This window comes from Galliscardovia ingluviei (genome assembly GCF_014635685.1).
In the GTDB taxonomy this organism is placed as follows: Bacteria; Actinomycetota; Actinomycetes; order Actinomycetales; family Bifidobacteriaceae; genus Galliscardovia; species Galliscardovia ingluviei.
Genome location: NZ_BMDH01000001.1, coordinates 230,687 through 288,357, shown reverse-complemented (window position 1 = coordinate 288,357; position 57,671 = coordinate 230,687). Strand labels below are relative to the sequence as shown.

The window sequence follows — 57,671 nt, the reverse complement described above, 5'->3', positions numbered from 1 at the left end:
GTCATAAGCAATAATCTTTGCCACGGTTTCCTCCACCTGACGAACTATCGTTTACTCACTTTCAGCATGTTAGTCAAAGTCGTCAGCTACTTTGTCACTCTCATGCTTTGAGTGCTAACTGTGAGATTAGCACTCTCACTCGATGAGTGCCAATTATTTTTATAAAATACGCCGTTGGCGAGAAACCAACGGCGTATTAAATGCTATCTTTTATTGTATTTTCAAGGATTTCAGCATATGTAAAAAATATGTATTATTGCATTAGCGCCACAGCTACGGGCGTTTCCAAACCATTCGCTTGTGTGACCTGACTAATGCCAAGCTGTTTAGCTACATCTTCTGCGGTAGCCCGGTCGGATTCATTTTCGTACCATACTGTGCTCACCTGTGGCAATGTTGCAGCATTGTTAGGATTCTTAGGTGTAACACTGGTATATCCAGAAGAAGTTAATGTACTGGCATGTTGCGCTGCATACCCGTTTATACCTGTACCATTATACACGGTAATAGCAATTGCGCGGTTCACACTCTGTTGTTGCGGCTGATTCTGAGACTGTTCCTGATGAGATTGATTATTTGCATCTGTAGCATTTGCAGAATTAGTAGCATCTGTTTGTTGCGTATCGTCAGATGTGCTGCTATTTTCTGTAGATTTCTTTTCCTCAGAAGACTTTGATGTGTCAGATGTGTCAGTTGTTTGTTGCGTATCCTTCTTCTTACTATCCTTGTTGCTCGAAGTTGTGCTCTGGGCAGTAGTAGCGTTAAAGCGTGTTGGCTGCTGACCGCCGAAACCAGAGAGCCAAATAAACGCACCTAAGCCACACAGCGCGGCAACAATAAGGACAACAAGATATGGAGCCACTCTTGTCATAACACCACGCTGACCACGATGCAAGCCCGCAGGACCTGGCTGCGGATTTTCAAACTCATCCTCTACATCTGGTCGACCATTACTATGCTGATAATCACTCATACGTCCTCCCAAAGTCTTTTATAGTTTACAATCAGGTCAGGCTTTTCTCCAATGGACACTTCAAACAGCATATAAAACTTTACTTTTAGAGTTCTTCATGTACCTCTACACTAGTTGCTATGCATGCATTATTCGATGAATCAACAGCACATCAGCAAGACCAATCACAAGAACTGAGACAAACACAACAAGGAAAACATATCAAGCCTCTTGCAGAACTTATTGATCCAGACTGGGCACGAGTATTAGCACCTGTTGAGCCAACTATTCATCACATGGGAGATTTCTTGCGCGAGCAAATGCGACAAGGCAAACAATTTTTACCAGCAAGTTCCAATATTTTGCGTGCTTTTACCATTCCTTTTTACTCCATACGTGTACTTATTGTTGGTCAAGACCCCTACCCCACACCGGGTCATCCTGTAGGCTTGAGTTTTTCAGTAAATCCGCAAGTTCACCCATTACCGGCATCTTTACAGAATATTTTTACCGAATTGCATGATGATCTTGGTATTGCTCCTCCAAGTACAGGAGATCTCACCCCCTGGACTCAACAAGGAGTGATGCTATTAAACAGATGCTTAACTGTAGAACCAGGAAAGCCAAATAGTCATCGTGGTCTTGGATGGGAAACTGTAACTGACCAAGCAATTCGCGCACTGAATGCCCGAACAGACGAACAAGGACAGTCCCTGCCCCTGGTAGCAATTCTCTGGGGTAAGCAAGCACAATCTCTTGCGCCGTTACTGTCCCACGCAACACTTATTGAATCACCTCACCCAAGCCCGTTATCTGCGTATCGTGGTTTCTTTGGATCAAAACCATTCTCACGAGCCAACCAAGCACTAATTGCACAAGGGGCAGAGCCAGTAGATTGGTCTTTATCATAAAATCGCTAACCTATGTACATGGGATAATACTTTCGTATCCGTTTATGCAATAGTATCATTCGTCAACTTGTGTATATTGCTTGCATATATCAACGAAAGGTTGTGCCAGTATCATTGCAATGGCATAATACAGTTCAGTAAAAGCGTATGCCTATTATTTGAGTAAGTAACCTATATTATTAAGGATAAATTCTTATGGCTATTTTTCCTTCTCGGTCTTCGTCCGATCGTGTGCAGCATAACCAGATACCAATTCCTGCAGCTCCTAAACCTGCCGGTACACTGAATCCGGCAGTTCAAGAAACACAGCAGCAAGTAGTGCTCACACCCGATGATATTGCTCATGCTCAGGAGCTAGCCACGAGACTTCGCCATCATTTTTCGCAAGGTCTTGTTGCTCAAGATAATCTGCGCGAGGCATTGATAACCACAATGGTAGCTTCAGGTCATATTTTGATTGAATCAGTGCCAGGACTTGCAAAAACTACAGCAGCAAAATTACTAGCTACTGCTGTTTCTGGTAGTTTTAAGCGTATTCAATGCACTCCAGACTTAATGCCTTCAGACCTCATTGGCACACAAATTTTTGACTTTGCTTCACAGCATATGACCACACAGATTGGTCCGATCCACGCTAATTTTGTTTTACTCGATGAGATCAACCGCTCGTCAGCAAAAACACAATCAGCAATGTTGGAGGCTATGGCTGAAGGCGCAACGACTATTGGCGGCGAGCGCATCGCCCTGCCAAAGCCGTTCATGGTTATTGCTACACAAAATCCTATTGAAGAAGAGGGTACATACTCGCTACCTGAATCGCAGATGGATAGGTTCTACTTGAAAACAGTACTTGATTATCCTACGCAACAAGATGAGATTGCTATGCTCTCCATGCTTACACGGCGTGGTAGTGATGTTGCTGATGCAGCAGATATGAAACCACCTTTGAGCATTGGCGATGTTGAATTCTTGCGTCGTAGCGCTCGTCAGGTTCATGTTTCACAGCCAATTATGCAATATGCTGTACAACTTGCGCAAACAAGTCGTGGGGAAGGACCTAAACCGATTCAAGGTATTGAGTCTTTGGTACGTCTCGGGGCTAGCCCTCGTGCAAGTATTGCCCTTATTCGCATCGGACAGGCCTCTGCACTGCTTTCTGGGCGTGATTATGTTATTCCAGAAGATATCAAGTCCTTCGCTCATGACGTATTTCGTCATCGTATTCTACTTACTTTTGAGGCACTTGGTGATTCCATAAGTGTTGATCAAGTTATTGACTCTATGATTGAGGCGGTTCCTGTACCATGAGTTCTGTCATGTCTACTCCTGCGCATAACAGTCAGTGGGTGAGAAAACGCATTGAAGCCGTAGGATCTTCTTTGAGTTTGCCAGCTGCTCGTAGGGCCTTAGGGTTACTGGAAGGAGTTCATCAGTCACTCGCACGTGGTTCAGGACTCGATATGCGTGGCTCGCACCCTTATACTGCTGGGGAAGAAGCTCGGCATATTGACTGGAAAGCTAGTGCTCGTATCGGCAAACCTATGGTTATAGACTATGAAAAATCAGGGAACGATACAGTATTATGTATCCTTGATACATCGGAACGTATGTATACTCTTTCACCAAGTTCTGAGCGCATTATTGATATTGCTACTGATACTTTGCGTATGCTAGGAGCATTAGCCATACGTCGTGGTGATGAAATCGCACTGTTTTCTGCTACTGAGCAAGCTCTTACTCGAATCCCTTGTAATGGTGGATATCGCGGTTTACACGCCGCATTAGAACGTATTGAACAGCAAAATCAATCTCAGGAACGTGATATTGATAGCATACTTACTTTTTTGAAAAAAGATATACATAGGCATGCGCTGACAGTTATTGCAACCGATGAATTGGCTTGGACCAGCGAACATATCAACACTCTGCGTATTCTTGCACAACAACGACCGATTATTCTCGTTACTGTTGAACGAATGAATCCTCTTTCACCAGATGGTTCACGTATTGTTGATGGAGCAACCGGTCGTTATATTCCTGCATTTTTGAGAACGCAAACGCTCAGCGAAGAAGTACGCACAAGACGAGATTTTCTGGCACAACACATGAGACGTGAACTTACTGCAGTAGCAGCTACAGTCATACGTGCAGACTCGAGCGAGACTATGTTTACTACTGTACTGCAAACTATTAGCCAATCAATGAGACTGTCAGCGGGTTCCAGTTCAGGGCTATATTCTACACATCCAAAATCGTATGCCTCGTCGTACCATAAACAGATTCACAACGATTAGGGTTAACTTATGCCTAGTGTAATATTCGCTGCGTCGCAAGTTCCGTTGCTCGATACTATGCCAACTACTCTTTGGATGATCATTGCCTTAAGCTGTGGTGGCATAGCAATCGTGTCCATTATTATTACCCTACTGCTGTGGAATAAGCATACCACCCAACAAGTTGGTGCACATTCAGCGCATACGTCTTTATCGCAGTGGCGTCAACGCATTGAAGATGTTCGCATACAGTACCATCAAGAACATATTTCCAGTGATCAAGCATATATTTTATTAGCTGAAATAGCGCGGGATTTCGCGTCCGAACGATTACAAACCGATATCAGTGCACAAACACTGACTGATCTACAGGCTCTGGAACGCGCGCGACACCATGCTCAGGGTATTGATTTATTACGTCAAACCATCGCTGCACTGTATCCGCCAGAGTTCGCCGATCAGCAAACTCATGCTCTAGCGCGCGAAGTCCATGTTGACCAAGCAGCAGGGTGGGTTGCTAATCTTGTTGAGAGGTGGAAAGCATGATCTTTGGGTGGACTTTACGTTGGCCAATTGCTGGTTTAGTTTGTGCTATTGCAGTAATTGTTACTAGCGGTATTGCGTTCTGGCTTACGCGACGTCACCGTGCTATTACTCTTGATACTCAGGATCGTGTCGTTTGGGATGTCGAGCAAGACTTACAAGGTGAGCTCATCACTAAACAGCGCAAGTTGTATATCACACTGCGACGCGTAGTGGTAGCAATCATGATATTGATAGGGCTTTGTCTGTCGTTACTTATTGCTCGACCAAGCACAGTAAACCGTAGTAGTAGCAATAATGCCACACGAGATATTGTGTTGTGCCTTGATGTTTCAGGATCTACGCTACCTTATGATAAAGAAGTAATTGATACCTACATCTCCCTAGTCAATCATTTTCAGGGAGAGCGCATTGGATTGAGTATTTTTAATTCCACGTCCAAAATCATTTTCCCTTTAACAGATGATTATAAGGTTGTGCGCCAGCAACTCCAGCATGCTAGTAAACTACTCAATGGCGTGGTGAATCAAGACAGTATTGATAACATGAGTGATGCTCAGTATCAAGATGTTGCTGATTGGTTAGACGGTACACAAAATAGAGAGCAAGCTACATCACTTATTGGTGATGGTCTTATTAGTTGTGCTGCTATGCTCCCTCAATTTAGCCAATTTTTGCAAAATGATAACGCAACACAGTCCAAGCCTTCTGAAAGCAACGCTCAGCAACGCTCAGCCTCTATAGTATTTGCAACTGATAACGTACTTTCTGGAACTCCAACATATCAACTCAGTCAAGCACTTGATCTTACCCAGCAAGCATCTATTGCTGTTGACGGTTTGTATTCCGGACCCGCTGAGTCAAGTGGTGAAGATACCACACAAGCTATGAAACGCGATATTGAATCACACCAAGGCTTATTCCTCACACAAGATACGGGTTCAGATACTTCGCAATCTGTTTCGCAGCTTATTACACAGATTCAAGAGCGCCGCGGGTACGCTGACACCAGCACCCGTGCAGATCTCGTTGATCGTCCTCAGCCAGTATTGGTGGTATTGCTGATACTTATTGTAGTACTACTTACGCTTGAATGGAGGTTACGTCAGTAATGCAAATCGCTTCAAGCAATGCCCTAACTTTGGCTCAACCGTTTTCTCAAATCTTGTCATCATTGCATTGTTCTCCACTGTTTGGCTGGATTGTCAGTGGCATACTCTCCGCAATTTGTGGTGTAGCCGCCCTAGGTATACTCGTCATTGTTGTTAAGAAAATTCCTAGAAAACATACAAATCAGACTTCAGCTCACACCGTATTGACGGATGCCTCCAGAATCGATTGGATGCGACGAGCGCTAATTATGCTATGCATGGGAATAATATTCCTCGGTCCAAGTATTACTAGACCTTCCACTACTCAAGCAGTCAAAAATACAGATATTCTTATTGCTGTTGACACTACCGGTTCTATGGCGGTCCATGATGCGCAATACGGCTCAGATCAGCAATTAACACGGTTGCAAGTTGCTCAACAAGTAGTTAAAGATTCTGTATCACAATTCCCTAATGCCAGTTATGCAGCAATCCGTGTAGGAACATCAGGATCGGTGGCACTTCCACTGACGCCTGATGCTCTTGCTATTGCAAATTGGTCTTCAACATTACGTCCAGAACCTACTACAGCCTCGCATGGCTCTAATCTCGATAAAGCCCTTGATGCACTCATCCCATTAGCTCGTGATACGCGAAAAGCACATCCACAAGATACGATTATTGTGTTGTATATTACGGATGGTGAGCAGACCGGTACTACCACGAGGCGGTCTTTTGCATCATTGCGGCAATCTGTTGATCATGCATTAGTCATCGGCGTGGGTAGTGCAGAGGGTGGAACAGTACCTACAGTTGATACTGATGGCGTTATTGATGATCAACATCCTGTGCTTGATCCAAGCACCGGACAGCCTGGTATTTCTGCAAGAAACGAGAAAAATCTCTCTGATATTGCCGATGAAATGAGTGGGAGTATGTGTCTAACTGATAGCACCCATACCTGTATGAGCGCACAGGATACATCATTACAACATACATTCACATCGTGGAGAATTGAACACAGCAATAAACCTGTTGAGCAAGAAGAACTGCTTGTCTGGCCTTTTGTAATGATTATGCTTCTACTCTTAATCTGGGAAGCTGGCGTTTGGACGTATCGTTCTAGGAGGGCATTATGAGTATATTGCGTCGTTATCGAAGGCGTATTATCCCTCTGTGTATTACCTGTGTTTGCGTGTGTATAAGTATTATTGCGTGCTATCACTGGGGTGTGATTATAAAAAATAATCATGCCATTGAGGCATATAATGCGAATGCTCGTCAGTATAATACCGAAAAACATGCTGACCTTGACCAGCTCATTGCAGCTCAACGCCAAGTCGATGCCCAGTTTGCAGATGTACTACGCATCTCCCCTTTGCTATTGCCAAGTATTCATCACGATATTGAAGAGAATGCTAAAACGTCACAAGCGCTCAGTAAACAACTCGAGCACGATCTAGCACAACGTAATGGTACTGATACTGATAGTGCTACTGCAGCGCAGGAAGCTAAACAACGTAAGCAAGGAACTTCGAAAGCAAACAGCAGCACTGACAAAGAGAAAATCAATAGTGTACTAAACAACAATACAAAGCTTGATGCCAGTATGCTTCCGTCGAATAATCAGTCACAGAATTCAAGTACACAAAACACGCCACAACCATGGTGATGCGGAAAATTGACAGTACAGCGTTTTTCGTCAATGGATAACAGCCTTCCTTAAGGCTTCATCTTACAGTGACACTATGCTGTAATGTCTTTATGATTAAACCACATGAGTATTACACGGCATATATAACAAACTTTTTCCCATCACGCAGTGTGTTTTCCCCTTCTCTTACCGCTGCGTCAGCTCGACCTGCAGGCGTGATGTCCCCTCTCACCACTGCAGGTCGGGCCCCTTTGTGCCCCTGCACCACAGTAACAGCCCAAGCCATATCACAGCTGTCAAACGAAGCACTTGCTAGTGCAAGACTATTTACTCAAGCCCAAGAAACACTTGTTCAGTGTCAGCACATCGCATGGGATGGTCCAGCAGCCGCACAATTCAAGCGCATTTGTACTGCTATCCAGCAACAAGCCGCTGATGGCGAAACACAAACGCGAAATCTCATTAACGAAATTCATCAATGGACATAACGTAAAAAGAGAAGGAATAACTATGAACGCCCGTGTTTCATCATCGTTGTATGGATCAAGAAGTTGCACCACTGTAGAACTTGACGATATTGTCCATATTGCTGATGTCTGCAATCACACAGGAAAGCTCCTACAAGCACACAGTTCATACTGGGCAAATCTACCCGCCTCCATGTCTCGTTTCCGTGCAATGGCTCCATTATGCCCTGCTTGGCAGATGGGTGTTTCTCGCGCATTAGGAGGAGCTTCCTCAACAGTTGGAGTGAGCACCTATGGTTGCACAATCGATACTACAACTAGTATCGGCAATGACAATATTGCTTATGAACATATCGGCATAGATACAATGCTTTTACAACAGCGTAGTGCTGATGAAAGTGAAGCACTTTCACAAGTAGGCACTGCCCTGATACTGCTTGCCGACAAACTTACACAAGCGCATAGCCTATATTCGCATGCAGAACATACCGTAGACCGTATTATTAATGAAGGTATTGAACTTGGGTTTGAAATATCTCCAAAATATACCTCTTTAGGTTTTGCAGCTTTAGCAGCACTCGGTGTTATTCGAGGATCAATTGTTGAGCAGCGCTTTAACCCAATCTACGCTATTACTGACACGTGGTGGGCACAAGAAGGCCTCCTAGCTGGATTTGGAAACCTTATTACCCTTGGCAATAGCAAGCAAGCTATGGCTGTAGGACTTGTTAGTACATCCGAAGTGAATCGTGCTGCCTCAAAAATCAGTATGGTTACCGCACCTGCGAATAATATCCTGTTTGGTGATACGCTTAGCGTCCAAGAGATATATCCAAAGCGTGGTATTACTACCACTGATTCCATTGCATCATCACTCGATAATGTCCATGATATGCGATTAAACCATGTGGATTATGGCTCTATTGCTATTGAACAATTCAAGCAACCTGATGGCACTCGTTCATGGATGGTAACGATTCCTGGAACAGATGGTCACCTCGACTCACCATTTAGTTGGCAAACTAATATCGAGCTGATGAGCGCTCGTGCCAGTCAGCGCAAACTTGCTGACAGTGCGCGTATGGTCGATCAGGCAATGACTATGGCAGGTATACAGCCTGGAGAACCAGTTGCTATGGTTGGCCATTCCCAAGGAGGTATTGTTGCGGCAACTATGGCATCAGACTTTGCTGATAAATATACTATTAGTCATATTGTTACTGCAGGATCTCCTATTGCCAACCATCCAATTGCGTCGCAAACATGGGTGACCAGCATTGAAATGAATGATGAACTCGTTTCTAATCTTGATGGTGCACGCAATCCAATGACTGACCAATGGCTTACTGTACGGGGTACTAGTATGCCACCACAAACTGGATATAGTGGTATTACTCAACGCGAAACGCAAGCCACTGCAACTACTCCATCACTGCCACGCTACACTACTGTTCAATCTCTCCCACAGCTTTCCGCAGATTCTTCCGCGCAACGTGCTACTCGATCTACGAATACGCTCTCGCACCCAACACCAACAACATCTACTATGCCTTACTTGAACGCACATACTCAGGGCACTGAAGTGGAACACTCAGGTGATAGAAAGTTCCTGAGTCATGAAATGTGGTATATGAAAGCCGCGTGGAAAGATGCACAGCAACTCGGTGCTCCAGATCTTGCTAGGCATGAACAGCATTTTGATCAAATCGTTCAAGGCGAGCATATTTCTACACAGTATTTCCGTGGTCGTATCAGTAAAAATTAACAATACTCATGTTACTTTATGGACATTATGCCCGCAGCGTTTACGGCTTCATATATGGTTGTACGTATGAAGCTGACTGATATTACTCCAGCAATTGCCGTCAGTCCATTAGACGGTCGTTATCAACGCCAAGCTGCACCTATTGCCGAATATCTTAGTGAACCTGCACTCAATCGTGAGCGTATTGTTGTTGAAGTAGAGTGGATGATTCTGCTCGCCAACGGCATGGGTAATGGATCTCTTATCCCAGGCGTTCAACCTTTTACCGATGAAGAGATGGATTACTTACGCTCTCTAGCAACTGACTTTGATGCCAACAGTATCGAACAGCTTGCGGCTCATGAGGCAATCACTCACCACGATGTGAAGGCTGTCGAATATTTCATCGACGATGCACTCGATCGTGCACCAAGCGTACTCGGTGAAAACTGCGATCTACCTCGTCTCAAGCCTCTAGTACATTTTGCATGCACATCAGAAGATATTAATAACCTCTCCTACGCTCGCTGTATCAAACAAGCCATCGAATTAGTGTGGCTTCCTGCTGCTGAGGCAATTGTTAATCACCTTGCCGAGCATGCTGAGCAGTATAAAGATATGCCATTACTCGCGCTTACCCACGGACAGCCTGCTACTCCAACCACTCTTGGTAAAGAGCTTTCTGTTTACGTGTATCGTTTGCGTAGGCAGCTTGAGCGCATTGCTGATCAAGAATATTTGGGCAAAATCAATGGTGCTACCGGCACCTTTGGCGCACATACCGCTGCTCTTCCACAGGTTGATTGGATTGCAGTTTCTCGAGAGTTTGTCGAAACACGCCTCGGATTAACATGGAATCCTCTTACTACGCAGATTGAATCGCATGATTGGCAGGCTGAACTCTATAGCACTATTAGTCATGTGAACCATATTTTGCATAATCTTGCGCAAGATGTGTGGATGTATATCTCTCGAGGAGTTTTTGCTCAGGTTCCAGTTAAGGGAGCTACTGGTTCTAGCACTATGCCACACAAAGTTAATCCTATTCGTTTTGAAAATGCCGAAGCAAATCTCGAACTTTCTTGTGCGTTACTGGACTCTCTTGCTGCTACGTTGGTGGAAAGCCGCTGGCAGCGAGATTTAACAGATTCCACTACACAGCGCAATATTGGTTCTGCGCTTGGCTATAGCCTACTTGCCCTTGATAATTTGTTAGGCGGACTTAAGTCCATTCACCCAAATAATTTAGTTATTGAGCGTGAGCTGAATGAGAATTGGGAAGTCTTGGGCGAGCCAATTCAAACGGCTATGCGTGCCGCAGCATTACAAGGTCGCGCTGGCATGGATAAGCCGTACGAAAAAGTAAAAGAATTGATGCGCGGACACGCTATTAGTAAAAATGATGTAGAGCGCTTTATTGATACATTAGATTTTGATGAAGCTACTGCACAACGTCTTCGTGCATTAACTCCTGCTACTTATACAGGTATTGCTAGCACTCTTGTTGAATTTGACTAATTAGCAGAAATAGCAATACCTTACCTACTTAAGGCTGTTTGTATTCAGAGTGATTACAAATAGCCTTTTTGTATGCGGATACTAAAGAAATACTTGATAAGCACTGTATATATTGCCTTCTCAGTGCCCCGAACACAATACTTTGCATCTAACAGGTGTAGAGTACAGATACAGCAACGTATAGGTAAGTCCAATACCCTATTACACTAGTGTCAGATATAATGCTGTAGTAATACAGGACACAGCTACAGAAGCACTGCAGAACACTATTGACCACATACAATGAGAGTTGCATTGCAAGCAAACAAAATAAGTACCGTTATGAATCAACAACAAACGACATCGCCTAATCAACCTCATATTGAGGATATCCCTGCCAGTAGAGTGCGCGATATACGCGATGTTATTAACGCTATGTTTGCTTTTTTAGCGGGCATACTAGTAGTGCTTGCAGCCGTATATTTGCGGGGAGCTACACTTGGAGTGCAGGCTGATGCGCATCATGCTAGCGCATTAGTCCCTTGGCTAGTAGAGCTTCCCATGAGCTTGTTGCAGCAAGTTATTACCATCGGCGTAGTACTTGCCGTATTGGTCAGCTTACTTATTCGATCGCAGTGGGTGCAGTCTGTCAGTGCAGTTATTGCCATGTTTCTTGGGTTAAGCGCTACCGAGCTACTCAATATACTGCTCACCCACTATGGATCAGCCACTCTGATATATGCCTTAACTGGAAGTGTGTTACTTAATGGCGATACTGCGGTTATTATTCCCGATATTATCGCCGGTCTATGTGCTTTCTTAAGTGCCGCAGGAAATCATCGGCTTTACACTAGCGTGCGCTGGAGCTGGAATACCATTATTGTTTTCACCGTAATTACGGTTATGCTTAATGTGTATCCTCTTGCAGCTATAGCGTGCGCGGTTGCTCTTGGTAGATGCATTGGACTTCTGATTCGTTTTGCAGTGGGTACACAAAATCAAGGAGCATGGGGAGCAGATCTTATTCAAGCGCTCGCATTGATGGGATACCATGTGCATGCGCTGCAACGCCTTGACTATGCACAACTCGAACAATGTCATGCAGTCAGCCCTGTTGTAGTTTCCCATACCAACGAACAGACGATTTTTAACACAGCTCTCAGCACATTCGATGATCAAACACCACGTTCACGCCTGTATCAAGTAACATGCTGCGATTCAGCTTGTAAGGATTTTCAAGGAAAAACACAAACATACATTGCTTCTGTAAGCGATGAACACACCAGTGCTGCCGGTTATGTTACACAAATATGGCATCTTATCCGCCTTGCTTCTGGAATTGATCTGCGCACTGACCGCTCAGTGTCGCAAGCATCACATCATCATGCCGATATTCTTCTAGCATTACGCAATATTGGCATCACAGTTCCTCATGTGCTCGCTCGCACAGAATACAAAGCATCATCAATTACTTTGTTTGAAAACGGCAGCCAATTTACTCAAGTTGATTGGCAAACCGTCTCTGATACGCAAATTTTAGAAGCACTCCAACAGTTAAACCTCGCTCATAGCAAAGGCATTACTCATCGCAATATTGGTATCGACAGTTTTGCTATGTATACCAATACTGCATATGAACCATGTGCTGGGTGGTCCACTCAAGACGATGTATCCTCATGTACTCACTATGCTGAGCCGACTCATGCTCACGAGCCCACTAGTACTCATATGGTACTTTCTGGCTGGATTCATGGCGATGATGCAAGTTCCGCTTCTACTATTGCTCTTGATCGCGTTCAAGCGCTTACAGCACTCACCTGTCAGATTGGTTTGGAGCGCACACTACAACTGGCACAGCAGGTATGGGATGATGCCACTCTAGCTTCTCTTGTACCATTTGTACAACGCGTGGCCGTAGCCTCGTCAACGAAAAACTCTACACAATACAGCCGAAAAATACTGGTTAGTTTGCGCGAACACCTGACTCAGCTTATTCCAGACAACGATAACGAGCCACTAGAACCAGCTTCACTTGCGCGATTTAGCCCTAAAAATATCCTGACATGGGCACTGGTTATTATTGCTGTTTCTATTACCGTCACACAAATTAACCCGCACGAATTTATTGTTGCATTGCAATCAGCGAATCCTTGGATGGCAGGCTTATGTTTTGTATTTGGTATTGCTTCCTGGGCTGGCTCTGCACTTGCACTAGGTGTTTTTATTGACCCTGATAAACGTAAACCTGTTGCTATTCTTGCTTCGCAGGCTGTAGGCACGTTTACAACCGCCTCTATGCCAGCAGGAGTAGGCCCAGCAGTTATTAATCTGCAATATGTGCGAAAGTGTGGATATAAAACAACCACAGCAAGCGCGATTATGAGTGCTGTTGTAGCAGTTCAGGCCGCAACTATTATTATATTATTGCTTATTATTGGCGTGTTTACAGGACGCAATACTCTCTCTGGCATGATACCGACAAATTTAGTGGTTGCTGTAATAGGCATTGTGGCGCTTATCGCATCTGGAGCAATGATTATCCCATACACACGCCGCATTATTCTCGAACATGTGCTGCCAAAGGTGCTGACATATGCCCGTCAATTACTTGACCTACTCACGCGCCCTCAGACAATTGCTCTTGCAAGTCTCGGATGGCTATTACAAAGTGTGCTCTTGGGATTGAGTTTTTGGGCTGCTTTACTGGCTTTTGGACAACAAGCTAATCCAATTGAAACGATTTTTATTTTTGTTCTCACCAACACTGTTGCTTCTGCTGTTCCTACACCCGGTGGGCTTGGAGCCATTGAGGCAGCATTAGCACTTGGCTTTACTTCGTTAGGAGTTCCTTACGCTGTAGCTTTAAGTTCCACACTGCTATTTCGTCTTCTGACGTATTGGCTACGTTTACCAATTGGTGCTATCGCATTACGCTGGATGAATGCTACTGGCGCACTGTAGTAGTACTACTCGCCTCTTACTGTCAGCACGGAAAAGTACAGTATGTGTAGGCTTAGAGTGTGGTTTACGCGAAAAATGGTGTGAGTTGTGGAGAAAATGACACAGAACACACTTTTTTTCTAAAATTACCAATATTTTGGCACACTTTACGCTACAATCGTTGTGGTTCAAGGGTTTTCCGATAGGCGGAGAACCACTGATAGAAGGAATTTGCATCATGGCATACAATAAGTCGGAACTGGTATCCAAGATCGCTCAGAAGTCCAACCTCACCAAGTCCCAGGCTGAGGCTGCCGTTGACGCATTCAAGGATGTTTTGATTGAGTCCTTGAAGGAAGGCGAAGGCATTAAGCTCACTGGCGTACTTTCTGCAACTCGCGTAAAGCGCTCTGCTCGTACCGGTCGCAACCCACGCACTGGTGAAACCATCGATATTCCATCACGTTACGGTGTAAAGCTCACCGCTGGCACCGAGCTCAAGCGTGCAGTTTCCGAAGAGTAAAACGGTACTGTATTCAGCTTGTGGCAGTGCTGTAAGCTGAAATTTAACAGCGTAATGCCCTAGTAGAGAGAATCTACTAGGGCATTTTCTGTATCACTATTACGTTTACGTGTACATCCAATCAATATGCATATGCTCTTCAACTTTATCCCATGCCACAGGATACCCAGCGCCATGAGCACAAAACACTGAATCAGGAGTATGCTCAAGATCCGCAACCGGCTGATACTGATATTCACTGATCACTGCATCAGCATTGTGACATGGTTCATACCCGCTCACCACACACGATAATCTCCCGCTACCATGCGAATACGCAGCTACTTCTGTAGCATACTCATGCATAGTTGCAACCGGACAAGTGCCCTGTATCAGTGCTGTACCGTAATCTGTCATTTCAGGAGCCTCAAGTACACCATGCATACGCTGAATATCAGATAGTGCCCTACCTACATATGCTGTAGGCACTTCAAGTGTAAACCGATACCATGGTTCAAGCAGCACACACATACCTTGCTGGCGAGCGCGCATCAACCCTTGCCTTACTGCGCGGTATGTTGCTTGACGAAAATCTCCACCTTCTGTGTGCTTTTCGTGCCCACGCCCTGCAAGCAAGGTGAGTTTCACATCTGTTATAGGAGCGCCTATCAGTACTCCTTTATGTTCGCGCTCTTGTAAATGCGTCATAATAAGTTTACGCCAATTAACACTGAGCGCATTAGGATCGCATTGTGAGGCATAGGTTATGCCAGTGCCTGATGCATTAGGTTCAATCAGCACATGTACTTCTGCATAATGCCGTAATGGTTCAAAATGTCCTACTCCTTCGATCGCAGCAGTAACACTTTCTTTATAAATAATGCCTGCGGGCACGCATTGCACATCTAATCCAAATTGATCATGCAACCGTGATACAAGTACTTCTTGTTGTATAGCGCCCATGCACTGTATGTGAATCTGCCCTATTTCACTCACCCATTGCACATGTAATAGCGGATCCTCATCTTCGCACTCGTATAATGCTGTTAAACAGCGATGTAGAGTTACTTCATCGAACTGTGGTAACTGAGCAAGACGTCTATGCTTTGACTCTACATCAGATAGGGGTTCACTACTGTGCCTCTTATATTCATCCTCATTCAAGTCACTTTCTTGGATAGCACGCCCACTCACAGCAGCATCATTTTCAATATCCCCATCACTTGTGTACTCTACCCCGTCAGAAGAAGCAGGTACCACCGCATAATTAAGCACGGGTTGCAGTTGTGGATCCATGTCATCCGCTTCTGCTCCTAATCCCATTCCGGGAGTAGTCCATTGCAGCCCTGTAACCGCACAAACATAACCTGCAGGAATGCTCGGAGCAATAGTAAATGAATCTGCATCATAGACTCTGACTTGATCTACTTTCTCTTCCCAATACTCTTCGTGAGCATGTTGCGTTGTTAAAGATGTGTGACTTCCCGACTGAGCGTGCGGTTGGTGATGCTGAGCATGATACGTTCCTGTTACCAATGCTTTTGCCAGCAGTGTTCCCCCAGTAACTTTTAACCATGTAAGTCTAGCGTGCTGAGGATCATGAGAAATCTTAAATACTTTTGCACCAAAATCTGCGCCATACTGCGGCTCAATACACCATTGACTTAATCGCATCAGTAGCGTACGAATATTGATTTGTTTTAATGCAGCTACAGGAATACAAGCAAAAAGTTCTTCATCAGCAATCAACCGACTTATGGTTGAGGCGCTTATAGCGCCAGTATCTAATGCTTCTTGTAAAGCAAGCTCATCACATAATGCAATTTCATCAACAAGCTCGCCTCTTATATTGCCAGCATTATCAATCTCAGATAATCCATGCCCTGCTTCGGTAGGCACAGCTGCAGATGCTGTACTATCTTGATATATCGTGCCATCCAAAATTGCATCACCTATAGGCACTTCATCCATCAGCACACAGTTGTCGCTTAAATGCTGACGTATGTCTTGATAAACCGCCTGAATATCCACACCAGCGGCATCAATTTTATTGATAACAACAATGGTCGGAATATGGTGTTTTCTTAATAGATGCCAGAGAGTTTGTGTATGACTCTGCACGCCATCTGTAGCACTGACCACTAATAGCGCATAGTCAAGCACCGATATTACACGCTCAGTTTCAGCGCCAAAATCAACATGCCCAGGAGTGTCCAGCAATGTCATATCAAGATTGTCAAAGCTGCATTGTGTTTGATGTGCCAGCATAGTAATACCACGCTTACGCTCAAGATCAGTAGTATCCAAATACGTATCAGCATGATCTACGCGACCAAATTTTCGTATTTTTCCAGTTTCAAACAGTATTGCTTCTGATAACGTGGTTTTGCCAGCATCAACATGTGCCAATATGCCAGTAACAATATGGGTTTGTGTTTTTTCAGTCCGGTCCTGCTGGCGCTTGTTTGTTTGATTGTGTTGTACTGTCATGGGCTGCACATTACCTCGACTGTTGTGTGTTTATTCCGGTATAAGCATGAAGTTATCGTTTGACATCGCAGATGTACTGTTGACATATTACGCACTGCACTTTTACTATTATTTTACGCATTGCTTATCAGAGTTTGTTGAGTGAAGTACTTCTGCAAACTTGCAACACTTGCCAAAGGAGCACTATGCCAAAAGTAATTAAATCTGCCCCTAAACCGAATCCTTTTGACACGCTTGATGCTAGGCACATACTCGACGAGCATGAACTTGATGAACTACTTCACACACTGAGCACTCGATTTACAAATATGCAACCATTACATCCTTCGCTTTCTTGGACTACTGTACAAGATGCATTGGTACATAATCCAGAACTTCAAGCTTCACTTGCTGTTATGGAAGCTACTGGAGGAGAACTAACATGTGTGCAATGGCAGCATGATGAAACACTTTCTTGGGTCGACTGTAGCGAGCAAACGCCGCAAGGTAGGCGGGCACTGTGCTATGACCTGGCAGCATGGCAAGCACGAAAAGCCAATAAACCATATGGGGATGCAGTTACTTATGCGCAACGACTTGGTGGAAGATTATTAAATCAAGAAGAGTACTTATACTTGCGGTCTCTGATGGATCTCGATACAAAAACATCGAGCTGGCTCGATACCCCATCCACAGTACGCGAGCTTGGAGGGGCACTATTTGGCGATAAACGGTATGCGACAACCTTTATTTACCATAATGGTGCAGATTCATATTACTCAGCACGAGGTTTTCGAGTGCGTATCGATATGACTATTTGAAATACACTAAGACTACCAAGAACAACAATGGGGATGGATGTCTTGGAACGACACCATCCCCATGTTCAGATATCTAGCTTAACTACGCTTTTGCAACACTAACCTGTAGTTCCTGCACATTTTGAGGCTCTACAGTCAATGTGGTAGCCAAGGTTTCTCCCGCAATTAGGTCACGGAATTGCTCTAACTTGGCAGCATCAGCTTCAGGAGCCTGCAACGTAAGGACGATGCGGTCGGTAATCTCCAATCCAGCTTCCTTACGCGCGTCCTGCACTGCGCGAATTGCGTCACGCGCATAACCCTCAGCAAGCAGATCCGCGTCCAATGTGGTATTCATCACGATGAATCCGCCCTTCGGCAGGCTGGCACTAGCTACAGACGTATGCGCATCTTCTTCAGCAAGTTCCACACGGTTGATCAGCTCAAATTCTCCCTGAACGAGAGCAAGCTCACCATTGGGTGTGTCCACTACTGGCATTCCGTCTTCGCCAACATGCCAATTACCAGACTTGGAAGCACGAATAGCAAACTGCACATTCTTACCCAAACGAGGACCAGCAGCACGCGCATTCACCTTCAGTTCGTTAACAATACGCAATCCATGCTGTTCAGCATCATCCAAGCGCACAAGTGCAATATGCTTAATATTGAGCTCAGACTTCAGCACGTCAGTGTATGGCTCAATAGCCTGCACATCAGCACCTACCACGGTCAACGTAGAAAGTGGCTGACGGACGCGGATTTGCTGAGCTTTACGCAAAGACAAAGTGCCTGACACCACATCGCGCACCTGTTCCATAGCGGCTACCAGATCAGGGTCATCAACAAGCACAGCACCAAGTTCAGTCACCGCACCAGTATGCTCATCAGCAAGGAATGGCCAATCGGTTAAATGCACTGATTCGCCGCCGGTAAGACCTCGCCAAATAGCTTCACTTTCCATTGGAGCAAGCGGAGCCATTACGCGAGCAAGTACTTCTAACGCAGTGTAGAGCGTGTTGAAGGCATGCTCGTCTTCATTCCAGAAACGGTCTCGAGTATTGCGAATATACCAATTTGTCAGCACGTCAATAAAATCAGATACTGCATCACAAGCATTGGAGATTTCAAAATGATCCAACTGCTCTTGTACTTGCGCCACCAACTGATGTAAGCGTGCCAAAAGATACTTATCCATCTGAGGCAAGGACGCAACTTCTTCCGTACGCAGCATTCGAGCATCGTATCCTGCTCCATGATTGGCTGCATTTGCGTACATGGTAAAGAAGTAATACGAGCTCCACACCGGCAACATGACCTGACGCACTGTATCGCGAATACCTTCAGCAGTTACAATAAGGTTGCCGCCACGCAAAATTGGCGAACTCATGAGGAACCAGCGCATTGCATCAGAGCCGTACTTATCGAAGACGCCGTTGACATCTGGATAGTTGCGCAGATGCTTACTCATTTTCTGTCCGTCAGAGCCGAGCACAATACCATGGCAAATGACGTTCTTGTATGCAGGACGGTCAAACAATGCCGTTGCCATAATATGCATGGTATAGAACCAGCCACGAGTCTGCCCAATGTATTCAACAATGTAGTCACATGGGAAGTGCTGCTCGAAATACTCTTTATTCTCAAACGGGTAATGGAATTGAGCAAATGGCATAGAACCAGACTCAAACCAGCAATCAAGCACATCACTAATACGATGCATTGTAGACTTACCCGTAGGATCATCTGGGTTTGGTCGGGTCAATTCATCAATATACGGGCGGTGCATATTGATATTGCCTTCATGATCACGCGGGTAGTCACCAAAATCGCGCTTTAACTCTTCCAAAGAGCCATACACATCTACACGCGGATAGTTTGGATCATCTGATACCCACACTGGAATTGGGGAACCCCAGAAACGGTTACGAGAAATCGACCAGTCACGCGCATTGGCAAGCCACTTGCCGAACTGACCATCTTTCACATTGCCCGGAATCCAGTTGATTTCTTGATTCAATTCCAGCAAACGATCTTTAATCTTGGTCACAGAGACAAACCAAGAGCTTACTGGCTTATAGATCAATGGTGTTGCACAACGCCAGCAGTGAGGATATGAGTGCACATAGCTCTTCTCTTGGAACAACAACGCGCGATGCTCTTCAGGCACCTGAGCAAGTGGACCATCCCCCGCACGCAAATTGCGCAAAATTGGCGAGTTAGCGTCAAAAACACTTAAGCCTTCGTACTCTGGGCAAGCGTCAGTAAAACGGCAACCTGCATCGAGCACATCAGTGGAACGAATATTATGCGCATTCAGCGTATTCATATCGTCCTCACCATAAGGAGCCTGATGCACTAAACCAGTACCTTCTGTGGTATCAACATAGTCAGCAGTAAAAATCTGATATGCGTTTGGTCCAGGAGTGCCAGCTTCGCTCGTCGCTGCATCAGAAGCAAAATATGGGAATACCGGCCAGTAGCGCCAGCCCACCATGTCAGAGCCTTTCAGCTCACGCACTACTTCATAGTTTTCGCCAAGTTCCTTCTCGTATGAGCCGACTAGTGCTTTTGCGAAATAGAACTTCTTACCAGCAAACTTACCCTCTGTTGGCTGCACTTCTACATAGTCAATATCCGCACCGACTACAATTGCAAAGTTCGTTGGCACAGTCCACGGTGTAGTAGTCCAGAACACAGCATAAGCGTCTTCTTCATCGCGAAGCTTTACTGCCACAGAGACTGTAGTATCCTGTCGGTTCTGATACACATCATCGTCCATGCGCAACTCGTGTGCGCTCAATGGTGTCTGGTCTTTTGGACAGTATGGCAATACACGATAACCTTGATATGCTAGGCCTTTATCATATAGTTGCTTAAAAGCCCACATCACTGATTCCATGTATGGAATATTTAAGGTCTTATATCCATGCTCAAAATCAACCCAGCGTGCTTGACGGTGCACATAATCTTGCCACTCATTCGTGTATTTGAGCACTGAAGTACGGCAGGCATCATTAAACTTGTCGATTCCCATTTCCTCAATCTGCTCGACTGAGTCAATACCAAGCTCTTTTTGCGCTTCAAGTTCTGCTGGAAGACCATGCGTATCCCAACCGAATACACGGTTGACTTTACGCCCCTTCATCGTCTGGTAACGTGGAATAACATCCTTGGCATAGCCTGTTAATAAATGACCGTAATGTGGCAAACCGTTAGCAAACGGAGGACCATCGAAAAATACAAACTCATTACCTGAGTGATCGCCTGAAGGACGCTGTTCCACTGACTTCTGGAAAGTATCGTCCTGATCCCAATACTTGAGGATGCTGACCTCAAGGTCGGGGAAACTTGGGTTTGGCATTACCTGCTGCATACCGTCTTGAGCGGTTGCCTTTGGGAACGTATTGCTCACCGTTGCTCCTCGCACAGTATCGTATTTACCGTTACGAGGACGACCAAAAACCTCACGGTATTTGACCGCGGTACCACCTCGATTGCTATAGCGCTTATGCAAAACACATTCACACAAGCATCCATAACCACTCTTGCCGGCTATTTCGGGCCGAACCCGTCGGTTCTACTAAGCATGCGCTACAACAATACACACGCTGTTCTTCCGAATACTCCCCGCTGATAACGGATCATCGCTGTTGCTCAGCATACTATACCATGCCGCAAACAACTCGTTATGCCTTATCTCAAGAAACCATGAAGAAGCAATCCATGTAGGATACCACCTACATGGATCACATTTCACCAGCGATTGCTATACATAGAAATCGTGAACATAACTATCCGAGCTGTAAACAGGTATAGGATGTTCAGGCATGTTCTTTTGCCGTGGCAATCATCAGCTTTAAGCGGTTGAGCTGGTTGGCCTCAGAAGCGCCAGGATCATAATCAATCGACACAATATTCGCTTCAGGATGCTGCCGGCGAATTTCACCAAACATACCACGGCCAGTAACATGATTTGGCAAACAAGCAAACGGCTGTGCACATACTACATTTGGGCATCCTTGTTCAATAAGCTCAAGAATTTCAGCAGTAAGTAGCCAGCCCTCCCCAGCTTGCACACCAATAGAGGTTACTTCAGAAGCCATTTGCACTAGTTTTGGCATTGGCGCATCCACAGTAAACCGCTTGGATGCCGATAAAGCCTTCCGCACAGGTGCATGATAACGGTCCAATGCCCAACGCATTGCCGCATAGCTGGCTTTATTGCCTCCCTTACCCACATAATGACGGTTCCAATCGTCAATATATGGTCTGGTGGTCATAAATTCCATAATGCCAGGAACAACCGCTTCGCAGCCTTGAGATTCAATAACATCAACCAAATGATTATTAGCATCCGGATGATATTTGACCAAAATCTCACCAACAACACCCACTCGTGGCTTGCGCTTACCTTCTTTAAGTGGCAGCTGGTCAAATGAAGAGACTATGCGTTGCACCAACATTGGATATGGCAGATATCCAATGCCAAAACGCTGCTTTGCAGTGTGAGAATATCCATGATGTTCAATGGTTTCTCGCACTACTGTATTCCATGTTTCATACAATGCATTGGCACTACCCGACTTGGCTTCATATGGGCGCACACGATATAGGCATTTCATGAGCAAATCGCCTATAATCAATGCCTTGACTGCACGATGAATCATCAATGGCGTAGCGTTAAACCCAGGATTATCTTCCAATCCTTGCGTAGAAATAGCAATTACTGGAATTTGTGGGTATCCTGCATCAATTAAGGCTTTTCTAATCAGCCCAAAATAGTTGGTAGCCCTGCACATACCACCAGTTTGGGTAATAGCTAATGCCGTGTGGTCAGGATCATACTTACCTTGCTCAATAGCATCAATTAACTGACCAATAACCACAATAGCTGGGAAACATGCGTCATTATTGACATATTTAAGCCCAACTTGCATATCATCATGGCTGGCAACTTTCAGCACATCAAACTTGTATCCAGATGCGCGAATCACTGATTCCACAAGCGAGAAATGTATAGGGCTCATTTGTGGAGCAACAATAGTGTAGTCTTTGCGCATGCGCTTGGTATACGGCGTTTTATGAGCGTACTTGGACAGCGATGCTGCCTGATGTCCAGTGTGATGCTGAGCGTGTTGACCTAAAGCCTGTGCAGTATGCTGCTTGTCTCCCATTACCGCATCAAGCATGGCTCGGCGACCCGCAGTCGGAGCAACTGAACCGGTGCTTCTAAACCCGTGCGATACTGGATGTGGCGCAGCATGCACCAGTGGCTCATGCTCCGCTTCATGATCAGATGATTGCTCTTGTGCGCCGCTCTTCGCATGATTGTTGCTCTCACGCTCTTCGATAGCAGCTTGCAACGAGCGTAACCGTATCTTTGCCGCGCCCAAATTGCTTACTTCATCAATTTTGAGCATAGTATACACATCTGCTTTATCCGCTAAGATTTCTGCAACCTGATCAGTGGTAATAGCATCGAGCCCACAGCCAAAGGAATTTAACTGCACCAGCTCTAATCCAGGCACCTGACTGACAGTATGAGCTGCGGCATACAGTCTAGAATGATAAGCCCACTGGTTCGTCACGCGTAACGGCACATCCATAAGATGCGTGACAACACGATCGTCCACATGCCTAAAACCGGCAGCATCTTTACGCTTGGGGTCTTCTTCTCCTTGACTTAAAAACTCGCTAGGATGCATGGCTTCTTGGGCAGAGATATCACAGATAGCATCCTCACTTAATACCACCATGCCAAGAGCACAAATGGTTTCTGGAATACCATGATTGATTTCTGGATCAACATGATATGGGCGACCTGCAAGCACAATTCCCTTGCAATCATGTTCTTTCATATAAGCAAGCGCACGCAGTCCTTCTTGCCGCACGTCATGCCTAAACAGCGCATCTTCGCCGTACGCTGCCTGTACTGCTACACGTGCTTCTTCTTCAGACACCTCAGCCCAAGCGAATTCTTCAACAATGCGCTGCACCATTAACTCGCGGTCGGCAAGATTCACATACGGGTGCATGAAACGAATTCCTGGAGCACGTAGAGCCGTCATATTTGCACCGATAACTATTGGATAGTTTGCAACCACTGGGCAGTTATAATGGTTATCCTCTTCTTCCCGTAGGTGCTGTTCATAAGAAACACATGGGTAGAAAATGGTAGTAATACCCTTGTCAAGTAGCCATTGGATATGACCATGCACCAGTTTGGCTGGGTAGCAAATATTTTCTGAAGCAATCGAATCAATACCCGTTTCAAACAATTCGTGGCTACTTCTTCCAGAAATAACTACTTTGAAACCGAGCGAAGTGAGCAGCGTAAACCAGAATGGGTAGTTTTCGTACATATTGAGTACGCGCGGAATGCCGATAGCACCGCGAGTTGCTTTTTTATCGGTTAAACGACGATAGCCGAAGCAACGCTTATATTTGTATTCATACAGATTTGGTCTACTTGAACGCTCTTTAGATGCGTCTCCTCCGCGCTCGCAGCGATTACCGGTGACATGGCGTGTACCATCAGCAAATGTCGTAATGGTGAGTTTGCAATGGTTTTGGCATAGTTTGCACACATCGCGTGAAGTGCTCATCGTAAGCTTTGCCAGGGATTGCGCATCAAGTAGTGTGGAACGCATACCATCTTCATAATGCATGCGTGCGGTAAGTGCTGCTCCATAGGCACCCATTAAACCTGCAATGGAAGGTCGTACAACCTGCAATCCTGTTAAAAGCTCAAAAGCGCGAAGCACCGCATCATTTAAGAAGGTGCCTCCTTGCACAATTACCGTATCTCCAAGCTCGCCAGCATCACGTAATTTAATCACTTTATATAATGCATTGCGCACTACGGCATAGCACAGTCCTGCTGCAATATCTTCTAAGCTGGCTCCTTCTTTTTGTGCTTGTTTTACTGAAGAGTTCATAAATACTGTGCAACGTGAACCCAAATCCACTGGGGCGGTAGAGCGCAGTGCTGCTTGTGTGAATGCTTCAATGCTTAATCCCATAGATTGTGCAAATGTTTGCAAGAATGATCCGCATCCAGAAGAGCATGCCTCGTTTACAGCAATAGAATCAATAACACCATCAGCAATGGATAGATATTTCATATCCTGTCCGCCGATGTCAATAATGGAAGTCACTCCCGGGCTGATCAGGCTGGCTCCTCTAAAGTGAGCCATAGTTTCTACTACACCTTCGTCCAAATGTAGTCCTGTAGCAATCAGTCCTTCTCCATAGCCGGTAGCACAACTTCTTGCAATATACGCTTCTTTAGGCAGCTGCTTGCGAATGTCTTGCACAATGCTAATAGCAGCCGTAAGTGGACTTCCCTCATTCGTAGCATATGAGGACCAGACAATATCGCGGTCATCGTTAATCAAAGTAGCTTTAATGGTCGTAGACCCTGCATCAATGCCAAGATAATGCGGTCCTGTTGCGCCTGCTAGAGTGCCGATAGTGACATGGTTAGCCCCGTGGCGTGCGCGAAATGCTTCACGTTCTTCTTCGTTAGCAAATAATGGCGGCATAGTTGATGTATTCGAAGGCATATGAGCAAGAGTTTGCAAATCATGCAAGAGGTCATCACAAGTGCGATCAGCAAATACGTGAGCTGTAGCGGCACTATCCTCGGCTTGCGATACTTCATCTTCCTGTTGTGCCATAAGAGCTGCGCCATAAGCCACATATAGATGTGCTTGCTCGGGCAAAATAAACGTATCAACTTTGCCATCAAGAGCGCGAGCGAATGCTGCTCGAAGCCCTGAAAGGAAAAATAAAGGCCCTCCAAGAAATACAACATTGCCTCGAATAGGGCGTCCGGATGAAAGACCTGCAATCGTTTGTGTGGCGACAGCAGTAAAAATAGAAGCTGCTAAATCTGCTTTTTCAGCACCATCATTAATCAGTGGTTGCAAGTCAGACTTTGCAAATACTCCGCATCGAGAGGCTATAGGGTATAACGTGTTGTAGTGCTGCGACAACTCGTCTAAACCACTGGGATCGGTATCCAGCAATGTGGCCATCTGGTCAATAAATGCACCTGTTCCTCCAGCGCAAGAACCATTCATACGCTGTTCTGGTGTTGGCTTAATATACGTTACTTTGGCATCCTCACCGCCGAGCTCTACAATAACATCAGCCTGAGGATAGCGCAGCGTAATTGCTTTTGTTTCCGCAATAACTTCTTGAATAAATGGCACATGCAACCCGTCAGCAAGCCCAAGACCACCAGAGCCGGTAATGGCAATATCGATGGGCACTTGATCAAGCTGTTGTTTCGCCAGTTGTGTGCGAACATCGGTAATCAGTTCGCTTACAGTAGCACGAACATTCGCATGATGTCTGCGATAATCCGCAAAAAGCGCATCCTCGAGCGCGTCACTTGATGCCAGTACCACTGCTTTTACTGTAGTTGAACCAATATCAAGCCCAATACGAATACGCTGTGGAGTGGTGCTCTGCGCAGTGTGCGACAATACGTACTCTTGTGTAGATATTGCAGAATCATTCATGACGCTCATGCGACCATTACCTCTATCTCGGCTTCCACATAAGCAGCGCCACACTTGGGTTCAACTATCATCATCGAAAGGAAGTGTATGCGCTACAGTGCAGTGGCTTACGCATTGGTAGTCTAATCACACCTGAGGAATTTGAACACCATACGACGACATCATGAGGCCTGTTGAGATTCTCCCGCTACACGATCTTTCAAATACATTGAAGGAATATCACGCTCTTGATCATGTAGCTTATCCCAGATTACCGGCTCGCCTGTTTGCAATGAGCGTGCAACGTCGAGAATACGCTGATTTGAGCTTCCTCTAAACTGTAGTAATGAATCTTTAAGCGGCTCGATGAATCTGCCATCTACAAGAATATCAATATACTGCAAGAGCTCCAGTTTGTCATCGCTCTCTCCTGGGCGCATGAGTTCTTCCCATGTATAGCCAGTCCAACACCAGATATCTTTAGACGTGCCGAATGTGTCACGAATCCTGCGTGCCAATGGGAGTAATACTGGAGTATTAAGCAAAGGTTCTCCGCCTAAAAAGGTAATCCCTTGCACCCACGGCTGCGCAAGATCGTCCATAATGCGCTGCTCTAATTGAGGAGTATATGGGTGACCCGCCTTAAAATCCCAAATGGATGCATTAAAGCATCCTTGGCAATGAAATGGACAACCCGAAACGTACAAGGAATTGCGAATACCTTCACCATCAGTGACCACAAAAGTTTTATAATCCGCAATCATGCGTTGTGACAGACGAGAACCAACCCATTGCCCTGCTCTAGGATCATTGGACAGACCATGGGAAGGTACCGACGGACCGCGATGACGATCCGTCGGCGAAAAATCATGATTACCCATTACTTAGCTTCTTCAAACCATTCGTGAGTTTGTCCATTATCAAGAGTGACCTTGCCTGTGGAGCCAGACATATGCTTCACACGGTGTGCAATCTCTTCATGCCTGCCATGCACCATTGGTCTAGAAACAGGGTTGCCTAAATAGCCGCAGGTACGCTTGGTAACATTGCACTTATCTGGATCGCTATTGCCGCACTCTGGGCATTTGAAACCCTCTTCTGTAGGCTCAAAATCACCTTGGAAGCCACAGACGAAACAGTGATCAATTGGCGTATTAGTGCCTAAATAGCCAATACCAATGCGGTATGCGTAATCCCAAACTGCTTCAAGAGCTTTCGGATTATCTTGCAGACATGGATACTCGCAGTAGTTGATAAAACCACCGGAAGCATAGTATGGGAAGTCCTTCTCATAATTGAGTTTCTCCATAGGAGTTGGCTGCAACCATACTGGATAGTGGAATGAGTTGGTATAGAAGTCATGATCGGTTACGCCTTCTACTTCGCCAAACTTTTCACGATCCATGCGATTAAAGCGGTCAGTAAGCGACTCTGCAGGTGTCGAATACACAGAATAGTGGTATCCTTCAGCAGCACTCCACTGCTTGCACAGCTCATTCATCTTACGAACAATGCTGAGCGCAAACTGCCTACCGTCTTCGTCCCAATCATGGTCACGAATCCAATCCTTACCAAAGAACACGCTTGCTGCCTCTGCTAGACCAATATATCCAAGAGACACAGTGGCGCGCTCATTATTGAAGAGCTGATCCACACTTTCATTGGCACCAAGACGACCGAATGCTCCAAAACGGAATAATGTTGGCGCGTTCACTGGTGTTGCTTGTTTACAGCGCATAATGCGGAATTGTAAAGCCTGATGTGCTACTTCCATGCGCTCATCAAAAATGCGCCAGAAGCGATCCATATCACCGCGAGATTCCAAAGCGATGCGAGGAATATTGACAGAAACTACGCCAAGATTCATGCGTCCATCTTCTTCATCTTCCCCAGTTTGTGGATTAACCCAGCCCTGCAAGAAAGATCGGCAACCCATTGGCGCCTTAAACGATCCAGTAATCTTAATGATATTCTCATAAAATACAACATCTGGATACATGCGCTTGGTAGCAGACTCTAAAGCCAGCTGCTTCAAATCGTAGTTTGGATCTTCTGGATCCGCATTCACACCATGCTTAATAGTAAACACAAGCTTAGGGAAAATCGCAGTATGATGCTCTTTACCAAGTCCTCGAATGCGATTCAGCAGTATAGCGCGCTGAATTTCACGAGAGAACCAGTCAGTGCCTAAGCCAAAACCAATAGTAACGAATGGTGTTTGCCCATTGGATACACGATTGGAATTAATCTGGTATTCCATCGTTTGCATAGCATCATAAATTGCCTTGCGCGTACGAATTTTCGCTAAAATCTCACGCTGCTGCTCTAGCTCATCAACATCGTCATGGAAAGGCGTATCCATAGGCAGCGGTTCTCGTGAACCAAAATGCAGTTTGCTTGGCTCATGTGCTTTAGCATTTTGCACCTGTCGTTTCGCAAATTCTACTGGCATGCCATCTGGAATGTTTTCACGTGCCTCTTCTAAGAATTTCTCATAGTCTTTGCGCGCATACCGTGCTAAATGTTCATCGGCACGATTAGCGGTTTGTCCGCCATACTGGCTGGATGCCACATCCTTCATAATCTGCGTAATCTGAGTGGCAGCAATAGCAATAGACTTTGGACTAGCCATTGGCGCATTGCCCAAGGTAAAGCCGTTGGCAAGCATATCCCAGAAATTTGGCAGGGAGCAGTTCGACTGCGCAGTAAATGGCGAGTAATCAGCATCATGGAAGTGAATATCACCTTTCATATGAGCATTCGATACTGCTGGAGGAAGCATTGAGAATGCCGCCGCCTTGCTCACAGCACCTGCAAGCAAATCACGCTGAGTGGCATAAACATTAGCGTCTTTATTAGCGTTTTCATGAATCAGCGTTGGGTCATTATTAACAAACCGAGCTACTGCTTCATTCACGTCAGTTGCTTTTGCACGCTGAATATCTTTATCAAGGCGATAGTTCGTATACGTGCGTGCTACATCATATTCATGCAGTTCAATCAGCGCATGCTCAACAAGATTCTGAATATCTTCGATTTTTGCAGGACCATGATAACGATCCTTGATTTCAGCTTCTACTTGGTTGGCAATGCCACGAATTCGCTGCTCTTCCTGTGGCCCTATTTCAATATCTAAGTCTGCGTAGGCTGATTTTACAGCGTTCATAATATTCACTGGATCGAAAGCAACTACTCGACCGTCACGCTTTTCTACAAGCACACCCGTGCGAGCAGTATCGCAACTACGGGAATATGGGTGCGCAATCTGACCATGGTCAGCAACTTGAGTCTGCCCTACAGACGCATTATGCGCGTCTACCTGCTGGTGCACAGATGCTGATTCACGGATAACACGGGATTCATCGATAGTATTAGATTCATCAACAGCATTAAATTCCTCAGCAGCATTGCGCGTGCGCTCAAGTGTTTGCGCTTCCATCACTTGCCTCCCTTATACCATATGCTCTTACGCTCTTCGCGCAGTGTACACGGATACCCTAACCGTGTGCACAGTACTCGCTTGGCTGGCTCTACTTAACCAGCAACTTGGCTACAACATGGTATTTCTTTGTGTAGTTGCTCTGTAAACCATATCTATTCAACCACAATATCTAGTGATTGATAACAAAAATAGACATAGATGTAGTGGTTTTCGCTCTATTTAGCCCAACACTCCGAATAAGATTACTTTCGCTCGGCGTGTCACACTAATCGCACCTCAGCTACGTCATTTAGCATGTTATTCAGTCTGCCCAAGGCAGCACAATAGAGGTATGACATCTTTTGCTCAGCCACAATCTACTACGCCTCAAGGAACACAACCGCTACCAAGATTGGCGCGTGACACTACAGCAGAAAACCCTTGGCCTGTTGCTTTGTTGAGTCAAAAGTATCATGATGCTGTTGCCAAATGGCCAGGCGCTTGGGTGGAAGGACAAATTTCAGAAATTAATACGCGACGCTCTGGGTCAGCATATTTGACTGTGCGCGACAACACTGAGGATATTGCCATTAGTGTTTCTGGCTTCGGTCGTTTTGCTGTCCTCGCAAAAGAATTCCGCCAAGGCGACCGCGTAGTACTCCATGGTCGACCTGATGTTTGGATGAAACAGACACGCTTAAGTTTCCTTGCCGATGATATTCGTAGGGTAGGCAAAGGTGATTTAATGGCACAGATTGAAGCCTTGCGTAAGCGTCTTAAAGGAGAAGGTCTGTTCGATGCTGACCAAAAAATTCCAATTCCAGAATTTCCGCATCGCATTGGCTTGATTTGCGCACCACACGCTCGCGCAGAGGGCGATGTCATCACCAATGCACGCCTGCGGTGGCCAACAATTGATTTTGTTGTAGTACATGCCCATGTACAAGGCCCAAACTGCCCTCCCGATATTATCGCAGCGATCGCGCAACTTGATGCCGACCCTAGTGTTGATGTTATTATTGTGGCTCGCGGCGGAGGCAGCTTTGAAGATCTTATGGGATTTTCTGACGAAGGTGTAGTACGTGCCGCAGCACAATGCCAAACACCAATTGTCTCTGCAATTGGACATGAAGATGACTGGACACTTATTGACCTCGCTGTGGATATGAGAGCTTCTACACCGACAGATGCCGCCAAGCGTGTAGTGCCTGATGTTATGGAACAATGGCAACTGATAGAAGAAGCACAACGCCGTATACGCGATCGTATTCGTTCTCGTGTAGATAATGAAATTCGTCTTATTGAGGGGTATGCTAATCGTCCAAGTCTGACACAACCACTTACCATGCTTGAAAAACCGCAGCGTTTTGTTGATGAAGCACGTATGCGGTTAGATATTGCTATGCGACGGTTGGTTGATAATGCAGAAGCAACTATTGAACGTTTACACGCATCCGTTACCGCACTCAGTCCGCAATCCGTACTAGATCGCGGATATGCTGTAGTACAAAATGAGCACGGACAAGTCATTAAGGAAACCTCACAGGTTAGCGAGGGTGAAACGATGCATATTACTATTCGAAGTGGTATGTTAACAGCCCAAGTACAGGAAATTGCGCCAGCCACAACCTCGAAATCCTAGTTACTCACACACCAAATACAAGTAGCAAACACCAGTACCTAAAAGTTTACGAAAGGAATACCATGAGCGAGACATCACAGCCTGCAATCTCCACTTCATTGAGCGAAGAAGAGCTTGCAGCAATTAATGCACTAACATACGAGCAAGCACGTGACCAGTTGATTAAAGCAGTACAGGCTTTGGAAGCTGGCGGTCTTGATCTTGATGCTTCTATGAAGCAGTGGCAAATTGGTGAAGCGCTTGCCAAACGAGCACAAGGACTATTAGATAGCGTTCGCGAACAACTTGATGCAGCACAAGCCTCTCAGGCGAGCGCCGGAGCAAGTGCAGGTACACAATCCAATCTTGAGCAATAAGTACTTGCAAAAGTCAATAAATTGGTAAGTAAACCTCAAATTATATAAGGCGTCTATTCATCGGATCTATTATCGATCTGGCACATACCACATGATATTGCGCGATATTTACAATAATAGCGATATCTACAATGATATAGACCTTTGTACAGGCGCCTTATTCAGAGATAAGTCGGAGTATAAACTCCAAACGCAATTAAGCTAAATTACGATGAGCAGTTAGAGATTAAATAATTCTGCAGCCACCTTTTCTAAGGTATCCCCAGAAAGCTCTGCTGCATCATTCTTCGTTTGGTTGATACGACCAAGCGCATAATCAGCTTGTTCGTAATTCATCGTTAACCCAAGCTGCTCAGCCAATGCTAGTACTTCGTCAACAGTCGATACTTCAGCCATACGTGCTAATGCTGCGCTTTTATCCATTGGTACTCCTTTATACAACCTATAACGCAAACACTCATACAATTTCACGCTGCTCAACACAGAGATAGCGTGTAGGTACAGGTGTCGCACATTTGTACTCTTACTCTTTTCTACGCTTATCACAAGCTGATGTGAGCTAGTAGACGTTCTTGTCAATACTGCGGTACATTACTGCGCTGCGCTATATTACTAAGCTATGCCATGCTGCACGACTACGCTATACGCAACGTTGCGATAAGAGCTTTATGGTCGCTGCCTGTAATAGTCTGTGTTTGCATACTAGTTACAGTAATCCCCTGATCAACTACAACATGATCAATGCCAACCATTGCTGGAATGCTCAAATTTGCTGGCCATGTCATCGTGTATCCATGAGCAAGTTGATAAGCCCCATCACGAAAGCGGGAACCAAGCATAGCGCGAAATGGAGCATGGTCAAGTGTAGCATTAAAATCGCCCATAAGCACATACGTAGTATGCGTATTATTCTGCAATGCGCTTATCTCATCAATACTGCGTTTCCACTGCGCCCATGAACCAAATTTTGGAGAGGTGGTATGCACTGATACAAACCGCACTACAGCTCCTGAATCTAACGTAATTGAGCCAGCAGGCATTGGCGATGCAGAAGAATCAACTTCATCACTAACTACATCAGCAAGTGGATATGCTGACCAAATATCATTACCATACATGTGGTCTGACGTGGAGCGATGGTGATATGGCAATAATTGATCGAGCCCTGCATCATAGAGCTTCTGCTCAAAATCGGCAGTTGTTTCTTGCATAGTAAGGATTTGCACATGGTGTTGCCGTACCTGTTGCACAATATCTTGAACGCTACCAGCTCCACGATAGACATTACTAGTCATCACAGAAAGCGTTTGATTACTCGAAGATTGTTGTGCTGATTGCTGAGGCACTCCGATATGAGCGAATAGTGGCACTTGCATGCACACATTTAAGGCAAGGCAAATTACCATAGTCCACACACGCAGAGTTTGGTGTGCCATGAGCGCTGCAAATAGCGCAATAGCTCCACTGATGCAATACCAAGGAGTGAATGAAACAATCTCTGGAAGGAGTGGTAAATCAGATAATGCTGCAGGGAGTAAGCGAGCTACCATACCAATCAGGGTAATAAGACCGAAAACGCCTGAAATTAGCCCCCACACCACACGCATTACGCCTAATTTCATTACACCGTTCCTTCCCCGCCGGCGTCAGCGAGGCAGTCCTGATTCCGGCGCCATTGCTCATTATAGGATAGCGAATCATACGCCAAAAACCACGGTCTACATGTATTACTTACAATCATTGCACGTAATGCACATATATACAGATACAGATACACCGCTTCATCTACAGAATTCTGAGTACAACTACTATACAACCGTCATACAGTTGACCGGCGTACTACCCTAGTCTGTTCCGCCTCCTGCCATACACCCTTGTGTTGAGTTTGTACTTATGCATTTAGCGTGTACAATGGATTGCTGTTGCCCCGGTAGCTCAGGGGATAGAGCACCGCTCTCCTAAAGCGGGTGTCGTGCGTTCGAATCGCATCCGGGGCACTACAGTCATGCACATCATCGTGCACTACGCATGCAATTGCTCCTGTTGGTGAGCCAAACGACGTTTAACATCCTGCGCATACTCATCAACATATTCCTGGCCACTCATCTCACGAATAGCTTGAGTAATGCGATCCGTGAGCTCGCGAAGCATTTCACGTGTCACCTCTGCGGGATCTTTACGCTCCACTTCAATAGGTTTACCATAAATTACTTTGGTGTAGCCCTTATCAGGGATCAGCTGACCTTGTTTTTGGATATCCCCAGTTCCAATAATAGCCGTTGGCACAATAGAGCAGCCTGTTTCAAAAGCAAGACGCGCCACTCCTGTGTGACCTTTGTACAAGCGACCATCTGGAGAACGGGTTCCTTCAATATGAATACCAAATAAATGCCCATCTTCAATAATTTGACGAGCATGAGCAAGTGCTCCCAAACTCTTAGAACCACCAGAACGATCTACTGGGAACACACCTACGGAAGTAAACCACCATTTTTTAAGCTTGCCCTTTAACGTAGACCCGTCAAAATACTCAGCTTTACCCATAAAATGAACCATGCGTGGGCAGCTCATAGGAATAAGTGCGTCATCGATTACTGCTAAATGATTTGCGGCAATAATGGCTCCACCATGTTCAGGAATATTCTCTACACCTTCGATAGTAGGATGAATGCGTAATGCAGCAAGCCAACCCAAACCTTTAACGAAAAACCAATACAGCACAAGATCCTCCAGTCTTCACGTTACGTGCACTAGTCTAAAACAACCTCATGGCAAAGACCTATACTTTCATACTTTCGCGCATACGTTACGATACAGTAGCAGTATGAGCACAAACAGCAATAGCGAGGGTCGCACTAATAAGAATGGCCCATCTGACAATCTTGATGAGCAGTGGGCAGCTTTTCTCGGCGAGCATGGCGATGACTTGGCCGATGTTGCTCAATCGACTGCATCAAAACGATTTGCGCATAAAGCCGAGCGTCTTGATAAAAAACGCGAAAAGGAAGCCAAACAACACCAGGTTGAACAACAATTTACTGTAAATGATTTTAGTGATGATATTTTTGTTCAGGCTGGCAGGAGATCATACGGACCTAGAGATCATACCGGAATCAGTTGGCTCGATGATGTTGATGATATGTTCACACCGCCAAATCCTAAATTAGGTCCTATAAAAACCAGCACACTCTTATACACGGTACTGCTCGTACTGGGTGTGCTATGTTTAGTTGGCGCAGTGCTCTTGCCAAGTTTTTCAGGAATACTTGGACTTGTCGGGGGCTTAGGAACATTGCTCGGCGCCGCAGGATTTTTGTCGGTACATCGTGGATTTACGCAGACAAGGCGCTCTGCCGACGATGATGGAGCTCGCGTATAGCATTACTGACACAAGAACATACATACGCATTGCTATCTGATATACACTCATATAGTCCCCAACGCAATACGCGCAATACAATGTGCCCTGCAGAAGACTCTACAGGGCACATACATTTATGAATATCAGTATTTAATACTTATTGCATCAACTAATATCGATTAATATCTATACCAGTGCTTGCAACTATGCTTGTTCCTTGCTCAATTCCTTACGAGCCAGATCAGCAGCGCCAATCATACCCGCATCACCGCCAGCGGTTGCTGGAAGAATCTGTGCATGCTCACGGTATGCAGATGCTTGCAAGAATCGCTGATAGTTGTAGCGCGCAGGATCAAGCAAAATATTGCCGACAGAAACCACGCCGCCACCAATCACAAATACATCAGGATCAAGTACTGCTGCAATAGCAGCCATAGTGCGACCCAGCCATTCGCCAATCTTACCGAAGGCATACAGTGCTAGTTCATCACCTTCGGCAGCCGCCTGGGAAACCATTTTGCCTTCTAGAGCATTCACGTCACCGCCGCACAGCTCTAACAAACGAGTTGCCTTTTGCGGCATACGACGCATACCAGCACGCGCAAAGTTCTCTAGTGCACTACCAGAAGTGTAGCGTTCTGCACAACCGCGCAAACCACATCCGCAGAAATCACCATCAGATACCATTGGCAAGTGACCAAGCTCTGCAGCCATACCAAAAGAACCACGATAGAGTTCACCATTAATAACAATAGCGCCGCCAAGACCGGTGCCAACAGTGAGCATCACCATATTCTTGGATCCTTTACCAGCACCCAAAATATATTCGCCCCAGCCGGCGCAGTTAGCATCATTTTCTACTACGACTTTAGCACGACCCTGCAGTAGCTCTTCGATGCGATCAGCTAAAGGATAATCGATCCACTTGGCAATATTTGCAGAGAAACTCATCGTTCTACGGTCAGCTTTCACATTGCCAGCAGCAGAGATACCAATGTATGGAATTTCTGGATGAAGCTTAGTTGCCTCTTCATAAATTTCTACAATGCAGTCATTGATTTCTTCTGGCTCTGTTGGAGTAGGAACTCTCCACTGGCTTACGATAGTGTCATTTTCATCGCAAACTGCGCCCGCAATTTTTGTACCGCCAATATCAATACCGAGTGTGTACATGCTGCCTCCCGAATGCTGCTACTCGCCTATGAGCGTGTTTCAACAACAGTTTGAACGTTCAAGTTTCCATGTATTTTATCACAGAGTATGTTCATTTCCAAACTATAACCAATCGGTTGGTATTGGCGTGTTTTAACTACAACGCTACCGAACGAGCTACTGCGATCCAACGATCTAACAAAGCCTGAGCACGCCCACTATCAACAGCATCTTGAGCCAATGCATAGGCCGCACGGAAACGATCTGCGAAACCACTTCCCGCACTGGCAACCGCGTCACCTTGTGCCACCAAGGCTGAAGCAGCATTCAATAGTGCTGTAGATCTAAATGGCACGTCCTTACCAGCAAGCAAATAACGAACTGCTTGCGCATTTTGTGCAGGCTCTCCGCCGCGCAAATCATCAAGTGTTACAGGCTGCAACCCCAATTCATGAATAGGATCGAACTCGACATAGGTCACAACCCCATCGCGAATCTCCCATACTGACACCGGACCAGTAGGTGCTAATTCATCAAGACCTTCACTCGAGGTGTACACCATACCGTTTTGTCCCTGCGATGCATACACATCAGCCATAATCGGGCTCATATCACGATTCGCACATCCAATAGCCACATGCTTAGGATGCGCTGGATTCGTCAGCGGGCCTAATACATTAAACACACATGGGATGCCGAGCACACTGCGCACAGGTCCAACATAACGCATAGCCGGGTGGAAGGTTTTTGCAAAAGCAAATGTAATACCCACTTCTTCGCCGACAACACGTACCTGTTCCGGAGTTAAGTCTAGTGGCAATCCTAAAGCCTCAAGACAGTCCGCAGCACCACACTTGCTTGATGCTGCACGATTACCGTGCTTAACAATTTTCACACCAGCGCTAGCTGCAATAATTGCTCCCATAGTTGATAAATTCACCGTTGCAGCACCATCTCCGCCGGTACCAACAATATCCGTAGTCTCACCTTCAATCGGCAAATCAATGGCATGATTTACCATCGCACGAGCAGCTCCTGCAACTTCCTGCGATGTAAGACCTAATTGCTCTTGCATAGCGAGTACAGCACCAACTGCAGCAGGCTGTGCCTGACCGTTCATCAAATCATCGACATACCACTCACTCTCTTGTGCGCTCAGGTGCTCGCCATGTACCAATGTATTAAGGATTGACTTCCATGTAATCTGGTTGGTCATAATCGTCTCCCACGTGAGTAGTTTGTCTACAATATGCCACTATCGTTGTGGTTTCGTCATTGTAGGCATACCGTATGCAAAAGCTCTAGCTCAGTTTATAAATATTTCATATCGCGAACTGTGAAGCTATCGCAAGCAACTGTGAAACAAAAAGGCGAGTGCCGAAACACCCGCCTTATAACTTGATAACCGTATTACTGCAAACGCTTACTGCTCATTCTTACCATGGCACAACTTGTACTTCTTACCAGAACCACATGGGCAAGGATCATTCTTGCGGGTGCCTGGGAAAGTACGACCATCAGCTTCAGGAGCGTGCTGCTCTTCTGACTTAGGACGCTTGTTGGCAGGAACTTTACCATCAGCATGACTTATTGGCTTTGGACCAGTAACATGACCTTCACCACTTACCGTTCCAGCTGCGCTCTGATCAGATGCGAGATCGGCTTCATCTTGATCTTCATCAACACTATCAGGATCAGCTGGAGCACTTTCTTGCAAGGCATCCTGCTCGTTGGTCTCACCAGCAAGTGCTTGTCCCTCACTGACTTCGCTTTCAGCTTCTTGTTCTTCAGCTTCCTGCTGCCACTGAGCGCGCAACATCTGCAAATCAACATTAAAGAGCAAGCGGATGGACTCTTCCTTAATGGCCTCAACCATGGAATTGTACATCTGATAGCCTTCACGCTGATACTCAGTCAAAGGATCGCGCTGACCCATACCGCGCAGACCAATACCATCCTTCAAATAGTCCATCTCGTAAAGATGCTCACGCCACATGCGATCAAGAACCGAAAGCACAACTTGTCGCTCTAAATCACGCATATGCGTGCTACCAGCAAGCTCTTCACGCTGGCGATACTGCTCAGTAGCATCCTTCACAATCAGATCACGCAGTACTTCTACAGCCTTATCAGCCTTGCGAATCTCAGCAATAGCCTGCTTACCATCTTCAACTTCTACCGTAATTGGATACAAGCGTCCGAAGGACTTCCACAGCGCATCCAAATCCCACTCCGCTGGCTTATCGCTGGTGCGGCTTGCTCCACGCACGTATGACTCGATGGTGTCTGTCATAAAGCGCTGCACATCTTCGGCAATATCTTCACCCTTAAGCACAGCCTGACGCTCTGCGTAAATCACAGTACGCTGCTTATTCATCACATCGTCATACTTCAGCACGTTCTTACGAATTTCGTAATTGCGCGACTCTACTGCCTTCTGCGCATTGCGCACGCCCTTAGACACACTTTTTGCTTCAATTGGTTCGCCAGTTGGCATACCTTTCGCCATCACACGAGCAACCAGCTGAGTATTGAACAAACGCATCAAATTATCTTCGAGGCTTAAGTAGAAGCGAGACTCACCAGGGTCACCCTGACGACCGGAACGACCACGAAGCTGATTGTCAATACGACGAGACTCATGACGTTCAGTACCGAGTACATACAAGCCACCGAGCTTGACAACTTCCTCATGCTCATCTTTGACCTGCTGGCGAACAGCTTCTAATGTTTCAGGCCAAAGCTTCTCATACTCTTCTGGAGTGTCCTCTGGCGAATATCCTTGAGCCTTAAGCTGCTTATCAGCCAAGAATTCCACATTACCGCCAAGCATAATATCGGTACCACGACCGGCCATATTGGTTGCTACAGTAACTGCGCCTTTACGACCTGCTACAGCAACCACTGCAGCTTCACGCTCATGCTGCTTAGCGTTCAGCACTTCGTGCTCAATACCAGCCACATCCAGCAACGTTGAAACTACTTCTGATGATTCAACAGAAGCAGTACCAAGCAAAACCGGCTGACCCTTCTGATGGCGGGCAATAACATCCTTAACGATTGCAGAAAGCTTTTCCTTCTGAGTACGGAAAATCAAATCATCTTTATCCTCACGAATCATTGGCTTATTCGTAGGAATTGGAATAACGCCAAGCTTGTAGGTATTCATAAACTCTGCTGCCTCAGTTTCAGCAGTACCAGTCATACCAGCAAGCTTGTCATACATGCGGAAGTAATTCTGCAAAGTAATCGTTGCAAAGGTCTGATTTTCAGCCTGAACCTTAACATGTTCCTTAGCTTCAATAGCCTGATGCAATCCCTCATTGTAACGGCGACCTGGCAGCATACGACCAGTGTGTTCATCAACAATCAAAACTTCATCGTGAGTGACCACGTAGTCCTTATCACGAATAAAGAGTTCTTTAGCCTTAATTGCATTGTTCAGATAACCGATAAGTGCAGTATTTGCTGGTTCATAGAGATTGTCAATACCCAGATAATCCTCAACCTTAGTAATACCAGGGTCAAGAATGCCGACAACCTTCTTCTTCTCATCAACTTCGTAGTCAACATCACGGTCTAGGCGAGTTACTAATTTGGCGAACTGTGCATACCAACGGGTCACATCGCCCTCAGCAGGACCAGAAATAATCAATGGTGTACGCGCTTCATCGATAAGAATGGAATCAACCTCATCGACAATGGCATAATGATGCTCGCGCTGCACCAAATCAGACTTATTCCACGCCATATTGTCGCGCAAATAATCAAAGCCGAACTCATTATTGGTGCCATAGGTTACGTCTGCGGCATACTGACGACGGCGCTCTGCTGGCTTCTGCTCAGTTAAGATACAGCCAGTGGTCATGCCTAAGAATCTAAACACACGACCCATAAGCTCGCTCTGGTAGCTTGCAAGGTAATCATTGACGGTTACCACATGCACGCCTTTGCCATCCAAAGCATTTAAATAGCTTGGCAATGTTGCTACCAATGTTTTACCTTCACCGGTTTTCATTTCTGCAATATTGCCCCAATGCAAGGCGGCACCACCCATAAGCTGCACGTCAAAGTGACGCATGCCAAGAGTACGGCGTGAAGCCTCACGCACAGTTGCAAAAGCTTCTGGCATCAAGTCATCTAATGACTCGCCCTGCTCAAGACGCTGCTTAAATTTTGCAGTCTGTCCCTTAAGCTCTTCATCTGTCATTGCCTTGATAGTATCTTCAAGAGCATTAGTGGCCTCAGCCACGGCTTGGAGCTTACGGAGCTGATGCCCCTCGCCAATTCGCAGGACCCTGTCCAGAACGTTTACCACGAGTCATCTCCCTAACTGATGCGACTACACCAACTGTGCCAGCACCCACGCTGAACACACACTGCCCTCCATACTACGCGATTGCACCGATATTGACATTCAGGCACGCCGCATATTGAGTTTATATCTCATAACATAAAAGCACCCGCCTTTCGGCAGGTGCTCTCAAACACATATGCTAGTTACTTCTAGTTACTGCACATTTTCGGGAGTGTCAATTTCAAAGACACCATAGCTCCATCCATGACGGTGATACACCACGGATGGACGATTAGTATCCTTATTCACGAAGAGGAAGAAATCGTGACCAATGAGTTCCATCTCATAGAGTGCTTCATCAATAGTCATTGGCTCAGCAATATGCAGCTTGCGACGAATCACAATAGGAGTATCGCCTACTTGCACCTCTACAGACTCGCCAGGACCTAAGTCTGCAGAAACAGCATCAGCTGGAGAATTGCTTGGCTCTTCTTCTACTGCTGGCTCCTCAACTGGTTCAACCACACCTAAATCAACTGGCTGAGGATTGGTGTATCCACGACGATGATCCTTACGACGATCACGAGTACGGCGCAAACGTAAAGTCAGCTTATCAAGCGCTAAGTCAAGTGCGCTGTATTCATCAGTGCTTGAAGCCTCAGCACGGACCACTGTGCGCCCTGCAATTACTGTAATTTCAACTTTCTTTGCAGTATCAGCCTGGCGTGGATTGCCTTCAAATGTAACTACGATCTGTGCACGTTGTGCATCTGGAGCAATAGCGGTCACACGATTCATCTTGCTGTCAACGACATCACGGAACCTTTGCTTAATTTGCGTATGACGTCCGGTAACGACGATTTCCATGTGATCCTCCTTTATCAAAGTGGGTGTACCACTGTGGACACCTGTTCGCGTCAATGCGAAAGGTTACTTCGATTGTAACGTACAAATTATGTTTTTGGTGTAATTATTCTGTTAACGTTATTTCCATGTTGTATTTGCCTTACTACTACTAGCGACACGCTTAGCCATATCTTGTGCTATGGTTGAGCGCCGAGACCTCTTGATGATCGCGACTTCAGGCAGTAGTTTGAGGTTGAGGAACTTCCGGGCTCCGCAGAGCACAATGGCGGATAACGTCCGCCCAGGGTGACCTGAGAGATAGCGCAACAGAGAATAGACCGCCGCTTGAATCATTGATGCAAGCGGTAAGGGTGAAACGGCGGTGTAAGAGACCACCGGGTTGCTGGTAACAGGAACCGCATGGCAAGCCTCATTGGGAGCAAGGTCAAGCAGAAGGCGTTAAGAGCTGCTCGCTCGTGTCTTCGGGTAGACTGCTAGAGCTTATTGGTAACAATAAGTCGAGATGGATGATCATCCGGCGCAAGCCGACAGAACCCGGGGTATAAGAGGTCTCCACTTATTAAAATACTGTAATTTATTCATCGAAGAGTTCATGTGCAATCTGTGTAATAATTGCAGGGTTATGCCCTTTTCTACCAGCTGCAGACCAGAATCTGCGCTTGCGCACTTTGCTATCCAGCCCTTGCGTTTTTCGAGCACTCTGATGACCTAATTGCCATGCAGCCTCGTCAAATGCTCCAGTTTCTTGCATCTCTTGCACTACTTGCGAAGCAAGAGCAGCATCGACATCTTTACGCAGTAGCGTCATACGTGCCCCTGCTGCTCCCATCATTCGAGCTACACACTGTCTGCATACTGATTGAGCATATTCGTAGTCATCAAGTAGTTGAATCGCAGTAAGACGTTCAATAACGCGTTCTATAACTTCGTCATCATACTCTTTTTGTTCAAGACGCTTGCGCAATGCTCCACTTGATCGCGGGGCCGCATCAAGTAGACGTAGTGCAGCTTCTTTACACGCATCAAAATCTTCATCAATAAACTGATCAAAATATGACTGATGCGATTGTTGCGCCTTGCACTCAATAGCCGACTCTGCACATAGCCCTATATGCTGGCTATCTTTTGCATCATGAGATGGTGGTTCTTCAGCGCCGTTTATTGCAGCTTGATTACTCTTGACATCTTGACCACGATAGCCAGCTAAAAATTCATCAGCAGAAATCATAAGAAATTACAAACTCAACTTAACTACCTGTACACTTTGAACTTGTAGCTATCCTTTTTTAGTTTCTGTTGCTTGTTCCTGTGCAGCAGTTTCTTGAATAGTATCATCTGAGACAGCCGCACCTTCTTGTGTATCATCTGATTCAAGCCCAAATGCTACACGAGTTTTATGCTCAATCTCATCAGTTAATTGAGGATTATCTTTCAAGAACTGACGTACATTCTCGCGTCCCTGTCCAAGTTGATCATCCTCATAGGTAAACCATGAGCCAGATTTCTTGACTACACCACCTTGGATAGCCATATCCAAAATAGTGCCTTCGCGAGAGAATCCCTCGCCATACAACACATCAAATTCTGCCGTCTTAAATGGCGGTGCCATTTTATTTTTAACAACTTTCACCTTGGTACGGTTACCAACTGCTTCATCACCATTTTTAATGGTTTGAATACGGCGAATATCCAAGCGTACTGAGGCATAGAATTTCAGCGCCTTACCACCGGTTGTTGTCTCTGGATTACCAAAGAATACACCAATTTTTTCACGCAACTGGTTGATAAAAATAGCAGTGGTGCCAGCCTGTGCTAGTGCGCCTGTCATCTTGCGTAGTGCTTGGCTCATCAATCGGGCTTGTAAACCAACATGGCTATCGCCCATATCGCCATCGATTTCTGCTTTTGGCACCAAAGCTGCTACAGAGTCAATAACGATAACATCCAATGCTCCAGAACGAATAAGCATATCGGCAATTTCTAGAGCCTGCTCACCATTATCTGGCTGCGAAACAATTAAAGAATCTGTATCTACGCCAAGTTTGCGCGCATATTCTGGATCCAAAGCGTGCTCAGCGTCAATAAATGCAGCTACACCGCCATTTTTTTGTGCATTGGCAACTACGTGAAGTGCCAGTGTGGTTTTACCAGAAGATTCTGGACCGTAAACTTCTACAATACGACCACGGGGCAATCCTCCAATACCTAATGCCATATCCAAGGCTAATGAGCCCGTAGGAATGACTTCGACATGTTGCACAGGCTTATCACCTAAGCGCATAGCAGAGCCTTTGCCAAATTGCTTTTCTACTTGTGCAAGAGCGGTATCAAGCGCAGCTTTGCGCTGTTTTTCTTGATTTTGTTTAGTATCAACACTATTTTTTTGCTGTGCCATACTCTCTCCTTATTACATAATGCTATGCATATCAGCGTAGTATTATGTATTAACTCTTGCTGCGTATGCTGCTGTGGTGGACAAGCTTATGCTTCTGATAAGACTATATACGAACAAATGTTCGAGTCAAGTATCGCGTGTCTTACCAACAGCACCACAGTATAGCGCATTTTACCCGTTATATCGCATGTAATTTGCAAGTAGCACACTACGATGCAGGAAGTGGAGGAGCATTGTGATCCGCTCCCCAGCGCAAGTCATCGCTGATATCCATCTGGTCACACAAGTAATTCCACACAATACGAGGCTCTACACCATCGGCGAGAGCCTCCAGTACTGTGCGGTTATCAAGAGCTGCGATAGCCTGATCTTGTGCAAGAGCACGTCCATACGAACGCCCGAACACTTCTTCAAGCAACTGCCAAAATTCTCGTTCCCACATATACGATATATAACTTATGCAATGCTCATAGGCGTAGCTGACTCTGCTTCACGAACACGGTCAGCAACCATCATCAACATATCACTTAAACGCACACCAAGAGCATGAGTAATGGATACCAATAATTCTGAGCTCGCTTCTTTCTGACCACGCTCTACCTCAGAGAGGTATCCTAAAGAGACACCAGCCTTACTGCTGATTTCACGCAAGGTCTTATGATCTTTAGTACGCAAGGAACGCAATACTTCGCCGTTAATCTTACGTAAAGAAATTGGTGCATCTTCGCGAACAACAACACGTGTGCGCTCTGCGTCGTTGACACGGCTTACTGGCTCTTCTTCCCTATCTGCATTAGCCCACATGCGATGTAATGCAGCCTGACGATCATCCTTAGCCTTACGCGCAGCACGCGCACGCAGGATTTGCTGTTGAGCAAACAATACTGCACGCTTTTGTGCAGGAGTAAGCGTAGAAGCCATAGTGCTACCATCGGCAACTACAGAAGCAGTATTGTGCATACGATCAAGATCTTGTGCTGTCTCCTGTGCATAACGAGTTGTTGCTGCGAGTGGTGCGGTCATTGTTGAAGATGTTTCAAGTGCCATCGTAGCCTCCTAAACTATGCCTCATCGTTCACTAAGAGGTACAACACGCGCTCAGCGAATTTATTCCCTACGACTTGCAAAATGTGATACACCTCACAGTGAACTTGAGCCACATACACTCAAGTTTATTGGAGCGCTGCCAATAAACGATCTAAAACAGCTTGCACAACTTGCCGACGTACACTTTCACGATCACCCTGCAACGACAATCGCCATACATGCGTCACATAGGAATTCTGCTGCTCTCCAGTATCACTTTCCACCTGCGCAAAACCCGCAGCAGTATTCAAAGTTTGAGGCACTGCCAAACCAATAAACACGGCACCAGCAGGCTTATTTCCATCTGGACCTGGACCTGCGACTCCAGTAGTCGAAAGTCCAATCACGCGCCCTTTACGCACATTGCTGATACTGGAATCATCAGTAATTGCAGTATTGGCATAGGCTTGCACCGTTCCTAATGCCATAGCACGTGCAACAGGCTCACATACAGCACCAAATTGTTTTAATACAGAAGTATCAACATGTAATAGATGAGCTTTTGCAGCGATATCATAGGTTACAGCAGAACCAAGAAACACTTGCGATGCCCCGCTAATACGCACAAAAGCATCTGCCAGCAAGCCTCCCGTGAGCGATTCTGCAGCAGCAATATACCATCCGTCACGCTTACATATCTCTAAAATTTGTGAAGCCGTATCGTCCTGTAGTGTCATATCACACAGCTTTGCATTATCTAAAAGTTGAATCTTCAATGAAGCTGATGCTTCAACTCAATTCTTCATACATATACAGCATTGTATGCAACTTTATATGTTGCAAGCATCTATAGCCGCAGAAAGATGCATCATATGCACGTTTAGCGCTTAGTGCGGGAAGCAAGTACTGGTTTGACATACAAATACCCGGAGTACAAGCACATTACCAATGCCACGAGCACAACAATCAATGAAAGCCACAAATACCGGCCATACCAACCAGCACGCGCACTATCAACACTTGCAGTAGTAAGCGTCCACAACGGAACCATAATCATGGATAAACCAATAGACTGGAAAACTGTCTTTAATTTACCTGGCCAAGCAGCTGCAATCACCTTACCGCCACCGTCAACAATAGCCAAGCGCATCACTGTAATACCAATTTCACGCACTAGGAAAAGCACAGTAATCCACCATGCAAGCTCTCCAAATACGCTCATCACAATCATTACTGCGCACATGAGCAATTTATCAGCAATAGGGTCCATCAATTTACCCAGCTCAGTAACTTGATTATTGCGCCTTGCCAGCCAGCCATCGAGCTTATCAGTACTGGCAGCAACAATAAACAGCACTGCTGCAGTCCAACGCAAAGCAGGATTCTCAGAACCAAACGGCCCTGCCATAATCATAAGTATTAACGTAATAACTACTAAAATAATGCGCGCAAATGTCACCAGATTTGCAGGGGTATTCCAGCCCTCTAACAGGGATGATTGCTGTGATTGCTTCTTTGATGAACTCATCGTAACCTCGCACGTTCGGATGTATTACTACGATAAACCAAGCCCACAACTAAGCGAGCGTTACCTTTGACTAATCTGCAACTTTATGCCACACCTTCAGCAGGAGGTTCACTTGGTCCTTGTGGCACTGTCAGTGATGAGCTTTCGCCCTTAATAAACTTCAACACTTGAGGCAAATCCTGAGGCTGCACCAATACCTCACGTGCTTTAGAACCCTCAGACGGACCGACAACGCCACGTGATTCAAGCAAATCCATCATACGTCCTGCTTTAGCAAAACCAATACGCAGTTTGCGCTGCAACATGGATACCGATCCGAATTGTGCGCTAACAACCAACTCTGCCGCTTGCAACAACACATCCATATCATCGCCAATATCTTCTGCAGGAGCAACAGATTGAGATTCTGCCTCTTTTGCCATTTGTTCAATATCCTGACGATATTTTGGCTTACGCTGAGTGCGCACAAATTCGACGGCACTACGAATTTCTGATTCAGAAACCCAAGACCCTTGTACACGCCGTGGCTTGGCCTCACCCATCGGCATAAAGAGCGCATCACCCTGACCAATAAGCGACTCTGCACCAGCAGCATCAAGAATAGTTCTTGAATCCGTAGAGGAAGATGTTGCAAACGCTAAGCGAGAAGGAATATTTGCCTTAATCAAACCAGTTACTACATCAACAGAGGGTCGCTGCGTTGCCAAAACTAAATGCACACCTGCAGCTCGAGCTAACTGTGTAATGCGCTGGATAGAACTTTCTACATCATTTTTTGCAACCATCATCAAATCAGCCATCTCATCGACAACCACGAGAATTGATGGATACGGCGCAACAATGCGATTGGAACCGGCAGGAGCATGTACTTTGCCTTCCATAACGGCCTTATTAAAATCTTTCACATTGCGATATTTGAAATACTGCAAATCATCATAGCGCGAATCCATTTCTTTAACTACCCATTCCAATGCTTGGGCAGCTTTTTTTGGATCCGTAATAATTGGCGTAAGCAAATGCGGAATACCAGCATATGCGGAAAGTTCTACACGCTTAGGATCAACCATAATCATACGTACTTGCTCTGGAGTAGCACGCATAATAATAGAAGTCAGCATCGAATTGATAAAGCTGGACTTTCCAGAACCTGTAGCTCCTGCAACAAGCAAATGCGGCATTTTGGTAAGGTCTGCGGTAACAAACTTACCTTCCACATCTTTACCAACTCCAGCAAGCATTGGATTAGGATCATTCAGAGCCACTGGCGAGCGCAACACGTCACCTAAATGAACGATTTCGCGGTCTTTATTTGGAATTTCAATTCCAATAGCAGACTTGCCTGGAATTGGCGAAAGAATACGAACATCAGAACTTGCTACAGCATAGGCAATATTACGCTGCAAGTTAGTTACTTTTTCAACTTTCACGCCGGGACCGAGCTCAATTTCATACTGAGTAACCGAAGGTCCACGTAAGAAACCAACCACTTGTGCATCGACTTTGAACTGTTCAAATGTTTCGCGCAATGCTGCAGTAACTCTGTCATTTTCTGGTGTTCTTACAGCATGAGGCTTACCTTTGGTCAAAATATTGAGGTTCGGCAATTGGTAGCTGGCTGCCAAACTCATATCAGCTACAACCGATTTTGCGCTATCTACTTGGCTGCTTTGGTCTGCATTTTGTGGTTCTGCTACCCCTTGCGCTGTAGCAGTGGCTACATTCGTTGGCGCTGTAGCAGTGGCTACTGGAACCGTACCGGTTGCCGCAGCTACAGCAGGCATAGTTCCAGAGCGCATAGCTCGCGTATCATCATCGTCATCGTCATCAAGCGTTGCCTCAGCAGCTGGCATTGCTGTCGGCAACACATCGGTTACAGACGCGCTACCTGCTGGCACACTCTGTGTAGCATAATGAGCTCCTGCGTCTGTCTCTTGAGCGGCTGAACCCATAGTAGCGGCTCCAGCCATATTTTGCATTTGCTGCGCATATGCAGGAATAGTATCTGTACCATATAATTGTGCTGCAGCAGCAGAGCCAAGAATACGACCAGCATGTGGCGTGGTATCAACTCGTGTTTCTTCACCGTCACCATGAACTTGTGCCGCTTTATCGAATGCTTGATCAGCAGCATAATGATCGAGTTGCTCTGAGGACTCTTCCTGTGTGCGCTTGCCAAATTTTTTGAAGAATCCGGCAAAAGCTTGCTGCATTTTGCCCAATGGCGAACGACGCTGAGAGACAGTATCCCTGTCATCGGTGCCATCATGGCGAGGAACACGTTCTGCGAACTCAAGCGGCTCGTCATCGGCAAAAGCACTGGTTGATTGGCTTGATGCAGATTCACGCTGTGCTGCTTCACGCTCTTGTTTGGCTTGTGCACTTACTTCACGACGCATTTGCGCCTGCTCATTATCGAGTGCTCTTCGCTCAGCAGCACGCACGCGATAATTCGACCACCATGTTGCTATATCAGTCATGGTGATACCAGTGACAAGTAGTAGTGAGAACAACGCAACGAGTACAAAAACAATAATGGCAAAAACAGAAGAAAGTCCCCAAGCAAGTGGAGATCCGACAATAAAACCAAGTAGACCGCCTGCTTGACGCACACGTTCCATATTAAATTGCGTATCATTGCCAATTATTGCGGCATCAGCAATAGAGCATAATGACCAAATCAGTAGCACCCAACCTGCAAAAGCGCGAGGCGTGCTGAATCTACCATGTTGATGCGGAAAAACATGAATAGCCACAGCAAAAAGAATAAGCGGCAACAGCACACTCATCATGCCAAAAAGTGAAGAAGCAAGAATATGCAAGCCCACGCTCAGCGCCCCAGGAACTCTAAACCACTCACTGGCAATACATAATATGGCCATAAGAATAGATGCAAAGCAAATCGCAGTACGTTGCCAATCAGACTGCTGCTCAAAAGAAGTATCATGAGCCGATGTCTGACTACGATTGGTTTGCGAAGAAGTTTTTCTCGATTTACGTTGCTGTGCCATAACGCTTCTCTACTCTACTGCCTACCTATGTGACCTCGTGCTCAACCCACTATAGCGCATTACCAGAAAAACAACTGCGTACGCTTACTCAATCTGTCCTAAATGATGCACTACCGCTTGTGCCTGAGTATCAGCTGCATCAAATTCTCCAGCATCCGCACGCCGAACAATATCCAGCGCATCCTCTAGCAAGGTTTCACTTGTCGCATTCAACCAATGAATACGTGAGTCTCTGCCAAACCAGCCCATTTGCTTACGAGCAAGCCGCTTAGTATGCTGCGCAATAAGATCAAATGCTTCGTCTTGACTTATTTGCCCATCTAAATAGCTAATAATTTCGCTATATCCTAGTGTACGACTTGCAGTCTGTCCCAAACGATCGCGCACACGGCGCACTTCATCGACTAAACCTGCTTCGCGCATAGCACGGGTGCGTTTATCAACAAGCTGATCGAGCAGTGCTCTTGGAATATCTAAACCAATTTGCACACAAGGTACAACATAGCGATATTGCGGCAAATGAGCAGAAAATGCTTCGCCAGTAATCTCAATCACTTCAAGCGCCCGCACTACTCGCCTCATATTTCTCGCATCCATATGTTGTGCAGCTTGAGGATCTTTGCGCTCCAGCTCTTGAAACAGCACGCCTGCACCAACCTCCTGTGCATGCTGCTCAAGTCTAGCGCGAACTTGCGGATCAGTTGGTGGAAATGATATGGCATCAACAGCAGCACGCGCATATAGCCCCGATCCGCCGACAAGAATCGGTCGAATCTGCTGACTATAGAGCGTACTCATACAATCCCGCGCCAACTGTTGAAACCATGCAACGCTCATCGTCTCACTTGGATCGATAATATCGAGCAAATGGTGAGGAACAGCCTGCTGCTCTTGGACACTTGCTTTTGCTGTACCAATATCCATATACCGATACATTTGGTAGGCATCAGCATTGATAATTTCTGCACGCTCCCCAGCTTTTTCAAGTGCTTGAGCCAATGCAATACCCAAACCAGTTTTGCCAGAAGCAGTAGGTCCAACAATAGATACTACACGATGCGAGCGCTTAAACGCATCGTTACTCTCAGCTACTGCGTTTGAGTTTGATCTTGAGCCTAAACCTGAGTTTGCGTTGGCGCCAATATTCGTGCTCACATTTGGATCTGTACTCGCATTCGAATGAGCATCTGCCACATCACTTGTGTCGTACTGCATATACCTGTCCAGCTTGCACATCAGGGTCAGCAATCAGATAATGCTTTGCACCGCGCGTTACCGTACATGTGACCACATCACCAACCTGCGGTAACGCATAGCCTTCAGGTACGCCAATATGAACAAGCACACCTGTACGCTCACGACCAGTCACACGATGCGATTGCTCATCTTTTTTACCAGCATGACCGGTAATCAATACTTCAACGCTTTTACCCTCGAACTCATGCATGCATTGCGCAGTAATCTCCTCTTGCAACGCATGCAACCGGTTAAAGCGATCGCGAATAACCTCCTGAGGCACCTGTTCCATTGCAGCAGCAGGAGTGCCAGGACGTGGCGAGTATTCAAAAATATACGCTGACTGGAATCTTGCCTGACGCACAAGATCCATAGTTTGCTGGAAATCCTCCTCTGTTTCACTAGGAAAGCCCACAATAATATCAGTGGTAATTTGCGCATCCGGCATTGCCTCACGCACCTTGCTTAAGATTTCCATATACTTTTTCGTCCGATATGAGCGTCGCATAGCACGCAATACTTTGTCTGAGCCAGACTGCAGTGGCATATGCAGTTGGTGCATAACATTCGGCGTTTGTGCCATCGCTTCAATAACGTCATCACTAAACGCTGCTGGGTGTGGTGAAGTAAACCGCACGCGCTCCAGTCCTTCAATTTCGCCACAGGCGCGCAGCAATCTTGAAAATGCAGTGCGATCACCATACCCACGACCATACGAGTTCACATTCTGTCCAAGTAAGGTTACTTCTTTAACACCTTGTGCCACGCAAGAGCGAATTTCCGCGAGAATTTCTCCAGGTCTACGGTCGCGCTCACGCCCCCTTGTTGCTGGAACAATACAAAATGTGCAAGTATTGTTGCATCCTACAGAAATAGACACCCAAGCTGATGTATCTGATGCACGCGATACCGGTAACTGGCTAGCAAAACCAGTGCCAGCTGTTCCTGTTGCAACCTGTGCTTGTCCGCTAAGTCGCGCTTCATCAAGCAAATGTGGTAGTGCTCCAATACTTTTTGTACCAAATACAGCATCAACCCACGGTGCACGTTGAGCGATTTTTTCACGGTCAAGTTGTGCCATGCATCCGCCAACAGCAATTTGCATATGCGGATTGCGACGCTTATACTGCGCCCAAAGTCCGAGTGTGCCATACATACGCTCGGCAGCATTTTCGCGCACAGCACAGGTATTAAGCACAATCACATCAACGTCTTTACTCTCGCGTTGCGCTTCAGTTGCCGCACTATATCCGTGATCTTCCAATATGCCTGCAATACGCTCAGAATCATGCACATTCATCTGACAACCAAGCGTATGCACCATATATGTTCCACGTGCAGTGCCTCGAGCATCCCCCTGTACATGTGCCTGTGGGTTACGCTCAACTTGTGTCATCATGTCCTCGTTCATGATTGATAAGTCTAGCGGTTTGCATTGCCAAGCCGAAAACTTGTGTTTTGCCAGTCAACTGCACAGCCGACCAACTGCACAGCATGTAACTCTGGCAACTGGTTATCACTCTCATACGGCATATGCTCTACAATGAGTATGTGATTTTAGAGCATGATTTTACGTTAACTGTTCCTCAGATTCGAGCATCAATTGAACGTATTAGTGCAGTATTGGGCACCACATACTTTTCAGGAGATGAAATTATTCGATATGCCGAACTGATGCAAGTGTATTCAGGAGCAATGCGTGAAGTATCAACCAAACTCGAAAATCTAGATGAAGAATTCCATGTGCGCAATTTCCACAATCCTATTCATCACATGGAATGTCGCTTAAAAAGCATTGAATCGACGATAGACAAGCTCAAGCGTAAACATTTACCTATAAATTGTGATTCTATTGAATATGAATTAACCGATATTGCCGGTATTCGAGTAATTTGCAACTATATTGATGATGTCTACAATGTGGCACAAACCTTGGCTGCGCAATCAGATATAACTGTGCTTCGTACAAAAGACTATATTGCCAAGCCAAAGCCAAATGGTTACCGCAGTTTACATCTGATTGTTCAAGTACCAGTATTTTTATCAACTGGTCCACGCCTGACCGCAGTAGAAGTGCAATTACGCACTATTGCTATGGATTACTGGGCTAGTTTGGAACATCGGTTGCGATACAAGAATGATATTGACGAGTCGCGTAAACTTGCACATGCACAGGAACTGCTTGATTGCGCTCATGATCTTGCTGATATTGAACAGCGCATGCAGCATATTCATCAAGATTTAGGCTAGGCTTGTGCTTTACAGTTTCTCCATGAGCTTTTCAGATATTCACCAGCAATTTCAGGTACGCTAGTGTTAAAGCGATGTGAAGTGAGGAACTATGAATTATAATTCTCGTCCGCAGTCTCCATACGGACAGCCTAACGGTCAGCCACAATACGGGCAATACGCTCAGCAACAGTATGCTCAGCAAGCGCAACCACAATACGGGCAACCAAATACGCAAATGCCATACGGGCAATCATACGGGCAGCAACAATTTAACCAGCAATATGTCAATCCCACTGCGCAAGGCGGTCCAACCGTCATGGATGCAACAGCGGTCAGTAGTAGCGATACTATTTTCCGCGCCACGCAAATTTCCACAGCACGCGCCTATGGAGAAATGACTATTGGTATTGCAATTAGCGCGCTAGTTGCTCTTATGAGCCAAGCTACAGGGTTACTCTATACCATTCTTTCCGCTACTGGTGCATTTGGTTGGATTGGTTTAGCTATTGCACAAGTAGCACTTGCTATTGCTCTTGGCGCCAAAGTAATGAGTATGAATCCAAGCACTGCACGCGTACTGTTTTATGTGTATGCAGCGCTTATGGGCTTGACATTAAGCTCAATTTTTGCTGTCTATAGTCTCGGTAGTATTGTATTGGCATTAGCACTTACTGCAGGATTCTTCCTATGCCTGACTATGCTGGCGCTTACCACAAAAATTGATATGCTTAAAGCTGGTCCTATCTTGCTGACTGCGCTGATTGTGTTTGTTGTGGCACAAGTTATTTTGATGTTTGTAGCCCCTGGCGCTTTGGGTACGATGCTCTTTACTGGTATCGGTATTCTGCTCTTTGCAGGTCTTACCGCCTATGATGCACAAAGCACTCGTGCATTATTCCAGCAATATGCAGGTGATACTACGATGATGAAGCGCGTATCTATCCTATGCGCATTAAATCTCTATCTTGATTTTATTAACATGTTTATGTATGTGCTGCGCTTAGTTGGTAGCGAACGCTAAACTGCTTATTTCAAAGCAGCACTGCTAAACAGCATGTGATACTCATCGCCACAAGCTCCTTGCAAATTTGCAGGGAGCTTTTGCATATCGTATATATACAAAACACCCCGTTACCCATTACTTATTCAGTAACAGATAACGAGGTGCCTCATTATCTATAGCATTATCATGGCAAGTATTACTTCATCAAATTACGTAATACATACTGCAAAATGCCGCCATGGCGATAGTACTCAGCTTCACCCGGCGTATCAATACGTACTACTGCGTCAAAATTCACCGTTGAACCATCACCACGCGTAGCACGAACAGCCACCGTTTGCGGAATATCACCAGTATTGAGCGCAGTAATGCCTTCAATATCAAAGACTTCAGTACCATTCAAGCCAAGACTTGCAGCACTTTCACCTTCTGGCAATTGCAAAGGAAGCACACCCATACCGATTAAATTCGATCGATGAATACGCTCAAAACTCTGCGCAAGTACTGCACGAACACCAAGCATCAGCGTACCCTTAGCCGCCCAATCGCGCGAAGAGCCAGTACCGTATTCTTTACCAGCCAGCACCACTAAAGGAATGCCAGCATTACGATAATCTTGCGCAGCATCAAAAATAGTAGAGCGCTCACCAGTAATAAAATTATAGGTGTATCCGCCTGCAACCACTTCTTGCCCCACGGAGGCTAATAGTTGATTGCGCAGGCGAATATTGGCGAATGTGCCACGCACCATAATCTCATGATTACCACGGCGTGAACCATAGGAATTAAAGTCACGCTGTGCTACCCCACGCTCAGTTAAATACTGACCGGCAGGACTTGATGCCGCAAACGCACCAGCAGGAGAAATATGATCAGTGGTAACAGAATCTGCCAATAATGCGAGTACTCGCGCATCATGAATATCCGTTACTGGATCAGGCTGGGCACTCATGCCATCGAAGAATGTTTGCTTGCGCACATATGTAGAATCAGCATCCCAAGCGAATCGCTCACCTTGAGGCACATCAAGCGCACGCCAATGCTCATCACCGTCAAAAACAGAAGCATAATCATTAACAAACATATCCTGGCTAACCGTATCAGCAACAATACGGTCGATTTCTTCATTAGAAGGCCAAATATCGCGCAAATACACGTCATTGCCATCCTGATCGGTACCAAGTGGCTGGTTTTCAAAATCAAAATCCATAGTGCCAGCCAAAGCGTACGCAATAACTAAAGGAGGCGATGCCAGATAGTTCATCTTCACATCTGGAGAAATTCGACCTTCAAAATTGCGATTACCTGACAATACTGCGGTAACAGCTAAATCGTGCTCGTTAATCGCTTGAGAAATCTCTGGCAGCAATGGTCCTGAATTACCAATGCACGTAGTACATCCAAAGCCAACCAACTCATAGCCTAATGCATCAAGATCATCTTGCAACCCTGCCTTGCGCAAATAGTCAGCAACTACTTGTGAACCAGGCGCCAAAGAAGTTTTTACCCATGGCTTAGGTTTCAAGCCCTTTGCAACAGCATTACGTGCTAATAATCCAGCTGCCATCATCACCGATGGATTAGAAGTATTAGTACAGCTGGTAATAGAAGCAATAGCAACATTGCCGTTTTCTAAAGCAAAATCGCCCCTAAAATCAGTAGAAACCTCCACAGGCTGCTTATCAGTGGCATCCGTGAGATAGTCCGGCAAAGTTTGCTCAAACGTATGCTTCGCATCACTCAGTACAATGCGGTCTTGCGGGCGCTTAGGACCAGCAATAGAAGGCACTACTGTAGATAGATCAAGTTCCAAATACTCACTATATTGAGGCTCAACATAATCTGGAGCAGCAGTATCATGCCATAACTTATTAGCTTTAGCATAGGCTTCAACTAGCGCTACCTGCTGTTCGCTACGACCAGTTAAACGCAAATAGTCAAGCGTTACTTCATCAATTGGGAAAATAGCGCATGTTGAACCAAACTCAGGGCTCATATTACCAATGGTGGCACGGTTCGCCAGTGGCACTGAAGCTACGCCATCTCCGTAGAATTCTACGAACTTGCCAACCACACCATGCTTACGCAGCATATCAGTAATAGTTAATACCACATCAGTAGCAGTAACCCCTTGTGGAATACTGCCCTTAAGTTTAAAACCTACTACCCGCGGCACTAGCATAGAAATAGGCTGCCCCAGCATTGCTGCCTCAGCTTCAATACCGCCGACGCCCCAGCCGAGCACACCTAAACCATTAACCATAGTGGTATGAGAATCAGTGCCCACGCAAGAATCCAAATATGCGAGCTCATGCTGGCGCTGCTCTTGGGCTTTATGCATCACCACACTTGCTAAATACTCAATATTAACCTGGTGGATAATACCCGTTCCAGGAGGCACTACACGGAAATTCTTAAACGCTTGCTGTCCCCAGCGCAAGAAACGATAACGTTCACCATTGCGCTCATACTCTTTATCCATATTGGCTGCAACAGCACCTGGCACGCCATAGGTATCGATTTGTACAGAGTGATCAATAACCAAATCAGCTGGTACTTGCGGATTAATAACCTCTGGGTCACCACCAAGATCACTGACCGCATCACGCATAGTCGCTAAATCCACTACACATGGCACACCAGTAAAATCCTGCATTACCACGCGCGATGGCGTGAATTGAATTTCGTGGCTTGGCATATCCTGTGGATTCCAATCCAAGAGCGCATGCACATGCTGGTCTGTAATATTTGCGCCATCAATATTGCGAATAAGGTTCTCTACAAGAACTTTAAGCGCATATGGTAAATGTTGAATTTGCTCAAATTGCGCAATATCAACATAGTCATAGGTTTGTTCACCAATATGCAGCGTGGCTAATGAAGAATCGAGTAGGCTCATCTTGCCTCCTGTCTGCGAAAGCGCATCAGAAATTGGACACTACCAAGGTATAGCGTATTTATATTTCTAGCGTGTTTTCACTTAGTATGAGACAATCCGCCCAATTTGTGGAATACCCACATGCATAACGCAAAAATTCCGAATGCGCACCCCGTACATGCTATAGCCACCCACATTGCAGAACCTGTTGGAGGAATAAAAGCAAAGAACCTGGCAATAAACGGAATACACACGCCAATTACTCCAGCAAGCGCAAATGCGAGAACCAGCCAACCTCGCCAAGAACGCAACGGTCGTGCCACTCGTGCTAATACGAGCACACCAAGAGCAAATAAAATTATGGCACATAGCGAGCGCAACTGTGCTAAATCACCTGCAGTAAAGACATCAAGACCAAGTACCTGTGGCACAATTAGCGTTGTAAGTACAATGCTTATAGCAATCGCTATACCTCCCGGGAGTGCAAAGCGAATAACTCTCCCCAAGAATCCTGGGATGTAACGCCTTGTATTTGGAGCAAGTGCCAGAATAAATGCAGGCATGCCGATGGTTAATGCGCCAACATAGGTAATATGCCGTGGTAAGTACGGAAATGGTAATTGCAGCAATACCATAGCTAAGGAAATCAGCGCAGAATACACGGTTTTTACTAAGAATAGGCTTGCCACGCGTTCCATATTGGCCATCACTTGCCTGCCTCGTGCAACAACATCAGGCATATGTGAGAACAGTGAATCGACAAGCACAACTTGTGCCACGGCTTTGGTGGCGGGCGCAGCATTGCCCATAGCAATACCTAGGTCAGCCTCTTTTAATGCCAATGCGTCATTAACGCCATCGCCGGTCATTGCAACAACCGATCCTCGCGAATGTAAGGCTTGCACTATAGCGCGTT

42 protein-coding genes, 1 tRNA gene, 1 other RNA gene and 2 pseudogenes (2 of these 46 running past the window's edge) are annotated in these 57,671 nt (G+C 45.8%); 20 read left to right on the top strand and 26 right to left on the bottom strand.

Annotation, left to right across the window (positions count from 1 at the left end; genetic code table 11):
• On the bottom strand, nt 1–24 hold the 5' end (the start) of the coding sequence (gene groL, locus IEU85_RS01225; RefSeq protein ID WP_188354427.1) for a chaperonin GroEL. Its footprint begins 1,590 nt before the window's first position; 24 of the gene's 1,614 nt are visible here — the first part of the coding sequence; it begins with the start codon at nt 22–24; its stop codon lies beyond the left edge, outside the window.
• A gap of 229 nt (nt 25–253) precedes the next feature.
• On the bottom strand, nt 254–973 hold the full coding sequence (locus IEU85_RS01220) for a LytR C-terminal domain-containing protein (protein WP_188354426.1): 720 nt from the start codon (nt 971–973) through the stop codon (nt 254–256).
• 119 nt (nt 974–1,092) lie between these two features.
• Between IEU85_RS01220 and IEU85_RS01215 the strand changes: the two genes are divergently transcribed.
• From IEU85_RS01215 to IEU85_RS01160, 12 genes are all read left to right on the top strand, one after another.
• Nucleotides 1,093–1,863, top strand: coding sequence for a uracil-DNA glycosylase (locus IEU85_RS01215; RefSeq protein ID WP_188354425.1), 771 nt, complete (start codon nt 1,093–1,095; stop codon nt 1,861–1,863).
• A gap of 195 nt (nt 1,864–2,058) precedes the next feature.
• Entirely contained in the window at nt 2,059–3,171 is a 1,113-nt protein-coding gene (locus tag IEU85_RS01210) for an AAA family ATPase (protein ID WP_188354424.1), read from the top strand.
• Nucleotides 3,172–3,209: 38 nt separating this feature from the next.
• The gene (locus tag IEU85_RS01205; protein ID WP_229714671.1) at nt 3,210–4,157 is read left to right on the top strand and encodes a DUF58 domain-containing protein; all 948 of its coding nucleotides are present in this window, start codon (nt 3,210–3,212) and stop codon (nt 4,155–4,157) included.
• A 9-nt stretch (nt 4,158–4,166) separates the two neighbouring features.
• Nucleotides 4,167–4,682, top strand: a complete 516-nt coding sequence (locus IEU85_RS01200; RefSeq protein WP_188354422.1) for a hypothetical protein — start codon at nt 4,167–4,169, stop codon at nt 4,680–4,682.
• Nucleotides 4,679–5,791, top strand: a complete 1,113-nt coding sequence (locus IEU85_RS01195) for a VWA domain-containing protein (RefSeq protein WP_188354421.1) — start codon at nt 4,679–4,681, stop codon at nt 5,789–5,791. The genes IEU85_RS01200 and IEU85_RS01195 overlap by 4 nt, the downstream gene beginning before the upstream one ends.
• The gene (locus tag IEU85_RS01190; RefSeq protein WP_188354420.1) at nt 5,773–6,909 is read left to right on the top strand and encodes a vWA domain-containing protein; all 1,137 of its coding nucleotides are present in this window, start codon (nt 5,773–5,775) and stop codon (nt 6,907–6,909) included. The genes IEU85_RS01195 and IEU85_RS01190 overlap by 19 nt, the downstream gene beginning before the upstream one ends.
• Nucleotides 6,906–7,442 (top strand): DUF6466 family protein, encoded by a 537-nt coding sequence (locus tag IEU85_RS01185; RefSeq protein ID WP_188354419.1) that lies wholly within the window; start codon nt 6,906–6,908, stop codon nt 7,440–7,442. The genes IEU85_RS01190 and IEU85_RS01185 overlap by 4 nt, the downstream gene beginning before the upstream one ends.
• A 92-nt stretch (nt 7,443–7,534) precedes the next feature.
• Nucleotides 7,535–7,912 carry a hypothetical protein gene (locus IEU85_RS01180; protein WP_188354418.1) on the top strand — a complete coding sequence of 126 codons (378 nt, stop codon included), beginning with the start codon at nt 7,535–7,537 and terminating at the stop codon, nt 7,910–7,912.
• Between the two features lie 22 nt (nt 7,913–7,934).
• Nucleotides 7,935–9,656 carry a lipase family alpha/beta hydrolase gene (locus tag IEU85_RS01175; RefSeq protein WP_188354417.1) on the top strand — a complete coding sequence of 574 codons (1,722 nt, stop codon included), beginning with the start codon at nt 7,935–7,937 and terminating at the stop codon, nt 9,654–9,656.
• A gap of 66 nt (nt 9,657–9,722) precedes the next feature.
• Nucleotides 9,723–11,153: an adenylosuccinate lyase gene (purB, locus tag IEU85_RS01170; protein ID WP_188354962.1), complete on the top strand. Its 1,431-nt coding sequence runs from the start codon at nt 9,723–9,725 to the stop codon at nt 11,151–11,153.
• Nucleotides 11,154–11,474: 321 nt separating this feature from the next.
• Nucleotides 11,475–14,093, top strand: a complete 2,619-nt coding sequence (locus IEU85_RS01165; RefSeq protein WP_188354416.1) for a lysylphosphatidylglycerol synthase transmembrane domain-containing protein — start codon at nt 11,475–11,477, stop codon at nt 14,091–14,093.
• A gap of 217 nt (nt 14,094–14,310) precedes the next feature.
• Nucleotides 14,311–14,595, top strand: coding sequence for an HU family DNA-binding protein (locus IEU85_RS01160; protein WP_188354415.1), 285 nt, complete (start codon nt 14,311–14,313; stop codon nt 14,593–14,595).
• Nucleotides 14,596–14,700: 105 nt separating this feature from the next.
• Here the strand turns inward: IEU85_RS01160 and IEU85_RS01155 are convergent, their stop codons facing one another.
• Nucleotides 14,701–17,064, bottom strand: a complete 2,364-nt coding sequence (locus IEU85_RS01155) for an elongation factor G (RefSeq protein ID WP_188354414.1) — start codon at nt 17,062–17,064, stop codon at nt 14,701–14,703.
• A 185-nt stretch (nt 17,065–17,249) separates the two neighbouring features.
• On the opposite strand from IEU85_RS01155, the gene IEU85_RS01150 reads away from it, so the two are divergent.
• On the top strand, nt 17,250–17,864 hold the full coding sequence (locus IEU85_RS01150; protein ID WP_188354413.1) for a DUF4256 domain-containing protein: 615 nt from the start codon (nt 17,250–17,252) through the stop codon (nt 17,862–17,864).
• A gap of 82 nt (nt 17,865–17,946) precedes the next feature.
• On the opposite strand, the gene ileS is transcribed toward IEU85_RS01150, so the two are convergent.
• The 4 genes from ileS to nrdD all read right to left on the bottom strand — a co-directional run bounded on the left by ileS (nt 17,947) and on the right by nrdD (nt 29,792).
• Nucleotides 17,947–21,219, bottom strand: a complete 3,273-nt coding sequence (gene ileS / locus IEU85_RS01145; protein WP_188354961.1) for a mupirocin-resistant isoleucine--tRNA ligase — start codon at nt 21,217–21,219, stop codon at nt 17,947–17,949.
• A 448-nt stretch (nt 21,220–21,667) separates the two neighbouring features.
• A complete protein-coding gene (locus IEU85_RS01140; RefSeq protein ID WP_229714670.1) occupies nt 21,668–26,383 on the bottom strand; it encodes an acyl-CoA dehydratase activase-related protein in 4,716 nt (1,571 codons plus the stop codon).
• 152 nt (nt 26,384–26,535) lie between these two features.
• Nucleotides 26,536–27,234 (bottom strand): anaerobic ribonucleoside-triphosphate reductase activating protein, encoded by a 699-nt coding sequence (nrdG, locus tag IEU85_RS01135; RefSeq protein WP_188354412.1) that lies wholly within the window; start codon nt 27,232–27,234, stop codon nt 26,536–26,538.
• Nucleotides 27,234–29,792 carry an anaerobic ribonucleoside-triphosphate reductase gene (nrdD, locus tag IEU85_RS01130; protein WP_229714669.1) on the bottom strand — a complete coding sequence of 853 codons (2,559 nt, stop codon included), beginning with the start codon at nt 29,790–29,792 and terminating at the stop codon, nt 27,234–27,236. Before nrdD ends, nrdG begins: the two co-directional genes overlap by 1 nt.
• Before the next feature lie 334 nt (nt 29,793–30,126).
• Between nrdD and xseA the strand changes: the two genes are divergently transcribed.
• Both xseA and IEU85_RS01120 read left to right on the top strand, forming a co-directional pair.
• The gene (gene xseA / locus IEU85_RS01125) at nt 30,127–31,416 is read left to right on the top strand and encodes an exodeoxyribonuclease VII large subunit (RefSeq protein WP_188354411.1); all 1,290 of its coding nucleotides are present in this window, start codon (nt 30,127–30,129) and stop codon (nt 31,414–31,416) included.
• Between the two features lie 62 nt (nt 31,417–31,478).
• Nucleotides 31,479–31,772 carry an exodeoxyribonuclease VII small subunit gene (locus IEU85_RS01120; RefSeq protein WP_188354410.1) on the top strand — a complete coding sequence of 98 codons (294 nt, stop codon included), beginning with the start codon at nt 31,479–31,481 and terminating at the stop codon, nt 31,770–31,772.
• Between the two features lie 219 nt (nt 31,773–31,991).
• Here the strand turns inward: IEU85_RS01120 and IEU85_RS01115 are convergent, their stop codons facing one another.
• Nucleotides 31,992–32,195, bottom strand: a complete 204-nt coding sequence (locus tag IEU85_RS01115; RefSeq protein WP_188354409.1) for a hypothetical protein — start codon at nt 32,193–32,195, stop codon at nt 31,992–31,994.
• A 212-nt stretch (nt 32,196–32,407) separates the two neighbouring features.
• Nucleotides 32,408–33,394 (bottom strand): endonuclease/exonuclease/phosphatase family protein, encoded by a 987-nt coding sequence (locus IEU85_RS01110; RefSeq protein WP_188354408.1) that lies wholly within the window; start codon nt 33,392–33,394, stop codon nt 32,408–32,410.
• A 302-nt stretch (nt 33,395–33,696) separates the two neighbouring features.
• Here IEU85_RS01110 and IEU85_RS01105 point away from each other — a divergent pair.
• Nucleotides 33,697–33,769 (top strand) — tRNA-Arg (locus tag IEU85_RS01105).
• 25 nt (nt 33,770–33,794) lie between these two features.
• Here IEU85_RS01105 and IEU85_RS01100 read toward each other — a convergent pair.
• Nucleotides 33,795–34,493, bottom strand: coding sequence for a lysophospholipid acyltransferase family protein (locus IEU85_RS01100; protein ID WP_188354407.1), 699 nt, complete (start codon nt 34,491–34,493; stop codon nt 33,795–33,797).
• 103 nt (nt 34,494–34,596) lie between these two features.
• On the opposite strand from IEU85_RS01100, the gene IEU85_RS01095 reads away from it, so the two are divergent.
• Nucleotides 34,597–35,151 carry a hypothetical protein gene (locus tag IEU85_RS01095; RefSeq protein ID WP_188354406.1) on the top strand — a complete coding sequence of 185 codons (555 nt, stop codon included), beginning with the start codon at nt 34,597–34,599 and terminating at the stop codon, nt 35,149–35,151.
• 186 nt (nt 35,152–35,337) lie between these two features.
• On the opposite strand, the gene IEU85_RS01090 is transcribed toward IEU85_RS01095, so the two are convergent.
• From IEU85_RS01090 to hpf, 5 genes and pseudogenes are all read right to left on the bottom strand, one after another.
• The gene (locus tag IEU85_RS01090) at nt 35,338–36,306 is read right to left on the bottom strand and encodes an ROK family glucokinase (protein WP_188354405.1); all 969 of its coding nucleotides are present in this window, start codon (nt 36,304–36,306) and stop codon (nt 35,338–35,340) included.
• 136 nt (nt 36,307–36,442) lie between these two features.
• A complete protein-coding gene (trpD, locus tag IEU85_RS01085) occupies nt 36,443–37,501 on the bottom strand; it encodes an anthranilate phosphoribosyltransferase (RefSeq protein WP_188354404.1) in 1,059 nt (352 codons plus the stop codon).
• Nucleotides 37,502–37,708: 207 nt separating this feature from the next.
• Nucleotides 37,709–37,888 (bottom strand): annotated as a pseudogene (locus IEU85_RS08845) (SEC-C metal-binding domain-containing protein); the annotation flags it as partial.
• Between the two features lie 279 nt (nt 37,889–38,167).
• A pseudogene (gene secA / locus IEU85_RS01080) lies at nt 38,168–40,537 on the bottom strand (preprotein translocase subunit SecA); the annotation flags it as partial.
• A 258-nt stretch (nt 40,538–40,795) separates the two neighbouring features.
• Nucleotides 40,796–41,449 (bottom strand): ribosome hibernation-promoting factor, HPF/YfiA family, encoded by a 654-nt coding sequence (hpf, locus tag IEU85_RS01075; RefSeq protein WP_188354402.1) that lies wholly within the window; start codon nt 41,447–41,449, stop codon nt 40,796–40,798.
• 190 nt (nt 41,450–41,639) lie between these two features.
• On the opposite strand from hpf, the gene rnpB reads away from it, so the two are divergent.
• Nucleotides 41,640–42,007: RNase P RNA component class A (rnpB, locus tag IEU85_RS01070), an RNA gene on the top strand.
• 16 nt (nt 42,008–42,023) lie between these two features.
• On the opposite strand, the gene IEU85_RS01065 is transcribed toward rnpB, so the two are convergent.
• The 9 genes from IEU85_RS01065 to miaB form a co-directional block, all read right to left on the bottom strand.
• Nucleotides 42,024–42,677: a regulatory protein RecX gene (locus tag IEU85_RS01065; RefSeq protein ID WP_188354401.1), complete on the bottom strand. Its 654-nt coding sequence runs from the start codon at nt 42,675–42,677 to the stop codon at nt 42,024–42,026.
• 48 nt (nt 42,678–42,725) lie between these two features.
• Nucleotides 42,726–43,844 carry a recombinase RecA gene (gene recA, locus IEU85_RS01060; protein WP_188354400.1) on the bottom strand — a complete coding sequence of 373 codons (1,119 nt, stop codon included), beginning with the start codon at nt 43,842–43,844 and terminating at the stop codon, nt 42,726–42,728.
• 208 nt (nt 43,845–44,052) lie between these two features.
• Nucleotides 44,053–44,286 carry a DUF3046 domain-containing protein gene (locus tag IEU85_RS01055; protein ID WP_188354399.1) on the bottom strand — a complete coding sequence of 78 codons (234 nt, stop codon included), beginning with the start codon at nt 44,284–44,286 and terminating at the stop codon, nt 44,053–44,055.
• A gap of 14 nt (nt 44,287–44,300) precedes the next feature.
• Nucleotides 44,301–44,804 (bottom strand): helix-turn-helix domain-containing protein, encoded by a 504-nt coding sequence (locus IEU85_RS01050; RefSeq protein ID WP_188354958.1) that lies wholly within the window; start codon nt 44,802–44,804, stop codon nt 44,301–44,303.
• A 212-nt stretch (nt 44,805–45,016) separates the two neighbouring features.
• Nucleotides 45,017–45,607: a CinA family protein gene (locus tag IEU85_RS01045; RefSeq protein ID WP_188354398.1), complete on the bottom strand. Its 591-nt coding sequence runs from the start codon at nt 45,605–45,607 to the stop codon at nt 45,017–45,019.
• 143 nt (nt 45,608–45,750) lie between these two features.
• Complete coding sequence (gene pgsA / locus IEU85_RS01040; RefSeq protein ID WP_188354397.1) at nt 45,751–46,398, bottom strand: CDP-diacylglycerol--glycerol-3-phosphate 3-phosphatidyltransferase; 648 nt, start codon at nt 46,396–46,398, stop codon at nt 45,751–45,753.
• Nucleotides 46,399–46,481: 83 nt separating this feature from the next.
• Complete coding sequence (locus IEU85_RS01035; protein ID WP_188354396.1) at nt 46,482–49,406, bottom strand: FtsK/SpoIIIE family DNA translocase; 2,925 nt, start codon at nt 49,404–49,406, stop codon at nt 46,482–46,484.
• Between the two features lie 84 nt (nt 49,407–49,490).
• The gene (miaA, locus tag IEU85_RS01030) at nt 49,491–50,621 is read right to left on the bottom strand and encodes a tRNA (adenosine(37)-N6)-dimethylallyltransferase MiaA (RefSeq protein WP_188354395.1); all 1,131 of its coding nucleotides are present in this window, start codon (nt 50,619–50,621) and stop codon (nt 49,491–49,493) included.
• Complete coding sequence (gene miaB, locus IEU85_RS01025; RefSeq protein ID WP_188354394.1) at nt 50,602–52,053, bottom strand: tRNA (N6-isopentenyl adenosine(37)-C2)-methylthiotransferase MiaB; 1,452 nt, start codon at nt 52,051–52,053, stop codon at nt 50,602–50,604. Before miaB ends, miaA begins: the two co-directional genes overlap by 20 nt.
• 140 nt (nt 52,054–52,193) lie before the next feature.
• Between miaB and IEU85_RS01020 the strand changes: the two genes are divergently transcribed.
• Nucleotides 52,194–52,892, top strand: coding sequence for a GTP pyrophosphokinase (locus IEU85_RS01020; protein ID WP_371866594.1), 699 nt, complete (start codon nt 52,194–52,196; stop codon nt 52,890–52,892).
• A 91-nt stretch (nt 52,893–52,983) separates the two neighbouring features.
• Nucleotides 52,984–53,895 carry a Bax inhibitor-1/YccA family protein gene (locus IEU85_RS01015; protein ID WP_371866593.1) on the top strand — a complete coding sequence of 304 codons (912 nt, stop codon included), beginning with the start codon at nt 52,984–52,986 and terminating at the stop codon, nt 53,893–53,895.
• Nucleotides 53,896–54,073: 178 nt separating this feature from the next.
• Here IEU85_RS01015 and acnA read toward each other — a convergent pair whose 3' ends face one another.
• Together acnA and IEU85_RS01005 are read right to left on the bottom strand one after the other, a co-directional pair.
• The gene (acnA, locus tag IEU85_RS01010) at nt 54,074–56,776 is read right to left on the bottom strand and encodes an aconitate hydratase AcnA (protein ID WP_188354392.1); all 2,703 of its coding nucleotides are present in this window, start codon (nt 56,774–56,776) and stop codon (nt 54,074–54,076) included.
• Between the two features lie 77 nt (nt 56,777–56,853).
• Nucleotides 56,854–57,671 carry the final stretch of an HAD-IC family P-type ATPase gene (locus IEU85_RS01005; protein ID WP_229714668.1) on the bottom strand. 1,810 nt of this gene lie beyond the right edge of the window, so 818 of the gene's 2,628 nt are visible here — the last part of the coding sequence; its start codon lies off the right edge, out of view; its stop codon occupies nt 56,854–56,856.

Bases quoted from the DNA above. Each gene is read 5' to 3' on its own strand.
- nrdG (WP_188354412.1), bottom strand. From the start codon at position 27,234: ATGGGTAATCATGATTTTTCGCCGACGGATCGTCATCGCGGTCCGTCG.
- IEU85_RS01220 (WP_188354426.1), bottom strand. From the start codon at position 973: ATGAGTGATTATCAGCATAGTAATGGTCGACCAGATGTAGAGGATGAG.
- acnA (WP_188354392.1), bottom strand. From the start codon at position 56,776: ATGAGCCTACTCGATTCTTCATTAGCCACGCTGCATATTGGTGAACAA.
- ileS (WP_188354961.1), bottom strand. From the start codon at position 21,219: ATGCAGCAGGTAATGCCAAACCCAAGTTTCCCCGACCTTGAGGTCAGC.
- IEU85_RS01165 (WP_188354416.1), top strand. From the start codon at position 11,475: ATGAATCAACAACAAACGACATCGCCTAATCAACCTCATATTGAGGAT.
- pgsA (WP_188354397.1), bottom strand. From the start codon at position 46,398: ATGAGTTCATCAAAGAAGCAATCACAGCAATCATCCCTGTTAGAGGGC.
- IEU85_RS01160 (WP_188354415.1), top strand. From the start codon at position 14,311: ATGGCATACAATAAGTCGGAACTGGTATCCAAGATCGCTCAGAAGTCC.
- IEU85_RS01050 (WP_188354958.1), bottom strand. From the start codon at position 44,804: ATGCACAATACTGCTTCTGTAGTTGCCGATGGTAGCACTATGGCTTCT.
- IEU85_RS01090 (WP_188354405.1), bottom strand. From the start codon at position 36,306: ATGTACACACTCGGTATTGATATTGGCGGTACAAAAATTGCGGGCGCA.
- IEU85_RS01155 (WP_188354414.1), bottom strand. From the start codon at position 17,064: ATGACAGTACAACACAATCAAACAAACAAGCGCCAGCAGGACCGGACT.
- IEU85_RS01115 (WP_188354409.1), bottom strand. From the start codon at position 32,195: ATGGATAAAAGCGCAGCATTAGCACGTATGGCTGAAGTATCGACTGTT.
- IEU85_RS01180 (WP_188354418.1), top strand. From the start codon at position 7,535: ATGATTAAACCACATGAGTATTACACGGCATATATAACAAACTTTTTC.
- IEU85_RS01095 (WP_188354406.1), top strand. From the start codon at position 34,597: ATGAGCACAAACAGCAATAGCGAGGGTCGCACTAATAAGAATGGCCCA.
- IEU85_RS01110 (WP_188354408.1), bottom strand. From the start codon at position 33,394: ATGAAATTAGGCGTAATGCGTGTGGTGTGGGGGCTAATTTCAGGCGTT.
- IEU85_RS01215 (WP_188354425.1), top strand. From the start codon at position 1,093: ATGCATGCATTATTCGATGAATCAACAGCACATCAGCAAGACCAATCA.
- IEU85_RS01015 (WP_371866593.1), top strand. From the start codon at position 52,984: ATGAATTATAATTCTCGTCCGCAGTCTCCATACGGACAGCCTAACGGT.
- IEU85_RS01045 (WP_188354398.1), bottom strand. From the start codon at position 45,607: ATGACACTACAGGACGATACGGCTTCACAAATTTTAGAGATATGTAAG.
- IEU85_RS01120 (WP_188354410.1), top strand. From the start codon at position 31,479: ATGAGCGAGACATCACAGCCTGCAATCTCCACTTCATTGAGCGAAGAA.
- miaB (WP_188354394.1), bottom strand. From the start codon at position 52,053: ATGAACGAGGACATGATGACACAAGTTGAGCGTAACCCACAGGCACAT.
- IEU85_RS01035 (WP_188354396.1), bottom strand. From the start codon at position 49,406: ATGGCACAGCAACGTAAATCGAGAAAAACTTCTTCGCAAACCAATCGT.
- IEU85_RS01200 (WP_188354422.1), top strand. From the start codon at position 4,167: ATGCCTAGTGTAATATTCGCTGCGTCGCAAGTTCCGTTGCTCGATACT.
- miaA (WP_188354395.1), bottom strand. From the start codon at position 50,621: ATGCAGTACGACACAAGTGATGTGGCAGATGCTCATTCGAATGCGAGT.
- xseA (WP_188354411.1), top strand. From the start codon at position 30,127: ATGACATCTTTTGCTCAGCCACAATCTACTACGCCTCAAGGAACACAA.
- IEU85_RS01140 (WP_229714670.1), bottom strand. From the start codon at position 26,383: ATGAGCGTCATGAATGATTCTGCAATATCTACACAAGAGTACGTATTG.
- IEU85_RS01175 (WP_188354417.1), top strand. From the start codon at position 7,935: ATGAACGCCCGTGTTTCATCATCGTTGTATGGATCAAGAAGTTGCACC.
- hpf (WP_188354402.1), bottom strand. From the start codon at position 41,449: ATGGAAATCGTCGTTACCGGACGTCATACGCAAATTAAGCAAAGGTTC.
- IEU85_RS01210 (WP_188354424.1), top strand. From the start codon at position 2,059: ATGGCTATTTTTCCTTCTCGGTCTTCGTCCGATCGTGTGCAGCATAAC.
- IEU85_RS01055 (WP_188354399.1), bottom strand. From the start codon at position 44,286: ATGTGGGAACGAGAATTTTGGCAGTTGCTTGAAGAAGTGTTCGGGCGT.
- nrdD (WP_229714669.1), bottom strand. From the start codon at position 29,792: ATGGAAGCGCAAACACTTGAGCGCACGCGCAATGCTGCTGAGGAATTT.
- IEU85_RS01150 (WP_188354413.1), top strand. From the start codon at position 17,250: ATGCCAAAAGTAATTAAATCTGCCCCTAAACCGAATCCTTTTGACACG.
- IEU85_RS01185 (WP_188354419.1), top strand. From the start codon at position 6,906: ATGAGTATATTGCGTCGTTATCGAAGGCGTATTATCCCTCTGTGTATT.
- recA (WP_188354400.1), bottom strand. From the start codon at position 43,844: ATGGCACAGCAAAAAAATAGTGTTGATACTAAACAAAATCAAGAAAAA.
- purB (WP_188354962.1), top strand. From the start codon at position 9,723: ATGAAGCTGACTGATATTACTCCAGCAATTGCCGTCAGTCCATTAGAC.
- IEU85_RS01195 (WP_188354421.1), top strand. From the start codon at position 4,679: ATGATCTTTGGGTGGACTTTACGTTGGCCAATTGCTGGTTTAGTTTGT.
- IEU85_RS01190 (WP_188354420.1), top strand. From the start codon at position 5,773: ATGGAGGTTACGTCAGTAATGCAAATCGCTTCAAGCAATGCCCTAACT.
- trpD (WP_188354404.1), bottom strand. From the start codon at position 37,501: ATGACCAACCAGATTACATGGAAGTCAATCCTTAATACATTGGTACAT.
- IEU85_RS01065 (WP_188354401.1), bottom strand. From the start codon at position 42,677: ATGATTTCTGCTGATGAATTTTTAGCTGGCTATCGTGGTCAAGATGTC.